A 57,237-nucleotide genomic window follows, 5' to 3' on the forward strand; every position below is an offset into this window, starting at 1 on the left:
AGGGACTGCGATGGCATAAATTGCTATTTTGTTAGCTGAAATATTGAATTTTTAAGGTGCGAAGCCCATTTGGGGTATGGGAAGTCTTAGTATATAAAAAAATAAATGAAAACAGACAAAAATGAGAAAAATCATATAATAGCTGCATCTGAAATATAAAAATAATATAGATAGCATATGTAAAAGAGATAATAGACATCGCGATGCTTAAGTGCTATAATGCTTTCGACTCTTAGGAGGGAATAAATTTTGCCATTTCAGGCAGATTACGGACGGTGAAGATATGACTGTAAAAGCAAGAATGCTGAAGCTTCTGGAGCAGCACGAGAATGAACTGATATCCGGAGAGGCGGCAGCAGCAGAACTAAACTGCACACGGGCAGCCATCTGGAAAGCTGTGAAATCCCTTCGTGAAGAGGGATATACCATAGAAGCTGGACCAAACAAAGGCTATGTGCTTCGAGGAGGCAGCCGTTTATCGGAAGAAGGAATACGGCTTTACCTCGATCATACGGATGTCCCTGTAAAAATATACAGAGAACTGGATTCTACAAACCGGGCAGCCAAGGAGGCTGCATTTTCAGGAGAAGCAGGTCATGGTGCACTGATACTGGCGCGCAGACAGAAAAGCGGAAGAGGCCGAAGAGGCCGAAGTTTTTATTCTCCTGAAAATGCAGGACTTTATATGAGTATCGTTCTAAGACCTGACCGAACTCTGAAGGAAGGACTCCTGATCACTACAGCGGCGGCAACTGCAGTGTGCCGTGCAGTGAAGAAAATCTGCGGGATCGACCTTGGGATCAAATGGGTCAATGATCTGTATTTTCATAATAAGAAAGTGTGTGGGATACTGACAGAGGCTGTTACAGACTTTGAAAGCGGGAACATTGAGTTTGCAGTTGTAGGAATTGGTTTGAATCTGTATATGCCGGAAGATGGGTTTCCTGAAGATATACAGGAAACGGCTGGAGCATTATTTGAAAACAGGAATGACGCAGAGCATATAAACTGCAGTATTCTTGTGGCGGAGATCGTCAATCAGCTTCTCATGGAAGTGGAGACTCCGGGACTTTCCAGAGAATATACAGAAAATAATATCATTCCTGGAAACATGATCGTGATCACAGACGGACAGTGTACAAGGGAAGCTTATGCAGAATCCATAGCACCAGATGGAAGGCTTCTTGTGAGAGAACAGGATGGTTCAGAAACCCTGTTTTCTTATGGAGAAGTATCTGTACGCAGGAAGTCGGATCAAGGTTAATTGAAATGAATTGTATATTTTGCATAAAAAACAGATTCTTTTTTGTGCAAAACAGGCAAAAATAATATTGACATTCTGGAAATGCGGAGTAAAATAAAGTCAACTACAAGGCGTGGTCATACCAATTATAAAAAGATACGATCAGCGCCAAGAGAAAAGGAGGGAGAAAAACGGGAGATTTATCAAGTACACTGGCAGAAGAACTAAACAGTAAGACAGCCTTTACCATTCCGGTGTTTGGTGGAATACCAATTGCAGAATGCGTGGTAGTCACATGGGTCATCATGGCGGTTCTTGTGATTCTGTCTCTGATCTTAGTTCGGAATCTCAGTGTGGAAAATCCGGGTAAGAAGCAGCTGCTTCTGGAGACCGGGGTAAGTTTTCTTCAGGATTTCTTCATGGGTATCCTTGGAGAAGAAGGCAAACAGTATGTGCCTTATTTGATGTCAACCGTAATTTACATCGGAATAGCCAATATCGCAGGCGTATTTGGTTTTACACCACCAACGAAGGACATGAATGTTACCATTGCGCTGGCGCTGATGAGCATTATTCTGATCGAGTATGCAGGCTTTCATAAAAGGGGACTGAAGGGTTTCCTGAAAAGCTTTGCGGAGCCGGTTCCGATCATGCTTCCGATCAACATTCTGGAAATAGCGATCAGACCTACATCTCTCTGCATGCGGTTGTTCGGTAATGTTCTGGGAAGCTTCGTAGTTATGAAGCTGCTGGAGTTTGTTTGTCCGGCCATTCTTCCCATACCATTCAGCCTGTATTTTGATTTCTTCGACGGATTCATACAGGCGTATGTATTTGTATTCTTAACATCCTTGTTCATTAAGGAAGCAATTGAGTAGTGAAGCGGAAGATCCGCTTGATCTAAAAATGAAAAAAATTGTATTTTACAGGAGGAAAAAACTATGTTAATCGCAATTGGTGCAGCTATCGCAGTTCTTACAGGTATTGGAGCAGGTATTGGTATCGGTCTTGCAACATCTAAAGCAGTAGAAGCTATCGCAAGACAGCCAGAGGCAGAGAGCAAGATCAGTAAAGCACTTCTTCTTGGATGTGCTCTTGCAGAGGCAACAGCTATTTACGGTTTCGTAATCGGTCTTCTGATCATCATCATGCTTGGCTAATAGGTAAAGACGAGATACTAATTCAGGATTAAGAGAGGCAGGTGGACCAGGTGATTAAAATTGATATCAACCTTGTCTTTACTATTATAAACCTGATCGTTCTTTATCTTTTAATGAAGAAGTTCCTTTTCGGCCCGATCATTGGTGTTATGGAGAAGAGAAAAGCCATGATCGATGAGCAGTTTGCTTCAGCAGAGAAGACAACCACTGAAGCAAACCAGCTGAAAGGACAGTATGAGGATGCACTGAAATCTGCGAAGGAGGAATCCTTCAGTATTGTAGAGCAGGCTAAGGACGAGGCAAAAGTACAGGCAGACAGCATCGTGAAGAGAGCTAATGATCAGGCTGGTCAGATTCTTGAGAAAGCAAGAAGAGATATCAGCACTGAGCAGGAAGCTGCTATGAAAGCGATGGAAGGCAAAGTGGCTGAGCTGGCAATGGATGCAGCATCCAGAATCATGGGAAAAAAGAACGACGAAGCACAGGATATGTCCCTATATGACCAGTTTTTAGAAGGAGCAGGTGATCCTCATGACAGAGACGTCCATTAATTATGCAAAAGCATTATACGGTCTTTCTGTCCCGGGGGAGGCAATCTGCGAAACAGGAAGGATTTTTAAGAATACACCTGAGATAGGTAAGATGCTTGAAAATCCACTTGTTTCCCTCAAAGAAAAAGAACAGGTAATAGAGCGGGTTTTTCCGCAGGAAATGAAGAGTTTTCTTAAAGTAACGTGTAAGTATCAGAAGATTGACAGAATCGGAGAGATCCTTGAAGCTTATGATGCTTACAGCCGGGAACAGAAAGGAATTCTCAAGGCAGAGCTTCTTTATGTAACACGTCCTGCCGAAGAGCAGGAAAATAAGATGAAGGAGTTTCTCCGTAGCCAGTTTTCTGCCAGAGAAGTGGAACTTACCCTTACAGAGGATAAAAGCCTTGTAGGTGGATTTGTTCTCAGGGCAGGAGATCGTGAGTACGACTGGAGCCTCATCGGACGTTATAAGAAACTGAAACAGAAATTAACCCGGAGGTGAAATTGAATTGGGTGCAATAAATCCAGATGAAATCATTTCGATTCTCAAGGAAGAAATAAAGAACTATGACGAAATCAGCAAGGACCAGGAAGTAGGCACTGTCATCTCCGTGGGAGATGGTATCGCAACTGTTTATGGCATCGATCATGCCATGTACGGTGAGGTCGTGACCTTCGAGAATGGTCTGAAAGGTATGGTACAGGATGTCCGTGCCAACAGCATGGGATGTATTCTTTTCGGAAAGGATACAGGAATCAAGGAAGGCACCAAGGTTGCCAGAACTGGCAAGCAGGCAGGTATTCCGGTAGGGGATAAATTTATCGGAAGAATCGTGAACGCACTTGGTGAGCCTATTGATGGAAAGGGAGAGATCCAGGCAGAGGAATACCGCCCGATCGAGAACCCGGCTCCTGGAATCATCGACCGTAAGTCTGTAACTGTACCTCTGGAAACAGGAATCCTTTCCATTGATTCCATGTTCCCGATCGGCCGTGGACAGCGAGAGCTGATCATCGGCGACAGACAGACAGGTAAAACATCCATCGCAACCGATACGATCATCAACCAGAAAGGTAAGGATGTGATCTGTATCTATGTTGCCATCGGACAGAAAGCTTCTACCGTTGCAAAGGTAGTTTCCAATCTTGAAAAATACGGTGCAATGGAGTATACAACCGTATTCTCCGCAACAGCCAGCGACTGTGCACCGCTTCAGTATATTGCTCCTTATGCTGGTACTGCTCTTGCAGAGTATTTCATGTATCAGGGTAAAGACGTACTGATCGTATATGATGATCTTTCCAAGCATGCAGTGGCATATCGTGCATTGTCACTTCTGCTTGAGCGTTCTCCGGGACGTGAGGCATATCCTGGTGACGTATTCTATCTTCATTCCAGACTTCTGGAGCGTTCCAGCCGTCTGAGTGAGGAGGCTGGCGGCGGATCCATTACGGCACTTCCGATCATCGAGACACAGGCCGGTGATGTATCTGCATACATTCCTACAAACGTAATTTCCATCACAGATGGTCAGATCTTCCTGGAAAGTGATCTGTTCTTCTCAGGTATGCGTCCGGCAGTCAATGTTGGTCTTTCCGTATCCCGTGTTGGTGGTGCTGCACAGACCAAGGCTATGAAGAAAGCTTCCGGTAGTGTACGTATCGACCTGGCACAGTACAGAGAGATGGAAGTGTTCACCCAGTTCAGTTCAGATCTGGATGAGGCTACAACTGCACAGCTGAAATACGGAAGCTGTCTGATGGAGCTTCTGAAACAGCCGCTCTGCAGCCCGTTAAGTCTTCATCAGCAGGTAATTACTCTCTGCGTTGCGACTCACAAGCTGATGGTAGATGTAGAAAAGAAAGAGATCAAGAAATATCAGAAGGATCTTCTGGAGTACTTTGATAATGTATATCCTGAGATCGGCAAAGAGATCGAGACTACAAAGCAGCTCTCTGATGAGCTTGTAGAGAAAATCGTAAAGGCGGCAGAAGAATTCAGAGATAAGAGCAGGTAGGTGTTGATATGGCAAATGCAAAAGAAATACAGACTCGTATGAAAAGCATTCAGGACACCATGAAGATCACCAATGCGATGTACATGATTTCTTCTTCCAAGATGCAGAAGGCCAAGAAGATCCTGCAGGACACGGAACCATATTTCTATAATATGCAGGCTGCCATTGCCAGGATCCTCCGTCATATGCCGGACATCCAGCATCCTTTCTTCAGTGAGCGTCATCTTGTTCCGAAGGATGAAAGAAAGGTAGGTACCATTGTCATTACAGGTGATAAAGGTATGGCTGGTGCATACAATCATAATGTACAGAAAATGACAGAAGATTTCATGGAAGAGGTACCGGGACATCACAAGCTGTATGTCCTTGGTATGGTAGGGCGTCAGTATTTCGGCAAGAGAGATGTGGATATGGACGGCAGTTTTCATTATACCGTGCAGAAGCCGACTATGCACAGAGCACGCCTTATCACGGAAGAGATCGTACGGGCATTTCTTGAAAGAGAGCTGGATGAAATTCACATTGTCTATACACAGATGCTGAATGCGATGGCAATGGAAAATGTGAATATGCAGCTTTTACCGCTGAAAAAGGCTGATTTTAAGGTGGGTCAGATCCCGGCAGATATTTATCAGGAGGAGATCGTGTTATCTCCGTCTGCAGATGTGCTTCTGGATACTATGATCCCCAACTACCTTACAGGTGTGATCTATGGATGTCTTGTAGAGGCATATGCCAGTGAGAACAGTGCGAGAATGACAGCAATGCAGTCCTCTACAGATAGTGCGAAGGCGATGCTGAAGGATCTTTCCATTCAGTATAATCGTGCACGTCAGGCTGCGATCACCCAGGAGATCACTGAGGTTATCAGCGGTGCTAAAGCACAAAAAAGGAAGTGATGACTATGAATAAAGGTAAGATCGTACAGGTTATGGGACCTGTTGTAGACGTTGTTTTTGAAGACGGACAGCTTCCGGATATCAAGGATGCCCTTGAAGTCGAGAACAACGGTAAGAGATGCGTTATGGAGGTGTCCCAGCACCTTGGAAATAATATCGTGCGCTGCATCATGCTGGGAGCCAGCGAGGGCCTGCAGCGAGACAGAGAAGTAACAGCTACCGGAAGCGGTATCAAGGTTCCGGTTGGAGATAAAACACTTGGTCGTCTGTTCAACGTTCTTGGAGATACCGTAGATGGCGGTGATTCCCTGGACGGTGAGGAGCATTGGGTCATCCATCGTGATCCGCCTTCATTTGAAGAGCAGAAACCGGCAGTTGAGATCCTGGAAACAGGTATCAAGGTTATCGATCTTCTTGCTCCATATGCAAAAGGTGGTAAGATCGGTCTGTTCGGTGGTGCCGGTGTTGGTAAGACAGTCCTTATCCAGGAGCTGATCCAGAATATCGCTACCGAGCATGGTGGATATTCTATTTTCACCGGTGTCGGTGAGCGTTCCCGTGAGGGTAATGACCTTTGGACAGAGATGAAGGAATCCGGCGTTCTTGAAAAGACAGCCTTAGTGTTCGGACAGATGAACGAGCCGCCTGGAGCACGTATGCGTGTTGCTGAGACAGGACTTACCATGGCAGAGTATTTCCGTGATCAGGAGCACAGAGATGTACTTCTTTTCATTGATAATATCTTCCGTTTTGTACAGGCAGGATCTGAGGTTTCCGCTCTGCTTGGACGTATGCCGTCCGCAGTAGGATATCAGCCTACACTGGCAACTGAGATGGGTGAGCTTCAGGAGAGGATCGCATCTACCAAGGAAGGTTCTGTTACATCTGTACAGGCAGTATATGTACCGGCCGATGACTTAACTGACCCGGCTCCGGCAACAACATTTGCCCATCTGGATGCAACAACCGTTCTTTCCCGTAAGATCGTTGAGCAGGGTATTTATCCGGCCGTAGATCCGCTCGAGTCTACTTCCCGTATCCTGGAGGCAGATATTGTTGGTGAGGAACATTACGAGGTTGCACGTAGAGTACAGGAGATCCTTCAGAAATATAAAGAACTTCAGGACATCATTGCTATTCTTGGTATGGAGGAGCTCTCAGAGGAAGATAAGCAGACAGTATTCCGTGCAAGAAAGATCCAGAAGTTCCTTTCCCAGCCGTTCCATGTAGCTGAGAACTTCACCGGTATCAAAGGTAAATATGTACCTCTGAAAGAGACGATCCGCGGATTTAAGGCGATCATTGACGGCGAGATGGATGATTATCCGGAGAACGCATTCTTTAATGTTGGAACCATTGATGATGTAATTGCAAAAGCAAAAGCCGAGGAGAACCGGCAGTAAGGAGCAGCTATGAGTGAGACATTTGGCCTGGAAATATATGCCAGCAATAAACTGGCTTATGCAGGACGTGCTCAGAAGCTTATTATCCCGGCAGTGGATGGTGAGCAGGGATTTCTTGCCCATCATGCGAATGTTGTAGCTGCCATCATTCCCGGTGAGATGCGTTTTGAGGATGCTGACGGTAATGAGTATGTGTTTGCTGTGAGCAGCGGATTTGTTGAGATGATCAATAACCGTGCCAAGCTGTTCTGCCTCAGCGTAGAGAGTCCGGACGAGATTGATATCCGCCGTGCTCAGGAAGCAAAGGAACGTGCAGAAGAGCAGCTTCGTCAGAAACAGAGCATCCAGGAGTATCATATGAACCAGATGGCACTTGCGAGAGCGATGACACGTCTTAAAGTAACACATAAGCAGTAAATTTAAATCATATAAAAAGATCCATTGTCAGGAAACTGGCAGTGGATCTTTTTTTCTCTGTTATTTTGTGGATGAAGCAGGATCAGATTCGGTATTTTCCGGATCAGTAATGGAAGAAGCTTCAGAAGCTGTATCTTTGTCTGAGTTATCAGAAGTATGAACAGGCTTTTCTGTCAGCTGCTGATATGGACGATAGGGTTCCCAGTAATGTTCATCTTTTGTTTCGGTTTCCTGTTTCAGTTTCTTTTTCTGCTGAGTAAGAAGATAAATACCTGCAGCAATGATACCTGCAGCAATGACGATCTGCGGAAGGCTGTTGCAGATATTGTATACATAGTCGGCCATATTATTCGGTACAATGAAGTACAGAAGACTTGTGAAACGACTCCACAGGATACAGATACCAAACAGGATCAGAACCCATGCAGCTGCACTCTGATGCTTTTGTAAGAATTTTCCCATATCACCGGAAAACTGATCCATGTGAAGAATGTAATTATCCTCTACAGAGTAGAATTCTTCTTCTGACAGGGATTTCAGATTATGGACATTAAAAAAACTATAGAACCATATTACCGGGAGAAACATGGCCAGCCATCCAAGACCGGTTATGGATGCCAGTGCGATTGATCCCCAGAACAGCAGCATAATGCTAAGTCCCTGTTTTTTAAATCCCATGTACATTTCCCCGGCACCGGGGATCAGGGAAAAGATAAATACCCAGAAACCATGTTTTTGTTTTTTCATAAATTTACTTGCCTCCGTTTATAATTTTATTCGTAAGATCGTTCAGATTATTACTGATCTTCTGAGAATGTTCACTGAGCTGGGAACCTACCTGCATGGAAAGCTGGTTTAGGCCGGAACCAATGTCAAGGGATGAAGAAATCTTAACTTTTGTTTCCGGTGAAGGATGAAGAGCCGTAAAATCTGTCTGAGATACAGAAAAAAGCATGATCAGCGCAACACCCATGCCTACGGCAGTCCGTAAGCCTGCACAGAGAAGCTTCATCCAATAAGCAGTTTCATGTATTTTTCTGGAAGCCTGAACTTCCGGAGAAGCTGCTTTTTTCAGAATTTCATCCTGCAGATAGGATGGAGCATACTCAGAAGCGGCATCCTCATTCTGAAGAAGTTCATCCAGACAGAAGTCACATTGCTCCATATGCTCCAGAAAATGGATCATTTCATCCGTATTCATGGTTCCGTCCTGGAATTTCTGTAATTCATCCTGTGGTATGTGCATCTAATCACTCCTTTCCAGCAGTGCTTTCAGCATAGATCTGGACCGGTAGATCTGCGTCTGGACTGTTTTGATATTTTTATTCTGCGCTTTTGCAATTTCTGCGGCGGTTTTTTCTTCGCAGAAATGCTCAAGGGCAACCTCCCTGTAGGGGCTTTTCAGCGCTGAACATAAATGCCGGATCCGATCCTTGAAATCTTTGTCCAGAAATGCCTCCTCCGGGGAAAACTCTTTATCATGGAGCTGTTCAAAATAGGTGTCCTCTGTGGGAATGGTACGTCTGCCGGCTGCTTTCAGATGATCCAGACATTTTCTGACTGCGATCTTGCTGATCCAGGCTTTTTCGTAGGTGCCATCAAAACGGGAGAGATTTTTGTAGGCGGAAAGAAAAACATCCTGTGTCAGATCCTCGGCGTCAAAGGGATTGCCCACCGATTTCAGACAAATGGAAAATATTAAGTTTTGGTATGTATGTATCAGATATTCCAGATATTCTTCCCGTGTAATGCAATCAGCTCCCTTCTCTTCCCGCTTCATTTATTATAACGCGGAACCTGAAGGAAAGCCTTCAGCTTTTATAGAAAAATATGTAAATCATTGGATAAATGCCGTTTTTATATAGCGGGGAGAGAAAATTTGGTCTATACTATAAGTCGTCAAAGCAGAGATGCAGAAAGGATGAGACAAATGACAGAGACGAAACGTTTATATTATGAAGATGTATATAAAAAAGAATTTACAGCCAAAGTCCTGGAGTGCAGAGAAGCAAAAAAAGGTTTTCATATCATTCTGGATGAGAGCGCTTTTTACCCGGAGGGCGGCGGACAGCCAAGCGATACCGGATATCTCAACGATGTGAAAGTAAAGGAAGTGCATGAAAAGGAGGGAGAACTTCTTCATTATACAGATCAGCCGATGGAAGCCGGAACAGAAGTACAGGGACGCATCGATTGGGCAAGAAGATTTGATCTGATGCAGCAGCATTCCGGTGAGCATATGGTGAGCGGACTGATTCACGAGGCTTACGGATACGATAATGTAGGCTTTCATATGGGAAGCGATACCATTACCATAGATCTGAATGGCCCGTTGGATGAGGCGCAGCTTGCTGAGATCGAGCGGAAAACAAACCAAAAGATATGGGAAGATACGCAGATAAAGATCATATATCCTACAGCGGAGGAACTGGAAAAGATCGACTACCGAAGCAAAAAAGAGCTCACCGGTCAGGTGCGGATCGTAGAATTTCCAGGGGTGGATATCTGTGCATGCTGCGGAACTCATGTGACACACACCGGAGAGATCGGAATGGTGAAACTTCTTTCCGTGGAAAAATTTCGTGAAGGTGTCCGTATTGAGATGATCTGCGGAAAACGTGTGCTGGATTATCTGAACATGGTCAATGACCAGAACCACCAGATTTCTGTAAAGCTTTCCGCAAAAATGGATAAGACTGCGCAGGCAGTGGAACGCCTTCAGGAAGAGAATTTCCGACTGAAAGGACAGGTTGGGCAGCTGGTAGACGACATGTGCCGGAAAGAGGCAGAGCGTTATGCAGGAAGCGGAAGCGTTCTCATCTTTATGGATGGAATGGATGCAGACAGTGTGCGGAAGCTTGCAGACGCCGTGACACAGACCTGCCAGGGCTGCTGTGCGGTTTTTTCCGGAAATGCAGACGGAAGCTACAAGTATGCAATAGGTGAAAAAGATGGCGATCTCCGTCAGTTTACAAAAGAGATGAATGCGAAATTAAACGGACGCGGAGGCGGAAAGCCGTTCTTTGTACAGGGGTCGGTGCAGGCATCTGAGAAAGAGATCCGAAACTTTTTTGAACAGTGATGAAAATGTTTGGGGAATGTCATGCACATATATTTCTCAATGGCTATGATTACCGGAAAGCCGTTGAGACACAGAAAAACGGGCCCCGGGATGCACTGATCCGTGCTCATTTTGAGGAATACCGGAAAAGAGGAATCCGTTTTGTGAGAGACGGAGGAGATCATTACGGTGTGTCAAAACGGGCTGCCAGACTGGCCCCGGAATATGAAATTGACTATCGCACACCGGTTTTTGCCATTTATAAAGAGGGTCATTACGGGAAGATCGTTGGAAAAAGCTTTTCAGACATGAAGGAATATCACAGAAGAGTTCTGGAAGCTGCCGCTGAAGGTGCGGATTTTATCAAGATCATGACTACAGGGCTTCTGGATTTTGCAGATCACGGGAAAATTACGGGAACGCCGCTTTCAGCAACGGATGTGAAAGAAATGGTACATATTGCTCATGAAGAGGGATTTGCCGTGATGAGCCATACAAATGGATGCTATGGCGTACAGGCAGCAGTGGAGGCTGGTGTTGACAGTATTGAGCATGGGAACTATATGGATGATGAGACGATTTCCATGCTGGCAGACAGCGAAAGCGTGTGGGTTCCGACACTTGTAACTGTGCGGAATCTTAAAGGCTGCGGCAGATTTGAAGATACGATCCTTGCATCTATTATAAAGACAGGCGAGCAGAATCTGAAGAAAGCTTTTGAAAAGAAGGTTCATGTGGCAGTAGGAAGCGATGCCGGTGCATATCAGGTTCTTCACGGCCAGGGTGTACAGGATGAAAGCAGAGCTTTTTTTGATATACTGGGTGATACGCAGGCAGTACGAAGCTGGATGGAAGATGGAGAAAAAAGGATCCGTACCATCTTCCGTCACGGGTCTTCGAATTTAATACAGGTATAAATATTGGAGGTGCGTGATTTCGCTGGGTTGAAAGTAACCCGGAGATCGGCACCTTCTTCCATTCCGCTTGAGGAAAGGTCCGGAACGTTTTCACGGCTGCAGAGGATCTTTACGCCATCGTATGTCTGGAGCAGCACGGTATTGGCGGTTGTGCCCAGGATCGTGCCGGTTACAGTAGAAGTAATGTTGCGTACTGAAAGTATGTCTGGATCCTCCCCGGTGATTCCACGGATCTTCATGCCGCTGGTGGATTCACCATTAAATTTACCGGTATAGATAATGTTTACATAAGATCCCGGAGCCATTCCTCCTTTGAAATATACAGGAACCGAGGAAAGCGAAACAGTCAGTTCCGATCCTGTGGTCTGCGGAATGACAGTCATTGTGCCGGTGCTGACATTTACGATCTTTGCACGGAGATGCTGTTCTTTTTTCTTCGGTTCAGGGGAAGGCGTAGGAGTTGCTGCAGGTACTTTCAGTGGATCCGTATCGGAGACACTGATCACTTTTGTGAAACTGCCGTCATACTGTTTGTCATCCACGAGTGTTTCGTTGATGAATTTACCGCGAAAATGGACATAGACCCACTTGCCGGCCTTGATGCCTTTTTTGTAGTATTGTCTGACACCGGTGACAGGGAAGGTTACGGTATTTCCCTTTTCTGTAACTATCACAAGGGCATTGGAGGTGAGTGATTTCACTTTGCCCTTTAAAGTGCGGTCCTCCAGAGGAGTTTCATTATGATATTTGTCGGTTATTTTGATGGGAGAAATGGTGCTGATATCCGTTCCGGAAAGCTGTCCCTGGTAGATCACACTGACCTGATCACTGGATACAACGCCGTATTTGCATTCAAGCCTTGTCTGGGAAACATCAAATACATAGGTTTCTCCATTGCTGGAAATCGTCAGGTGTGTACCGTCAAAATCCAGCAGTGTGCCGGTAAGCTCATCTATATAAACACGTTCTTCCGTGGAAGGCTCCTGATCTTCCTGTTCTGTGGAATCTGAAGCAGTAACGTCTGAAATTTTATCCTGAAGAGAAATAATATGATCATCGATCTGATCATTGCTGCAGCCTCCCGCAAAAAGGGAAAGGCCGAGAATCATACATGCAGCAGACAGTTTTTTCATTTGTGTCCTCCGACCCGGGATAACGGTCAGTCCTGTTTATCTGTAAGATCATGGGTTTCCGACGCCGGTATAAAGTCAAAGATCTGGCGGAAAGAATCCCATTGCTCACGGCTGTCGATTCCATGGTTGATCAGACCCGTGCATTCAGTACAGGCATTGGTATCCAGATAATTATCGTAATAAATATGATAGGGATTTTGGGTGTTTTTTTCCTGCGGATCGTTCATCGGATCAGTCTCCTTATTGATTGATAAGGATCAGTATATGAAGGCAGGAAAGATTTTATACATATTAAGGGTATTATAGCAAAAAGATTTTTTGATTTCTACAGGGATTTACGGAAAATCCATGCATTTACTGAAAACGTGTTCCTACAGGCTGAACACGGAACCAGTAGGTATAGGAATACTGAAATCCAAGAGAGCTGTAAAGCTTTTCTGCGGAAGTATTGTTTTTTACCACCTGAAGATAAGCGTGGCTGGCGCCTCTTTTTTTGCCCTCATTGAGAAGACCGGTACAGATCTGACGGGCATATCCTCTGCGGCGATAATCTTCACGCACATGAATGGCATAGATACCGATGTAGTCGCGATCCAGGATTCCAAGACCTGTGGCAATGATCTCGCCGTTTTTTGTTATGGAAGCGCAGACAGTTTCCTTAAGAATGGCACGGTACATGGAAGGAACGACACTTCGATGGATCGGATTTGTAGTTCTTTTCAAGTCAAAAAGGCTGTGGATCCAGAAATCCGGAATTTCATTGGAAAAAAGCACATCGGTGACAGGCGCATCCAGAACGGCATTGTCCAGGTCTACAGTCATAACATTTGTTATGTGCTGAACGGAATAGCCCCTGTTTTCCAGCATATAGTCAAAATCCGGGGATACAAGGGGGCTGATCTTAAAGATCGCAGGAGTTCCCAGACGCTTATAGACCTGTTCGCAGTAGGGGATTTTTTCGCGCCATGGAAGTGTGGAGGTTCCGAACTGTTCCACACTGTTGGTCCTGTGCGTATAGAAATAAGAAAAACGTAAGATCCATCCGTCATAAAGTTCCATTTTATGGGAAGGCCATGCGTTCAGTGACATATCTTCGATTTTTTTGATCGTTGTTTCCATAGTATTACCTTTCTGATATGATCAATTTATAAAGTTTATCTGCCAGGATCTGATGCCCCTGTGGTGTGAGATGGATACCGTCAGAAGTTATTGATGCAGGCCCGGACCGTGCAGCTTCCTGATCCAGATCGTTCTGCAGCGGGAGAAAAACGGCGCCATGATCCTGACTGATCTTTTTAATATGCACGGACATCTGTGAAAGAAGGGGAGCCCAGGAAGCGTAGCAGCGTGGCCATGGAAAAACAAAGGGTTCCAGGAAATAGAGCTTTCGTTTCCGGGAGTTTGTGCAGGATAGCTTTTTTGCAAGGAGCTCATAACGGGTGACAAATTTGTTCATCAGATCCTGCTGTTGTGCAGATGAACGGCGGGTGTTCATCATGATCCCCACATCATTGATCCCGATCAGGACGGTAACAATATCCGGATCAGAGCTTTCCAGCCAGAAATCTGTGTTCTGAAGAAGCCGTTCCAGGGTGAAACCATCAATACCTCTGTTTTCAATGGAAAATCGGTGATCTGTGTTATGAAGCAGACAGGAGAGCTGCTTCACATATCCTTTTCCAAGAGGATCTGCGGAGAAAAGCCGTCCGCAATCTGTGATACTGTCTCCGAGACACAAAATGCGAGTCATCCAATTCCTTCTTTCTGTTATACCGGGCGGCTCATTATCCGCAGTCGATTATTTTCGTATTGGTGCTTTGATAGTAGCACTTACACCAGCAGTGGTCAAGCGTACGAAATACCGGAAAATGGGTAAAAAACGAATAAACGTGAAAAACATGAAAATTTTTTAAAAAAATTAAAAAAAGTACTTGCATTTTGAAAGAAAGTGTTATATACTAACGAAGTCGGTTGAGGGAAACAACAAAAAACGAAATCAAACGACAGAAACAAAAGAATATGGCCAGTTGGTCAAGGGGCTAAGACGCCGCCCTCTCACGGCGGAAACACGGGTTCGATTCCCGTACTGGCTATTAACTGAAAGCAATCAGAACATGTTTCTGGTTGCTTTTTTGTTTATGATCACAAATGGGGATTTTGGGAGGTTTTACTATGATCATTGATAATGTGTATGTTTTTACACCGGACAAAGCATTTGTAAAAGGCGGGATTATCCTGGATGGGGATAAAATCCGACAGGTTTATGAAGAAAAGGATGCGCCACAGCTTAACGGGGATGTTCTGGACGGAAAAGGCTGCTACGCCATTCCGGGACTGATCGATCTGCATTTTCATGGGTGCAAGGGAGATGATTTCTGCGACGGAGACAAGGCTGCGATCGGAAGGATCGCGGAATATGAGGCATCGGTAGGAGTTACAGCGATTGCACCGGCTACTATGACTTTACCGGTAGAGGAACTGGAGCAGATCCTCCATACAGCAGCAGAATATAAAAAAGAAACAAAGGACTGCCGTAAGGCGGATTTTCTGGGGATCAATATGGAAGGGCCTTTTATCAGCCCGGCGAAAAAAGGTGCACAGGACGAGAGAAATATCCTGCCATGTAATGTGGAAATCTGTGACCGTTTTTTAAAGGCCTCGGAAGGTCTGGTAAAATTTATAGGGATTGCACCTGAAGAAAGTGAGCATGCAGGAGAATTTATCCGGGAAGTTCATGAAAGGGTCAATGTTTCTCTGGCACATACCAATGCAGATTACGATACAGCAATGGAAGCATGCAGAGCAGGGGCAAACCATGCAGTCCATCTGTATAACGCAATGCCTGCGTTTACGCATCGTGCACCAGGCGTCGTAGGTGCTGTTTTTGATAATAAGGATGTTATGGCAGAGATCATCTGTGACGGGATCCATATCCATCCGTCTGTTGTTCGAGCTACCTTTCAGATGATGGGAGCTGACAGGATGATCCTGATCAGCGACAGTATGAGAGCTACCGGTATGCCGGACGGCCAGTATACACTGGGCGGACTGGATGTTAAGGTTGTGGGAAGACTTGCCACGCTGGTATCTGACGGTGCGATCGCAGGATCTGCCACAAATCTGATGGACTGTATGCGTACAGTTGTTAAAAAGATGGAGCTTCCGCTGGAAACAGCCGTGGCCTGCGCGACTATAAATCCGGCCAGAAGCCTTGGTGTGGAAGAACAGTACGGATCTCTGGAAGCAGGTAAAAAAGCTCATGTGGTACTGCTGGATCAGGATCTGGAACTGAAAGCAGTGATTAAGGACGGAGTAAAGATCCGATAAGCTCATAGAAGATAAAGCGATAAAAAATAAAAAGATAAAAAGAATTTCAGGAGCAGATGACAGCAAAATTCGTGTCAGAATTTGTCGAACGAAAATGCTGGACAAAATGCTCCTGAAATTCTATAATTAATTTCACCAGAGATCTTCTGGTATCGATCACCGCCAGGTCAGGCGGGAAATCCCATTTTTATCATAACTGAATAAACATATATTTTAAGAAGGAAAGGGGGCGTGTATGTTTCTTTATGGAGAATTATCCGTGGTGATATCTGCGATGGCGGTCTGGATGGATCTTAAAGATGCATCTGTAGACAATGGATGGATCCTTTTTTCTTTTATGATCGGTTTCCTGATCCAGATCACAGAAAACGGGCCGAAAGGTGGAGTGATCTTTCTGGCAGGAGTGGCCGTGCCGGTGCTTCTTTTGGGAATCCTTTTTATATTCCATATGATCGGCGCCGGAGATATCAAGCTTCTGTGCGCACTTGGCGGGATCATGGGGCCGCGGACAGTTATGGAATGTATTGTTTATTCTTTGCTTGCAGGTGCAGGCATTTCTCTGGCAATTCTTATTTCTACAGGCGGTATCCGCCGACGATTCCTTTATTTATATCAGTATATGAATGAGTTTTACTGTACCGGTGAGATACGTCCTTATTACAGAAAGGGGATGAGCTTTCCGGAGAACTTTCATTTTACGGTACCCATATTTTTGAGTACGGTGCTTTATGCAGGAGGTGTGTATTGAAGAAAAACATATTTGCGGTCTGTGATCTGGAGGTGGATTATGCTTTCAATTTTATGGATTATCTGAACCAGAAAAAGAATCTTCCGTTTGAGATCCAGGCATTTACCACGGCGGAAAGTCTCATTGCCTACGGAAAAGAAAATCATATTGAGTTGCTGCTGATTTCCGATAAAGCAATGCGAAAAGAAGTCCGTGACCTTGGTATCGGAAAGATCATCATTCTTTCAGAGGGTGTGCATCCTCCGGAACTGGATCAGTATTCAAGTGTGTATAAATATCAATCTTCCTCAGATGTGATAAGGGAGGTGATGGCCTGCTATGGAGAAGAGAAGTCTCTTGATCCGGTAACTTTTCCTGTGTTGAAAAAGACAATGGAGATCATCGGTGTTTTTTCTCCTCTTGGCAGGTGTCTGAAGACATCCTTTGCACTTGCGCTGGGACAGATACTGGCGAAAGAACGTGCCGTTCTTTATCTGAATCTGGAATCCTATTCTGGTTTTGAGGAACTTCTTGGGAAAAAATTTCCGGCTAATCTGAGTGATCTGTTTTATTATGTTCGCCAGGGAAATGAAAACCTGATCCATAGAATGAACGGAATGATCCAGACAGTAAACAATCTGGATTTTATACCGCCTGTAAGAACACCTTCAGATATCCGGACCGTGGACTGGGAAGACTGGGAGCGGCTGTTGCAGGAGATCGTACTTCACAGTTCCTATGAAGTGCTGATCCTGGATATGGGAGAAAATGGAGATGAGGATTTCCGGCTTCTGGAAATGTGCAGAAAAATCTATATGCCGGTTTTGAATGACACACTTTCTGTCTGTAAGGTGACACAATTCGAAAATCTTCTGCGTATCTGGAATAAAGAAAAGATCCTGGAAAAAACAGAAAAGGTGCATCTGCCCTTTCATATGGATAGGATCTCTTCTGACGCTTACGTAGAACAGCTGGTCTGGAGTGAACTGGGAGATTATATCCGTGAACTTTTGAGAAAGGAGCGGTCATGAACAGAGAAAAATTCCGGGAAATGTATGATCTGCTCATGGAACAGCTGGATGTTTCCAGAGAGCTGTCCGATGATGAGATCCTGGGGGTGATCGATGAACTGATATTAACTCAGGCAAGGGAACTGTTTCTTTCACTGAAGGAGAAAGTAGAGCTCAGACAGGAACTGTTCTGTTCTGTGCGCAAGCTGGATGTTCTGCAGGAACTGATCGATGATGAAAGTGTTACGGAGATCATGGTAAATGGTCCGGATCATATTTTTGTGGAACGTGGAGGAAAACTGACCAGATGGAATAAGGTCTTCACGTCAGAAGAGAAGCTGGAGGATGTGATCCAGCAGATCGTAGGGCGCTGTAACCGGGTTGTCAACGAGTCCATGCCCATTGTAGATGCAAGGCTGGAAAACGGAGCACGTGTGAATGCAGTGGTTTATCCGGTTGCTCTGAATGGTCCGATCCTGACGATCCGTCGTTTTCCGGATGATCCTATCACAATGGAAAAACTGATCGCTTTTGGAAGCATCACCGAAGAATGTGCACAGTTTTTAAAAAAACTTGTTCAGGCAAGATATTCTATTGTGATCGGTGGAGGTACAGGCAGTGGAAAAACAACATTCCTTGGAGCTGTTACAGAATATATTCCAAAAGATGAGCGCCTGATCACCATTGAAGATAATGCGGAGCTTAAGATCCGGGGAATTGATAACCTGGTATGTCTGGAGGCAAAAATGGCCAATATGGCGGGCGCGGTGTCAGTAACGATCCGAGATCTGATCCGGTCAGCCCTTCGAATGAGGCCGGACAGGATAATTGTAGGGGAAGTACGTGGAGGAGAGGCAGTGGATATGCTGCAGAGCCTTATATGTACTATATAATAATTATATATATAACGTGTATAGGGATGGAAAATATAGATTAGAGGGAGGGCATAGGAACGTTATGAACATTAAGTATAGGCTATTGTATAAAAGGTTAATAGAGGAAGGGAAGAGGGTAGGTGTCATTCAATATTATAATGTACTGTTCATAATGGAGTTATTGTCAGATAAAGATATATGGTCTTTAGAACAGTGGGTGAATGGTATGAATAACTTGTGTATGAAGGATATACATAATTGGTGTAGATTACATTTTATTAAATATCACACTGTATTTGTTTACATGAAAGAGTATCCGGTAAAAGCAAATATTTGGAATGGGTATTCATATATAAGGTGGAGGATGGAGCGGAGGATGAATTTGGGCTAAGATAAAAGGTGCTTGCATGAAAGGGAGCCTTAAAGTAGGGCATCCTTTTTGAAAGTATGGATAGAACGAAGGATGAAGGCTCTGCGCTATTCGTTTGGCAGAGCCGGAGTATTGTCTTGATCCGTAGAAAATAAATCTAATTGACCTTCTGGAGTGGAACTTTGATCGGATTCATTTTCAGTTGATTGTTCCCTTTTTTTTGGTGTTTTATGAGTGTATAATTTCTCAAAAGGAAGTGGATACTTGGATTTCTTATTGTATTCTAGTAAAAGAGCTTCTGCGAATCCTAATGAACCGGCACGACGTTCTCTGGCAGTACGACTGATTTCCCTGACAGAGACACGTCCTACTTTTTCTTTAAAGGTGTCATCTTTCATTGTTTCTCCATAAGCATTATCCAGACGAGCAATAGCATTAAGCATATTGGAACTAAAGGACATAGGCGCACCTTCCCATGTGGCAACGCAAAGGCGTAAAACACGATCAAGAGTGTGAAAGCCATATTTTTCGTAGATATTAATTAAAGTGGATACAGCACATATACCTCCGGGGCGAGAGGAAGAGGTAATAGTGAGATCATACGATTCAACAAGGTCACGAATAATAAGTTCTCTATCATTACCAGCTTCAATATTAGCCATGAATATTTCATAAGGTAATAACGATTTGACATATTTCATCTGATTTGCAAAAATATCTGCTTCTTGGGTGTAAACAAGATCATCATAAACCATACACCAGACAGGAGTTTCTCTTGATCCAGAGACGAGAGCGACAATCTCTATAGTGTGTTGTCCGTTGAATACATAATTTATTCCATCACGTCTACTTACTTTTACAGGGTTTATCTGATAAAGGTCAAAATTAGCTGCAGCACGCTGAACGTGTTTGATGGACAGATTACGTTGGTAATCTTGATTTGAACATAAATTTTTAATTGGTATTTGCTCAAAATGCACTTGGGGAACAAACTTTTGTAAATCTTCGGTATTTCCATCCATGATTATATTTCCTCCAATTTTTTTAAAATATTATTTGTGGTTGATATTAGGCACATAAGCTGATATTTAAGCTTATTTTTTGCTGTATCAGATGCAATTTTAAAATCTGAAACTTTTAATACTCTTTCGATAGAACTGTACCACGAGGGAATCGTCAGCGTAAGACTTGCAATTTCCGCATCTGGATCGAATTGTGGCAGGTTGCGTATAGAAGGAATAGAAACGGAAGATTTTTTCTCTAACATTGGTTTGGCGTAATTATTCCACAGTAATTCCCTTTTCATATCATGATAACTTAGATGTTCTATCTTTTCGGCAAGAAGGTAGTTGTTTAGACTTAAAAGCTGTTCTTTTGATAATCCTGAAAGCTCAATAATATTAGCTTGGGAAATCCAGAGCTGACCAGAACGGACTCGTTTGACAAGATCCGGAACTTTTTCATCAATTATATCTAGTGCACGACTGTAAGCAGAATATTTGTGAACGGTAGCCATTGCTACATTACATTCTTCGGATACTTTTTTTGCTGCGATGCTTGCACCGGAAATATGAGATTTATTCGTAGATGAAAGTTGTCTTGAAGTTAATATTTTTTCAGCATCATATTTTTTTCCAATCAGGTATTTTTTATTGGTATTGGTTAAATCCTCTCGTTTAAGTTGGTCAGTACATATCCATGAAATTACATCTTCTTTACTGGAAAAATGGAGTCTTTTTATGCGGAAAGGAATACTGTGTTTACGAAATAATTCATATGCTTCTATGCCATTAATGACAATACCATTCCATGTACAGATGGGGGTGTGATAGGAATGACATAATATCTGTTGTTCAAGCTGTTTATAATCTTTTCCACTGAGATATTGATACAAATTGGTGAATTCTGGTTTTGTTTTTAATGTATATATACTATAATTGCGCATACTCATCTCCCATTATTTCTGATTTAAATTCTGCTTGTGGCAGTTTAGTGATGATGTTATCCATGGAAAATAGAGCTATTTTCTTCTCTGGGTAAATATTGCCTTCTAAACGAAAAATATTAAATTTCTCCCAAGAAAGGTTAAGCTGGGAAAGTGAATATAGTAATTCTCGGCTGTACAATTCATAGCTGTTACCATTGATAACAAAATAATCTTTAACTTTATGTGCCAATTTATCCTCTGCACAACTAGCCTTTATACCTATCATTTTTTGATCAGGATTAACAAGAAGTTGAATATATTCTGGGTTACCAATTTGTCGGAGTGTATTGCGGTGGATTCGTATACGATTCTTTTTAAAGTCAATACATATTAGTGGATGGGAAGAGTGTTTGTTGTTCATAGGATTTTTCCTCACTTTCTGCTGTTGATGGTGCTTTTGTTTTTTCTGTGGATTTATCAGTTGCTTTTTTCTTTTCTTGTATGTCAAATACTGCGTAGCCTTCAAATATATTGACTTGCATTGATTTTTGATGTTCTTCCACTGGGATACCGAACTGATTCTTCCATTCTTCAGGATAAGAAGGTGTCCTGGCAGTGGTTACAGTTCCATTGTCTTTTAGTGTACGAGGAAATATTTCAGGTGAAGTTAAATCGAAAATGAACAGTATTTCATTGCCAGAACGAATTAGCTTGCCGAGAATCTTGTAACGATAATTAGGATTCCAGTCCATGAGAGATATCACTTTAGCAAAGAAAATCCGACAAGTGATTTGTTTTGGCGAACGTTTTTTTCCAGAGGAACACCAACGAAAAGAGTCTTTTTCTTCTTCTCGACAGGGACGGACAGCCAGCTTTTTCTCAATGGGATTGACTAATATCTGCACATATTCGACATCGGGTAGTTTTTTTATGCAGGCTGTATTTACAGATACCTTGTAGTTGTTAAACGTAAACGAAGGTTCGTAAATATGAGCGAAGAATTCGCCACGAACAACTTGATAGCCATCATAACTGAAAGAATCATCGTCAATGACTTCCATTTGATTTGTGGGACTGGATGCGACTGTTATTGGCATAGGTGGGTTGATTTTCATCATATCAGAAGGTTCTGTAGTCATATTCCATTGATTTATAGGTTGATCGCTCATTGGGTGTCTCCTTTAATTTCTGTAATGATATTTTTTATATTTTGTATAATGGTTTCTTTGGGAGTGGTTTGTAGCTCAGGCTCTTTATAAGGTTTACTTTCCGAAGTAGTCTGCCAGTTTTTGTCCGCTGTAAATTCTATTAGTTCTGGTGCTTGAGACTGAGTATAATAATTATTACCGAAGCCATTCATCCAGTCGGCAGGATAAGCTAACACACTTTTAGAATCAGATATTGTATCAGGTGTGCTGTTATCGGAACAGGATACGTCGTTGGTACTTGTCGGTATTCGTATTTCTGTATCGTTCATATTGAAAATAAGGACATTTTCATTGTCTTTCTGGTGGGCAACTCCTATTATTCTATATTTGCATTTTTTGTCCCATTTAAATATCTCGTATAATGTTGGCAAAAATGCAGCACCGGAAATTGGTTTTGGAATAGGTTGACCATCTTTGAGACGTGACCACTGCACTTTATTTTTGGTTTCAGAGGAACATGGTCGGATAGCAAGTAGTTTTGAACTTGGGTGTATCAGCAGTTCAACAAATTTGGTGTTTGGAAATTTCCGTATAGCATCTTTGTTAAAAGAGATCTGTTTATATGAAAAAGAAACAGAAATCCGACCAACAGAGGAGAAAAATTGTCCTCTGGCAACCTCATAGTCTCTTAAATCGAAGGAACCGGCGGAAGCAGTAATTATATCAGGTGTATTCATATTTGCTGGTTTATGGACGCTTTGAGATGCATCAAAGTAGTCTCTGGCTTTAAAGCCAGACCATCTTGGATTGATACTTATAAATCCACTTAGAGAGCCTTCTTGTATCACATGTAATTCTGGTAAAATCTCCTTATTCCCATATTTCGCATTTGTAATTAATTTTTGAACAGCTATGAAATCATCTCTGGAGATAATAGCTTCGTGATGTCCGATTTTTCTGTATTGATTACGGTCTTGATTGTTTTTCCTTGATTTATGGTCAAGATAACTCGGAGTCCATGTTTTTCTCGCCAGAACATCACCACAATGGCGTTCATTTTGAAGGATTTGTAGTATGGTACTGGATGACCAGACATCATTATTCTTTTTTGTTTTACAACCGAGTTCTGTCAGGGAATCAGCAATTTGTTGCGCACTGCTTCCACTCAGATACATATAAAAAATAAGCTGCACAATTTTAGCTTCATGTGGATTGATTACAAGATCTCCATTTTCGTCTTGGTCATATCCGAGCAGAGGAGGTGTAAGGAATATTCCCCGACGAAAACGCATTTCAATGGAAGAATTCATAATTTCACTTTTGGTATGACTTTCTTCCTGCGCAAGTGTTGACATGAATGACAGGATCATTTCGCTTTTGGGATCAAGCGTATTTAGATGCTCTGTTTCAAAAAACACACCGACGGGTGGACGGAGTGAAGAAAGCTCTCGTACATATCGGATACAGTCAACAACATTTCTTGCAAATCGAGATACACTTTTTGTTATGATTAAATCAATTTTTCCGGCTTCACAATCTTTGATCATTTTTTTGAATGCATCCCTGTGTTGAAGAGAAGTGCCGGAAATGCCTTCATCGGCATATATTTCTACAAGAATCCAATTTGGATTTTTATTTACTACATCCTGATAATGATTTTTCTGTAATTCATATGAGGATGTTTGGCGTGGATCATCCGTAGATACCCTTGCATATACAGCCACTCGTAGTTTTTTCTCTGTTTTAAAAATATCCTCTGGTGGAAGTGCTGGAATTACTTCCAGTTCTTCTGGATCAATACCTTTATATCTTTGCCGGATTCGGGCTTTTTGTTCATCAATATTACTGCTTCGTTCTTCACTTTCTTTCATCAGTAGCGACATCCTTTATAGTTGATATAACTATCATAGAATTTTTGGATTGAAAAAGACATAAACCATCGGTTAAGTGATTAACGGATGGTTTATGTAGAAATAGATATTTGATTGTTATTGAATGATTTAATAATCATTCGGGTTGTCAGCATCGTAATTATGTTTTGAGGATAGATGCCAATCATTGATTCGTAAAATGTTCTTTATGGCTGAAAGAACCTCGAATATGTAACGTTTTTCGGTGCTGGTGCAATCTGCCATTAATAAATCAATATCAGTTTGATATTCCGTAGGATTGTATAACAAGTTCCCGTAGAGTAATTCATCAATAGTAATTTCAAGAGCATTGCTAATTTTGATTAAAGATTCTAAACTTGGTTTACGCTTGGCATTTTCTATATAGCTTATATAAACAGTAGAAAGATCAGCAATTTCAGCCAGCTCCTCGGCAGATAAACCTCGTTGTTTGCGGGTTTCTCTTATACGTTTGCCTATAAGTGCATAATTTATTTCCATGTCCTCACCTCCTTTCCATCACAACTTGACTTTTTTGTGTTGTAGATAGAAAAATGGTGAGTTATACAATAGCAATTAGTTGTATAAAAAGAAGTATATCATATGTATATAGCAAAAAGAAGATTGTCGATTGATGGGAGAAAAAGGCGATAAGTTGTAATTGAACAACAGCGAAAAAAGGGTTATCATTTGTGTATTAAAAATTAAGTCTGGGAGGAAAACACATGACAGATAATGAGGAAATCAAAGCACTGGAGGAATTAGAGGAAAAAGGAAGAATACTACGGGAGTACAAAAGCAAGTTCCGGCAGATGTGCCAAGAAAATAAAATGATAAAAGGTTCGACAGTGATGGAACTATATGATAAAATTGAAGAGGTACAAAGAGAATATGAGCGCTTAGACAGTAGATTGACAGCAATGGAGTACGATATCATATAGTGCTATTTTTTTTGGACAAATACTTCTGTTTCCCTTAGTAAATGCTTGCAAGATACATCTCTAATATTTTTGCCGATTTGTAGGTACAATGAAGGTAACTACTATCGGAAGAGAGGTGTATTTACTTGCGTACAGAGGATTACATTGCAGACAATATTGTAGCTTTGTGCAAAAAACGTGATATGAGTAAATATCGGCTGTCACAGCTGACAGGTATATCTCAATCTTCGATTGGAAAAATCATTGCTAAAGAAAGTCTACCAACAATGCCTACTGTGGAAAAAATATGTGACGCACTGGGAGTAACAATGGCTCAGTTCTTTGCAGGAATGGACGTTCCGGTAAATTTATCTGAGTCACAACAAGAGGTCTTAAAGATTTGGGATGGTCTTGATGAAAAAGAACAAGCGGTAGTAATGGCTATGCTCCGAGGACTTCAGAAATAAGGGAAACAGTTGTAACGAAAATGTTGACTGTTTCTTTTTTTATGGGTAGGTGGAGAATATGTTGATTGAAAAGAGATTTTTTGATATTGCAAAACGTGAAGATGAAGAAATAAAAATGGAATTGGAAGCTGAAAAAGCAAAAATGACAGAAGAAGAAAAATTAGAAGAAATAAAACAGCATGAAGCAGAGGTAAAAGAAATCATCCGTAAAGCGGAAGAAAAGATGAAAAAACATAAGAAGATTCCTGATTCTAAGAAAATTGTTGAATTTACATTTTTACAAAAGGCAGCATTCGAGATCGCAGAATATATGAGTATGAATATAAAAACAGAGCGAAAAGAAGATGATTTATGGGGAACTATTGAACTTTCATTTGATAAAATGTGGTTTTTGGATTCAACTCCTCCTGAATGGGTAGAAACATGGAATACTCTGCTAAAAGAAGCACATAGTGTATACATCGATATAAAGGATAATATGATCGTGTATCAGTATTCCTATGATTTATCCAGAGAAGTAATTAATGAGTGCTAATTAGAGGATAAAGTCAGTACGTTAATAATATTATAGTGGATGCGGTTTTATATGTATTTTCTCTAACACACAGACATGATTATGAATGACGGGATTATTGCTTCGTGGTATACTGTAAATATAATTTTTTTGGAAAATATTCGGATATAAAAGATATATATGATTATTTAGGAGGATGTTAGCATGACAGATGCAGAACAAAGAGAGGCTGCCCGTCAGTTTGTAAATCGGTGGATTGGAAAAGGTAAAGAGGATGAAGATGGTCGCTCTTATTGGATTGATTTGTTGACGAGTGTTTTGGGAATGGACAATATCACTGAACGCCTTAATTTTGAAAAAAAGGTAGTGGTTGATGGTAACACAAAACGTATTGATGTGTATATTCCGGAAACTAGAGTTATAATCGAACAGAAAAGCCTCGGTAAGGCACTCGATCAGAAAATCCGTAATTCGGGAGAAATCGACCTTACTCCATTTGAGCAGGCTGACAGATATAACAGCAAGCTGACTTTTGATGAAAGAGCTAGATGGATTGTTACATCCAATTTTGCTGAAATCTGGATTTATGATATGAACCAGAAACAGCCGGAACCGACCAAGATTGCTTTGGATGAATTGCAGAGTAAATATCCACTTTTGGATTTTCTTGTAAAAAAAGAGGTTAAGACAATCTCCCACGAAATGGAAGTTTCTATCAAAGCCGGAGACATTGTAGGTCTGATCTATGATGCTTTTTTGAAGCAGTACCGGATTCCAGATATCAAAGAGAAGGATGAAACAGCAGAACAGAGAGAAAAAAGAAATCATAAGCTGAGAAGTTTGAATGCACTCTGTGTACGGATTGTTTTCTGCCTTTATGCTGAGGATGCGGGCATTTTTGGAAAGAGAAATATGTTCCATGATTATTTGGAAGCATATGAAGTAAAAGATTGCCGACGAGCATTGATAGAGTTATTTAAGACGCTGGATACTCCGGTAACGAAACGGGATGAGTATTTGGAGGAAGATCTTGCCCAGTTCCCATATGTAAACGGAGGGCTGTTTGCAGATGAGACGATTGAGATACCACCTTTCACAGAAGAGATTAAGCAGCTTCTCCTTACAAAAGCTTCCGAAGATTTTAATTGGAGAGACATTTCCCCGACCATTTTTGGCGCAGTATTTGAATCTACATTGAATCCGGAAACCCGACGTTCTGGAGGAATGCACTATACATCTATTGAAAATATTCATAAAGTGATTGATCCACTCTTTTTAGACGATTTACAGAATGAATTTAATGACATTCAACAGATTCAGGTAAAGCGAACCAAAGATAAGAAGCTGGACGAGTTTCAGAATAAATTGGCTTCGCTCACATTCCTTGATCCAGCTTGTGGTTCAGGAAATTTCCTTACGGAGACCTATTTGTCGCTTCGACGTTTGGAGAATGAAGTGATAAGAGAAAAAGTTGGCGGACAGATGACATTGGGAGAAGTAAATAATCCGATTAAAGTTTCAATCCAACAGTTCTATGGAATAGAAATCAATGATTTTGCGGTTACTGTTGCAAAAACTGCTTTATGGATTGCAGAATCCCAGATGTTGGAGGAGACAAAGAGTATTGTTTATGGCTTTAATGATGATTTTCTTCCGTTGAAAACCTATGTAAATATTGTAGAGGGAAATGCGTTGCGGATAGATTGGGATAGCGTGATTCCTAAATATAAACTGAATTATATAATGGGAAATCCTCCATTTTCAGCAGGACGACGTATGGGTAATAGTCAGCGGAAAGATATGAATGAGGTCGCATTTGATTTTCCAAAAAATGGAGATTTGGACTATGTAAGTTTGTGGTATATTCAGTCTGCAAGATATATGGATGGCACCACTATAAAGGCTGGATTTGTTTCAACGAGTTCTATTACACAGGGCGAACAGGTAATGCTTTTATGGAAGATTCTGTTTGAAAAATATAAATTGAATATCATTTACGCTATTAGATCTTTTAATTGGCAAAGTGAAGCGAAAATCAAAGCCGGAGTTCATTGCGTTATTATAGAATTTGTGATAGGTCCGTATCAGAAAGATAAATATATTTGCGATGGGGGTATTGTAAAGAAAGTTAATTATATCAATGGATATTTGATGGATACAAAGGATACATGGATTTCTGGACAAAAAAAGCCTATTTGCAAAGTACCAATAATTAGTAATGGAAGTAAGCCTTTAGATAATGCTATTTGTGCATTTACTCCGGAAGAAAAAGCCGAGTTTATCAAGAAAGAACCAAAATCTGAGCCATATTTTTATAGATATATGGGAAGTAGAGAATTTATAAATAATGTGGAAAGATATTTCTTGTTGATCAACAGAATCCCACCTCATTTATTAGCAAAGATGCCATTGGTGCTTCAAAAATTACAAGAAATCAAGGAATATAGATTGAGTTCTTCGAGTGCTCCAACAAGGAAACTTGCGGATACGCCTTCTAAATTTCATTTTGAAAATATGCCCGAAAAAGAGTATTTAGTAATTCCCCAAACATCATCGGGGCGTCGCCGATATGTTCCGATTGGCTTTTTAACTCCTGATGTATTAGTAAATAATAAGTTGCAGGTAATGCGTGATGGCGGATTGTATGAATTAGGAGTTTTATCATCCAATGTTCATAATTCATGGTTGCGTACAGTTGCAGGAAGATTAAGAGAAGATTTCACATATTCTGTTAGTGTTGTATATAATACATTCCCATGGCCAGACATTAAGACAGAACAAAAGGAACGTATTGAAATGACAGCACAAGCTATTTTGAATGCACGAGCATTATATCCTGAAAGTAGCCTTGCGGCTTTATATGATGATTTAACTATGCCTGTAGAACTTAGAAAAGCCCATCAGGAAAATAATAAAGCGGTTATGGCTGCATATGGTTTTAGCACAAAAATGACAGAATCCGATTGTGTGGCAGAATTAATGAAATTGTATCAGAAATTGTCATAAATAGAACAGGTAGAGAGAATAATGGATCGAAATAATTTGAATAACATATTGGAGCAGTACATCTCTCGTTTTGAGGAATTAAATGATGTAAAAGGAAATGATGAGGGATATAAATGGAGAGCGGAGTCAAGATTTAAAAAATTCTGGGATATCAATGCTCCTGATTTTCCGGAAATGTTTATTAATTCAATGCAGGAGACGAGCAATCTGATTGATAATGCGACTGTCCAACCTATCGGTGGTATACGATTGTTACTGAAGCAGGAAAAAGAGATAGAGTTTGTCCGACAGTGTTTTCACAAGCTGTTTAGTGAAGATGATGGCGATTTAGATATGAGACAGCAACGGATTGATGAGTTTATTGATACCATAAATTCAAGAATAGAACAATATGTTAGTGGCTCATGGAAATATCCGCAAAGTCGAAACAGTGTAATTTATTACTTGAACTTGTGGAAACCAGAGGAGAATTATATTTTTAAATCTACAGAAGCAACTGCATGGGCAAATTGTATAGAGTATGGAGATGATTTTGGTAGTGGGAAGAACTTTTCGCTTAAAAAATATTATGCGATGTGTGATGAATTACTGGAAGCAATAAAGGATAATGCTGAACTAATGAAATTACATTCCGAAAGAATGAAGCAAGAAGCGAAAGGGTATGATGATAAATTACATATTCTTGTATATGATATTATCTATTGTGCGCACGCTTACGATTTTTATCGAAACATGGTAATATCCAGAACATCTACGAAAGAACGTATAAAAAAAGCTGCGAATCGCCAGAAGATAAATGAACTGGAAAATACGATTAAGGTTGCGGAAGAAAAAATACAACAACTTAAAACAGAAAAAAATGATTTGCCGAATATTACCGGTAAACAGGTTTATCACAAAAAATTTGGCATAGGTAATGTATTACAATGTGAAAATGGGCGGATTAAGATTTTGTTTCCGGTTAAAGAAATGACTTTTCAGTATCCACAAGCTTTCGTAAATGGTTTTCTGACATGCAATGACATTGATGAGACTATATATCAGGAAAACGGAGAAATTGAAAAGACTATCGATTTTCAACAGAAGGTCATTAAAAATGCACAGATAGAATTAGAACAATTACTTAGCAATAAAGGATAAGGACGGAGAATAATATGCTGAAAGAAATTGCTTAGTAAGTAAGATTAAGGAGCATAGAGGATAAATGGATGCACATAAAGCATTAATAACAAATATTTTTAATAATTCTACATTGGTAGAGGTTCCTTTCTTTCAGAGGTCTTATGTTTGGAAAGAAGATCTCTGGGGTAGACTTCTTGAAGATATGGAATTTGTGGTAAAAACAAAAAAACCACATTTTCTGGGTTCTATCATTTTAAAAGAAGGGCGAAAACCTAAACAGGGGGAAAATTTTGCTGACTGCAGAACTATAGTGGATGGACAGCAGCGCTTGACCACTTTCTTGATTTTTATGAAAGTACTCTGCTTAAAATTAAAACAGACAGCATTATTTGATTGCCAGTTTAGAATAATGGGGCAAATGATTGCGCTTAGACATGGAAGAAATGATATTCAGGCTTTTGAAAAAATAATGTCATTGGATAAAGCTGAAAAGATTAATAATCCAGAACCAGCCTCCAGAATAATAGGAGCTTTTAATTATTTTGTGGAACATATTGATGAAAGCAAACTGGATATCATGACTATATTTGTCAATACACAATTTGTTCGTATCGACTTGGATGCTGATGAAGATGAGCAACAGATTTTTGATACGATTAATTCCTTGGGTGTAAATCTCACCACTTCTGAACTGTTAAAAAATTATTTCTTTAATCGAGAGACAGTTGGAGAATATGATAAAAAATGGGCAGATGTATTTGAGAAAGATGCTGATACAAAAATATATTGGGATAAAGAAATCGAAACCGGACGTATAAAAAGAGCAGTTATTGATATCTTCTTTGATTCGTATTTTCAATTATTTATTCAGGATAGGAAATATAATATTTCAAATGAAGATAAACTTATGTATTCCAGAGTAGATCGGCTTGCACAGTCTTATCAACATTTTATCAATACATATTGTGATGGCAATAAAAATATTGTGCTGGATCAGATGAAAGATTATGCGGAATGTTTCAGAAATAATTTGAAACCAGATCAGTGTGAAATGAGTATTCCTAAAGAGGGAAGCATTGAACGGATAAATGTTGTGATTTTTGGATTGAAAAATACGACAATGATTCCTTACATCTTGTATATTGCAAAAAATGTTCAAGATAAAACGGAACTTGATAAGATGTATGGGATTTTGGAAAGTTATATAATGCGTAGAGTAGTGGTTCATGCATCGACTAAAAATTATAATAATCTTTTCACATCTTTAATTTTAAATAAGGTGTTGGATTCCCAGACTTTGAGTTCACGTTTAAAGGGAAATGGAGATGCAACCACATATTGCCCAGATGATAGTGAATTAAAAATCGGCTTTGAATCATCAAAACTTGTGAATCTTCAATCTAAAGGAATTATTTATTTGATAGAAAGCAAAATTCGTCCGGATAACAGTTCTACTGCATTACTTGGATTCAATAATTATAGTTTGGAACATTTGATGCCAAAGAAATGGAGAAATAATTGGGGAACTTGTGCTTCGGAAGATGAAGAGAAGAAAAGAGATTTAAAATTATTGACTTTGGGGAATCTGGCTATTATTCCACAGGCTTTGAATGCGTCCATACGTGATGCTGCATGGGATGTAAAAAAGTTAGGAAAGGGACAAAATAAACCGGGGTTACTTTTATGTGCAAGTGGACTCTGTACATTGTACGATGTCCTTAAAAAGAACGTTTGGGATGAAAGTGAAATTGAAAAACGAGCAGATTGGCTTTTAACGCAAGCAAAGAATATTTGGAAAATATAAGCTTTTCTATTAAAACGAAAATACATTTTTGAACCAATATGTAGATTTGCAAATGATATAAAATTTGTAAAATCCGCATATTGGTTTTTTTCAGTGAACAAGAAAAATGAAAAATTGAATGTTTGTACGAAGAAAAGAGATACTCAATTTTACGTTTTTTTAATTTTGGGTAGGGAACCAAAATTGGCAATTTTGCGGAAGTGTATACACACTTCCTGTCCTTGCTGTTCTTATAATCACATAGTGATTTCACAGGGATATAGGGCTTTTTAGCCTCTTTTATCAACCTGTGTTGTGACCGGAGAAATTCAGGGAACCATATATTAATTTATGCTGAATGTGAGGAACTGGGGAGCACAATCCTCAGCAAGATTGCAACTTCAGGAAAATACCATATTGTTAAAATAGCAATATGGTATTACCGAGGTGGATCTTGCTCTAGTGTGTATAGGGGTCTCGGCATAAATACAAAAAATGGGTTTGGGGGAATCCCCAGCAAGAGGAAAACCTGATGAGGGAACATTTGTCTGAAAGACAATATTGTTAAACACAGGTGGATCTTGCTCTGGGTTAAATAAGAAATTTACGAGAAGTATCATTTAGGGTTATTGTTATGTTTTCAAAAAATTGAAATAGTGATAATATGAATTGTAAAAATTTGTATTTGTAGGAAGGAAGCCATGAGAGCATTATTGGTTATTGATATTCAAAAGTCGTATATCACAAAATATGAAACTGATATTGTACAGAGAGTTAACGAGAGGATAATGGAAGCTCAAAAGGCTCAGTATGATATTGTATATATTAAGAACACGAAGAAACTTCGCAGTGGAATGGTAACAGATGAGTTTGCAGACGACCTCATTCTTGCATCAGATAATGTGTTTTGCAAAAGACAGGCGGATGCCTTTTTATCTGAAGAACTGATTTTATATCTTAAATCAAAGGGCGTTTCAGAGATAGAGATGATAGGTGTTGATGGGAATTCGTGCATCAAGGCAAGTGCAAAAGGTGCAGTGAAATGCGGATTCATTGTTTCTATTCTTTTGAGATGCGTAGGTGTATCCAATTTGTCGAGATTTGAAAAGACCAAAGAGGATCTTGAAAAAATAGGGATAATATTAAAGTAAGAATAAACAAATTCCGGTCAGGTGGTACAATATTTTTTGTGAAGTCCACTTTTATTCATTTTTGAATAAAAGAATTTTGAATCAGCAGCCGGTAGAAGCAGATAGTTATAAAAAGATTTTGACAACTATGAGTGCAAAAACAGAAAGCTGCGAAAATGTGTTTTGAGCTAATAGCAAAATTTGATGTTTTGTGATATCGAGGGTATGGGGAATCGTAATCTCCATCAAGTTCGTCAGAGAATCAAAATCCAGAAACTGGGTTTTGAGTTACTCTAGGCGATACTTGCTTTAGAAAATGATTTGCCATAATGAGTTAGAACATTGGAGGAGAAACTGTAAAAAAAGAGAGAGCCATAAGCAACTCTCTCTGTGATAAAAACAAAAAGTTATAGTATCAGTGGTTCAGTAAGATTACAAAAATCTTTAACAGGAATATTTTCTTTAAATGGTAAAACTGTTTCTAAAAAGGTTTCGTCTGCAAATCTTTCCAGTTCAGAATCAAAATGTATAATTGAAGCTATTGTATTTAATTGGTATGGAGGAATTGTAACAAAATAATCATAATCTTCGTAAGAAGGAGTAGCGCAAGAAACTTTGATTTTTCCGTCCAATTTCAATTTTGCAAATTCTCCATAAATGGCAGTTAAGGCTTTTTTCCTTTCATCATCAGAAGTAATTCTATCTACATATCGAATATACCAATAATCTATATTCCCATCTTTTAACTCAATTAAATAATCGTACGAGTTGGGTGTTCCGGATTTTATTGTCCATTCGACTTTATACAGACTTGTCATCATGGAAAGACCACGCATTAAAGTGGAAAAAAACTTTTCATGTATCTGAACAGCAGAGAGATCCGGAGAAAATCCATTGTCAGCAATTATCTTCTTTCGTTCCTGTATTTTCCGAGGTGAATATCCAGTAGCATCATATAATTCATTGATAAGTTCTGGATCATCAATGGCTTTTGCAATTTTATCAATAGTGCTTTTATATGGTCGCCCTGATCGGGTGCCATTGAGCATTCGAGAAATAGTCGCATTGTTTATGCCGGTTTGTTCAGATAATTCTTTTTGTGTTTTTGTGTGTAAAATTGTTTGAAGTATACTGATGAATCTTTCCTGATCGTAAACGCTGTCGGGATCTATTAATGTACTTGGATTTGATATAAATTCGTTCATTCCAATCTCCTTTTGATTTCTTTGACTTTTATGAGTTGACTTCTTAACCTTTATCTTATCAATTATGTTCCGAAAAATCAATTTTAAATATAAAGAAATCAAAGAAATCATTATTTCTGATTTGAAGAAGTCAAAGATGTCAAATACGCAATTGACATTTTGACTTCTTTGTGTATAATGTAAGATGAAAGAAGTCAAAGATGTCAAAGAAGTCAAAAAAGAAAGGAGGGCTGTGGATTGAAATATAGGGTTGTTTCAGTTTTGAAAGATAATAGACCACGATTTTTGATTATTTCGGATATAGAAGAAATGGCAATCCTTCCATCAAAGTATTTGAAGCATCTGGATCAGATTAATGCTTCTCCGAATACTGTAAAATCCACAGCCTTCGCACTTTCATATTATTACAATTTTCTGCAGGAACAAACGATAGGATTGGATGAGGTTACATTGCTGCCCTATTCAGAGCAGAATAAACACTTTATTGATTTCTTGTATTGGGTTAAGGATGGAAAACATACGGAACACAATACACAGACGAGCAATAAGACCTGCAATATGTATCTTGGTGCAGTCTTCAGATACTACCAGTTCTTGGCACTGGAAGAGGTTTTGCCAATGCTTAAAGTCTTACGGGTAAAAAAAGTATCGTATTTTGACAGCATGGGAGTAAATCATCAAAATGCAGTGAATTCGTTTAAAGGTTTCCTTAGAGAAGAAGAACCTAATCTGGAAGAAATAACATCCGAAGAAATACAGGCGTTGATAAATGCCTGTACGAATGACAGAGACCGCTTACTGATAGCAATGATGGCAGAAACCGGTCTTAGATTGGGAGAAATTCTGGGAATTCATTATACCGAAGATATTGATTTTGAAAGAAGGACGGTTCGGGTAAGGTATCGTGAAAACAATACCAATTTGGCAAGGGCAAAAAATGCAGAATATAGAATGGCATTGTTAAGTAATACAACTTTTGAGTTTTTGGTTAAGTACATTTCTGAAAACCGGAAAAGTCTGATGGATTCGGAGTATCTATTCACAAAATTGACTGGAAAAAACAAAGGGGAGCCATTAGATGCGGATTCTGTGTATAGCATGTTGAAAAGGCTATCCAAAAAAACGGATATCAATTCCCATCCGCATCAGCTTCGACATTATTTTGCAGAGGAAAGAAGAAAAGAAGGATGGGATTTGAATGACATTCGTTTTGCCCTGGGTCATAAGAAAGTTGAAACTACCATTAAATATTTGGGTGAGAATAATGAACGATTGATAGAAGCGACAGATCAATACTACTCAAATAATGAAGATTTATATCAAATTGCAGATTTTCTGTAAAAGGAAGGAGGGATTACCTTGGCAGTATTAAAAATTGTTCCGAAGTTATATCAGGAAAAAATATCTGAGAAATTAACGGAAGAGATATCTTTAGTTACGAATGGAGAAGCAAAATACTATAACCGGTTATACAAATTTTTTCAGCATACAGATATACAGTGTACGGCTGATATTAACTATGACACGAGAAAAATGTATATGGATTCTCTTGAGAACGAGGATATTTCAGAAAAGTATAGAGCGGAATTGCTGAGCTTATTTGATCGCTTAAAAATTGAAAATATGCCGGATGTCTATTCACAAGGCAATCCCTTCTCTGTTGAACAGGAGTTTTTTAAGCAAGATAAATTGTTTTTGCTGTATGTACCCAATAAGAAGAAAGCGCAATCCTTCCGTCAGGTGGTTGATAAAAATGATTTGTTATGGGACTTAACGGGAATACTTTCATCACAGTTGGTGCGACAGACAAAAATATTGCTGTGTGAAATTCTGAATATGGATATGGTACAAAGACACCGAAGATATTTTTTAGAACCATTAAAAGCACTTATAGGGTTTTGCGATAAGTACGGAATAGATGATATTGAAAAAATGGAACAGGCAGATGAAAACAGATTTTATCTGTACTTGAACAGGGAGTCGGAAATTATAAAAAAACAGGCTTCTAAGATTGTTGAGTTTGCGAGAAGAATGTTATTTCTAACAGATACAGAGACAAATTGGCAGGCGTGTATCTGGTATATGGATAGGTTTCAGTTTGATAAATCAAGAATCAATGCCAGTTCACCTGTTAAAAGCCTTTCATTTATTAATATTCATGAAAAAGAAAATCGTTGGTATTTACAATTATACGCAAAATATTTGGTCGGAATATCTGATCTGTCCTTATCAAATATCCGAAATAAAATAAGTTTTATTTCACAATTTCTACAATATCTGGACGGACGGAGTAAGAAAGTAACAGAACTGGATATGCAAGATATAGTGGAGTATTTGTCTGTTTTGGATGAGTCCGATATTAAGTATTCCACTTTCAATCGATATGTTACGCATGTGCATACATTTCTACAGTTTTTGAAGATGAAAAATATTGAAGTGTTGAAGTTTTATCCGGAACGATTTTTGAAAAAAGGTTTTCCGGAACACAATGAAAGAAGTGTCCCAGAAAAAACAATTGCTCATCTGATTAAGGAGCTGCCGACATTCCCAGAGCATTTACAGTTGATGTATTTGATTTTGTTTTGTACAGGAATTAGGAAAAGCGAGGTTTGCACAATAAAATCGGGAGTCTTTTATTCACAAGGCAATGAGAGTTGGATGCGTATATATCAAAGCAAAATGCGGAGAGAAAAAGTCATTCCGATTCCTAGTATATTAGTAGAACTGGTGAATGATTATGAAAAAAAGCACGGAATAAAAAATGGTGAGTATTTATTCAAAAATAAAAAGGGTGGTGCATTTAGTGGACAGACTTTTTCAAATCAGATGATTCGGGAGTGTAAGGTTCGTGGGATTGACTGCGGAGATTATATTTTTAGAGCACACGATTACAGACATAACCTTGCGACTTCAATGTACGGAAATGGAGTTTCTATACAAGGGGTACGAGATTATCTGGGGCATTCAAGTGAGAATATGACTAAACAATACATTGATTTCATGCCGGAACGTATTGTATCGGCTGAAGATAAATATTTTTCAAAAAATCAGTCATTTAAATTGAAAGGAGTAGAAGATGATGAAAGGTAATATTAATGTGATTTCTTATGACTGTTATCAACAAGCTACAGAAAAACAGTTGGCAGGGCTGAAATGGAAGGAAAACAGGGTGTACTACATATCAGAGATTCATAATGAAAAGATACAGGATGAGATTTATGGGTATATCGATGATAGATGCAGATGTTTATCCTTATCAACAGTAGTAAATGATATTTACAGATTTGATTTGTTGAAAGAATTTCTGAATGAGAAGTGTACAAGTTGTAGCAGCATCACTGATAAAAAATGGGAAGAACTGGAGAGAAGCTATAAAGCATTTTTATATAAAAAAGGATTGGCGCTGTATGTTAGAAGAAATAGACCGGATAGGCAAAGCGTTGGGCAACAAAGTAGCGCTCAGGTTTCTTTTCTGAAAATGTATTATGAGTATGTTGTGAAGTGTAAAACAGCAGATATTCCAGAAAATGAAAAGGATGTATGGGATATGAGAAAGCTGGATATTGTGCCAAGGAGTAATCCGATTCGTGGCAGATATAGATTAGATTTTCGTGAGATCAGGCAGAAAGAATTTAAGGAGATAATAAAGAAAATATTGTATAGTCACTGCCAGACAAAAGCAATGGGGAGTATAAAAGGTGAATTGCGTGGATTTCGTCGGTTCGCTGGCTTCATGTATGATCGGTTCCCAGAAGTAAGGCATTTCACAGAAATTAGCAGGGATATGATAGAAGATTATCTAGTTTATATAAAAACGGATACCGGTCTTACATCGGTCAGTTATACGACAGAACTGTCGGTTTTGGATAATCTGCTGGATGAAATTGGGCGGGAACTGGAAATAGAAAATTTATGCAACCTTTTTCTGTCGAGTGATTGCAGAGCATATGACAATGCTTTACCTGAAGCGTATTCGGATGCAGAAATCAGGAGATTTAATAGTGCATTAACAAAATTAAAGCCCCAGTTAGGAAGATGTTTAATAATACATCAGATGCTCGGTACAAGAATTGAGGATACGTTGACATTGCGTAGGGATTGCTTATCTGAAAAATCTGGACATTATTTTATAACTATTATCCAGCAGAAAACAAGGAAATACAAAAGACCGGTCAGCGACCAGCTGGCAGAATTGATTAGAAAAGCAATAGAGGTTTCCGAAAAGGAGCATCCAGATTCGGAATATATTTTTCTGCAAGATAATGGAAAATTATATACAGATTCGATGTTGAAATACCATGTAAATATTATGATTTATGAAAATGATATCAGGGATGATAATGGAAATTATTTTGAGTTTCGCACACATCGTTTTAGACATACATTTGGAGTGAAACTTACAGAAATGAAATTAGATGATGATAGCATTGCAAGGCTGCTGGGGCATAAGGATACACGAACCATACCACATTATAGGCGGTTAAGAAACGAAGCATTAGCGGAGGACACAAAGGCTGTACGAGAAGAAATGAATGAATTATTAGCACAATACAGGAGGGAAAAGGAAAATGCAGAAACACGATAAAATGGTAGCACTGGCAAAAGAAAAAAGTGCGGAAATGACAGAAACAGCGATAACAGCTATTGAAACAATGTACAGAAAAAATATAAAAATTTCTGTTGCTGAGCTTACAAAACTAACAGGACTTTCCAGGGGGTTTTTCTATAATAATCCGAATGTGAAACAGGTCATGATGGAATTAAAGGAAAAACAACAGGGAAAGACATTGCGGAATCCTAAAAGCGATGCTATTGCAAAAGCACAGGAAGCACGGATTAAGAGTTTAGAACAAAAATTATCCGATAGTGTCCCGAAAATAGAATATGAAAATCTTCAGAAAAAATATGAAGAATTACAAGTGAAATATAGTCAAATGAAAAAGGGAACACTGTTGAAGATGTATGACCAATTATAGGAAGAAAAGGAGAATATTTTATGCAGAACGAAATTTATGATAAGAAAAATGGACTTACTTATATGTTATGTGGTGATTATTATTTGCCGGAATTGGCACTTGCAGATACCGAACCAACTTATGGGAAATATGGGATGCTCCGTAAAAGCTATTTACAGGAACACAGAAAGGCAAAATATCAAATTTTGTTGTTACAAGGAGAACTTGTAGAGCATTTGAATCAGGTTGACGCAGAAGCAAGGGATATGGAAGAACGATTAGTAAAGCAAATGATGGAGAAACAAGGAATTACAGAGGAATTAAAAAGAACGGATCAGATGGAATGGCTGCGTAGAGTAAACAACATCCGTAACCGAGCGGATGAAATTATTTTAAATGAACTGATTTACGTGTAGGGGGGAGGAGCGACAATGAGATACCGGATTGAATATGCAGATGGACGGTGCTGTAATTTCGCCAATAGCCGGAAAGATCTTCTGGAATGGCTGAAATTATTAAAGGATGAAGAGATCGCAGATATTCGGAAAATCTACAAAAACGGTGTGACAGATTCTGTATTCGATAAGTACCAGAATTATGTGAATAGTAATGCTAATTAGGGAAGGGTAACAATCATTATTTGGAACGCAAGAATTCTGCAGTCCGGATAGCAAAAAAGTGGAAGACCGGAACGCAAGAATTTTGCAGTCCGGAAGGCAAAAAAGTGGAAATCCGGATAGCAAGATTTTGGCTGTCCGGAAAACTGAAAGAGAAATTGAAAAACTATCAAGAAGAAAGGGATTAAAAATGTTCATTAAATACATAACAAAAATGTTCCTGTATTTGACTATTGCAGTAATGACATTAATTTGTTGGTTTATAAAAATCCCGATGATGTTGGGAAATATTTTACTTTACTTTTTATCAATTGTTTTTATTATGACAGGTGTTTTAAGTTATGGGTTTGCACTGGAGTCTGCAAGCGAATGTTGTCGAATGATAATAATTGGCATGACGTTTGGGGCAATACCAGACTTTGTCCCATTTTTGGGAAAAAGTTTAGAGACATTAGTTGAAAAGCTGTTGATTATGACAAATGAATGATAAAGTCGATATGAAAGAGGGCTAGGAAAGGCTCTCTTTTCTTTTTTGTGGCTGAAAAATAGCCAAGGTAATAACTTTATATACAGTGTGTATTATGTACAGGTATTGTATTTATGCATGATGGGAGAATGAGGAGTCCATATAACCAGTTTGAATACGGGACATGATGGAAGCCTTTCAACACTTCATGCAAACAGCAGTCAGGATATGCTTTCCCGAATTGAAACGATGACATTGATGGGGATCGATCTTCCCCTGGAAGCAATCCGAAGGCAGATCGCTTCCGGGGTAGACATTCTGGTACATCTCGGGCGTATGAGGGATAAAAGCAGAAAGCTGTTGGAAATCACAGAAGTATGTGGATTTGAAAACGGAGAGATCCAGACCAGGCCGCTGTATCGCTGGGAAGAAGGAAAGGGACTTGTAAAAACCGGAGAACTTTTGCATTGTGAAAAAATGAAACGGGCAGGAATCAGCCTATGAAAGAGCGGAAAGGAAAGAATCAGAAATGGAGATCTACGAGGAAAGATTACAGGATGTATCATTTTACGGGGAAGGAGACCGCAAAGTATCTTCTGGAGGGAGCTGCCGTATGCGCTGCAGCCGACTATCTGTTTTATCAGAGCCTTCCTGTGTTGCTGTTTATGCTTCCAATACCAGTGCTTTTTCTGAAAATGCAGAGGAAAAAATGCATTGCACGGCAGCAGAGGAAGCTGAATTACCAGTTCCGGGATGCTCTGACGGCCATGAATGTGGCGGTACAGGCCGGCTATTCCGCGGAGAATGCGGTGCGTGCCAGTGTAAAGGATCTGGGGAGACTTTATGAAAAGGGAAGTGATATCCTGGATGAATTTCGGTATATCGAAAGCCAGCTGCGTCTGAATGTTCCGGTGGAAGATCTGTTCCTGGATCTGGGAAAACGCAGCGGAGTGGAAGATATTGAAAATTTCGCAGCAGTATTTTATACAGCAAAAAGAACAGGCGGGGATATGACGCAGGTGATCCAGAAAGTAGCCAGAATGCTTAGTGATAAGATCGAGGTAAAAAAAGAGATCGAGGCAACGCTGGCCGCAAAGAAATCGGAACAGATGGTTATGAGTATCATGCCGGCCGGTATCATCTGCTATCTGAAACTGACTTCGCCGGGATTTTTGGATGTACTTTATGGGAATCCTTTCGGAATCTGTGCCATGACAGTTTGCATGGTGATCTATGGCTTGTCTTACTGGCTGGGTGTGAAGATTGTAGACATAGAAGTGTAGGTGAGGATAATGTGGATACATATTTTGATATTTATGGTGATCCTTGGGGTGTTTCTGGCAGGAAAAATGGGGCGGCTGCCTCCGGAAGCCGGAAATCCGGAAGAAAAGAAACTGTTTATATGGATAGCGCTTACCGGAAATATCATCGGTATGCTCCTGACATTTCAAAGTGGCGGAGATAAGGTTTATTCATCCGGATACCGTATGGAAAAAGAGGAGACAGGTGCTTATGAAGAGAAATTCAAAGTATCTGTAGACGGAGAAGAAGCCGGTTCCCTGTATGTGCAGGTGCCGGAAAAAGAAACAGAAGGATCCGAAGAAGAACCGGAAACAGAACTTAGCGAAGAACAGCAGCGAGAGAAAGAGCTGCAGGACATGATCGTACAATATAATCAGAAAAAAAACGATCCGCAGTACTATTATCTTCCAGATGAATGGAATGGAAAACATCTTGAATGGGAGCAGCCAAAAGACAAAACAGGAAACCTGCTTTCAGCTCTTGGTCTGGCAGCAGCGGCAGCAGCTGTCATTGCAAAAAAACGGGAAGAACAGAATGCTCAGATAAAAAGAAGAGAACAGATGCTGATGGATTACCCAGGACTGATCATGAAATTTACCCTTCTGGTGCAGGCAGGCTTAACTGCCAGAAAAGCGTTCCAGAAAATAGCACTGGATTACGGAAAGAGAGAAGATGGTAAAAAACGTGAGGCTTACGAAGAAATCCGAGTAGCCTGTTATGAGATGGACAGTGGGATTTCCGAAGCAGAGGCTTACCGGAGATTTGGAGAACGGTGCGGACAGGTAAAGTATAAAACTCTGTCAACACTACTGATCCAGAACCTCCAGAAAGGAAGCAGGTATCTGGCCGATCTGCTGGAAAAGGAATCCGTGGAAGCCTGGGAGGAGCGAAAAAGAAAAGCAAGAGTGCTGGGAGATACAGCAGCAACAAAACTGCTTCTTCCGATGGTCTTGATGCTCCTGGTGGTGATGGCGGTGATCATGCTTCCGGCATGCCTTTCCTTTTACGGAGGGTAGGACTGGAGAACAGAGAAAGGAAATGTGAGGTGACAAATGAAAATATGTGGAAGTATGTAAAAGAATTTGCGATGGAAGAGGATGCGGTGGGTGTTGTGGAGATCATCCTGATTCTGGTGGTTCTGATCAGTCTGGTCATCATCTTTAAGGAACAGCTTACAGCACTTGTTAAAAAAATCCTTACAAAAATCACAAAACAGAGCAATACGATCTGAAAATAAGAAAAAACGGTGATATCTGCTGATATTTTCGTTTTGGAAAGGAGAGGTACCCCTTGGCAGGAAATGTGAAAAAAGGCAGCATTACGATCTTTCTGGCTCTGATCTTGAGCCTGGTTCTTTCTCTTGTGTGTGCCAGCATTGAATCTGTACGCATGGCAGCTGCCAGGACACAGATACTTAACAGTATGGATATTGGCTTATATTCCTTATTTGGACAGTATGACCGAACGCTTTTGGAAGATTATGAGCTGTTTGCACTGTATGCAGGTGGAAAAGAAGAACTGGATATGGCTTCTGTATATGATGATTTTCAGACTTATATGAAACCTGTATTGAAACAGAACAGTCAGAAACTGGAGCTTCTCCAGGGCGGGTTCAATGGTTATCAGCTTCTGAGCGACGGAAAAGGCGAGATTTTTTACCAGCAGGCTGTTCAGTATATGCGTGAAACTCTGGGAAGCCAGGGGGTACAGACTCTTCTCGGAAAACTGAAGGATCAGGAAAAGAAGACAGAGGATGCAGAGAAAAAAGGAGAACAGGCAGAAAATAAAGGAACGTTGGATTCCTATGATTCTGCTATTACGGACGCCGCGCAGAAGAGCGAAGAAGCCAAAAAAGAACAGGAACAACAAAAAAACCAGGGAGATTTTTCGGATGCAGGAAATGGGGATGATTTTACCGGCGGTGTTGATGAAAGCGTGGAAAATCCTATTCCGATCATCAGAAGAGTCCGTAAAATGGGACTTCTTGATCTGGTAGTACCATCCGAACGGGGAATATCGGATGCGGTTACAGACAGAAAAAGCCTTACATCCGGAAGAAAGCTCCAGACAGGACTAATGTTGGATACGGATATACGATCCGATAATTCGTATACGTCCGGAATATTGTTTGGACAGTATCTGCTAAAGAAACTGGGAAATTATCGAAGACCGGCAGCGGCGGGGTTGAATTATCAGGTGGAATATATTCTTGGAGGGAAGAACAGTGATCGGGAAAATCTGAAGTCCGTGGCAGGAAAACTTCTGGTGATCCGTCAGGGGGTTAACATGGCGTATCTGCTTTCAGATGGTGGAAAACGGATACAGGTCGAAACACTGGCGCTGGCGATTGCATCAGGTTTTCTGATCCCACCGGCGGCAGCAGTGATCGAAGCGGCACTGATCTTTTGCTGGGCATTTGCGGAGAGTATTCTGGATGTCCGGGAACTTTTTGCAGGAGGACATGTACCTCTTATAAAAAACTCCTCAGACTGGCAGCTGTCTTTGAGTAATCTGCCCAATATCCTGGACAAACTGGATTCTTCAAGAAAGGATGCAGGGAATGGAATGTCTTATGAGGATTATCTTCAGGTTCTGCTTATGGCGAAAGGAAAACAGGATAAAGTTCTGAGAGGAATGGACATGATCGAGTGCTCTGTACGTGAAAAGGGAAAAAGACCGGGTTTTCAGATGGATCACTGCATCACTGCCCTGGAAGCGTCTGCAGATGTAAAAGCAAACAGACGGAAAATATTTACAGTTACACGTCAGTATGCGTATGAATAGAAAGAGAGGTGTACAGGGATGCTTTTTCAGAAAGGAAAAGAAGATAAAAATCAGATAAACAGACTGGATCAAAAAAGAGAAAGGCGCTCTCGAAGAGCTTTTTTCCTGCTTTCCCCGATAAGCCGGAAAACGCTTTCTGGAAAAGTATCCCTGTGCACCTTTCTGAAAAAAGCAAGTCTCACTCTGGAGACTGCGATGGTTTTGCCGCTGTTTTTTTTCGGAGTGCTCACACTGCTTTCTTTTATGGATATTTACAAGGTACAGACGGAGCATCTGACCGGCTTGTGCCAGAAAGCAAAGGAAGCAGGTATGTATGCGTATGGTGCCGGCGGTTCAGGTACAGAAACAATCACATTGCCGGACGTATATTCCTATCAGCCCATAGGTGGTCTGATCCCGCTTCCTAAAATATGGTTTCACAATACGATAAAGGTTCATACGTGGAATGGTGTAGTATACGAAAATGGAAAGGATACAGTGGAGAGCCAGCCTATGGTGTATGTGACAGAATCAGGAAGTGTGTATCACAGAAAACTGGGGTGCAGTTATCTGAATCTGTCTGTTCAGCAGATATCAGGCTCTTCGGTTAAAGCTTTAAAAAATGCATATGGAGAAAAGTATCAGGCCTGTGAGCTGTGCAGTCGTGGGCAGGAACCGGCCGGAGTGGTATATATCACAAAAAAGAGTAACCGTTTTCATAACAGGGAAAGCTGCAGCGCATTGAAACGATCTGTACGGATGGTGAAAGAAACTGAGGTTTCCGGTGAAATGAGTGCCTGCGGACGATGTGGCTGAAGGGAGAGATCATGAGCAGTGTAAAAATTTGCATGACTGTACTTCTTGTAATTAATACCTGGACAGATATCCGAAAAAAAGAAATCTGTTTACCGGTGCTTTTTATATTTCTGGCAGGCGGGATCCTGTGGCGGATCAGGCAGGGGCTTCTCTGGCCGGCAGGGATTATTTCCATGGGAATCGGAGTATTTATAATTTTGATCGCTTTGATCAGTGGAGGAATGGTCGGATTTGGAGACGGATTGCTGATACTGACAATGGGCTCTGTGCTGGGAGCCGGAGAACTGGCAGGGATCCTTTGTGGTGCATTATTGTTGTGCGGAATCTACTCAGGCATTGAGTATCTTATGCTAAAAAAGAGTCGAAATGAGGAAATTCCTTTTGTACCGTTTCTGCTGATCGGATATTTTGGAGGGATATTTTTGTGAGAAAAATAAAAAAGGGGAGCTTTACAATAGAAGCTGCATTGCTCATGCCTCTGGTGCTTATGATACTGATCGGAGTGCTGTATCTGGATTTTTTTGTACATGACAGAGCATATCTCACTGCGGCAGCTTATGAGGCAGCAGTCAGCGGCAGTATGGAAGGATATAAAAAGAAAGGGAACATATATGAAAAGGCGGATATACAGGGAAGAATGCTGGGAGATATCGGGCTGCCGGGAGGAGAGAATCTGAGCATGCAGACAAATGCAGGAAAAACTGTGAAAGTAACTTACAGACTGGAAGTACCTGCCGGGTTCCTGGGGCAGAAATGGAAGCTGGAAGTCAGTGGTAAGGCAAAGCCTCTGCGGCCTGTGGGATGGATCCGCAAGGTAAAAGGAACTGTGGATTTGCTGGGAGAGGTGACGCCATAAAATGAGAACGGAATATAAAAGAGATATGAATCATAATTATCTGATCCTGACAGGAGATGAGAGAATCGATACAGATTCTTACCAGGTAAGGATGATCGTGGCCAATGCTGTGCCGGATCTTCTTCAGTGTCGGATACAGGGAATCGACGGAAAATTCATGGTGTATTATGATATAACTTCCAGGCATTCCATGACTGCGCTTTTTGAGGAAAAAAAGATGGATCTGGAGTCGCTTCAGGTGATACTGGGAGGTTTTATACAGATCATGGAAGAAATGTCCGAGTATCTTTTGAATCCCTGTCAGCTGATCCTGGAACCGGAATATATCTATCTGGATGCGGAAAGAAAAAGTGTCCGATTTTGTTATCTTCCGGGATTTCATGGGGAAATACAGAAACAGTTTCAGAGTCTTGCGGAGTATATCCTTCCAAAGCTGGATCATGAAGACGGAAAAGCGGTCATGTTGGGATATAATGTATACAGACGTGCACTGGAGGACAGCTTTCATCTGGAATACATCAAGGAAGAGTTATATAAAATATGTAACAGCGACGAGGAAGATTTTTCTCTATATGAAAAAAAGAAAACAGTGCTCCAGGAAGAAAACAGGATGACAGAGGAGGAAAAAGCAGAGGATCTGTGGCAGGTGGAAGGCTGGGAAAGAGCCAGTGTGTCCGGAAATGAAAAACAGAAAAAATCTTCAGCGGACTCACAGAAGCGGAAAACAAACAAAATATGGAAGCCAGTGGCTGGATTTGGCGCAGCATTGGTGCTTCTTCTGGGAATTACGGCAGGAATGGCCGGCGGATATATTCCAAGAATAAGCAAAGAAATTTTTCTTCTGGGAATTCTTGCAGCAATGATACTGGGGATGCTGAGCTATATTCTGATCAAAAAAGTCGGTGGAAAAAAGAAAAAACTGGATACGCCGGTGCCTGAGCAGAAATATGGTGCGGCGGAAAAAGAGGCAGCTGTATATTCTGAAGATCAGAAAGAATCTGGTACGCTGTCAGGGAGCAATGCCGGTGACAGCAGAAAAGAACTGGAAAAGATCAAAAAAAATATCCCGACAAAAGCGGAAGATTTTTTAGATGGATTTGGTGAAACAGTAGTTCTTTCGGCAGGTGCATCCAAAGGTCCTGCTACATTAGTAAGCCGGGAACCGGGGGAATTGGCTACCATTTATTTGGAAAAAGATATCACAGTGATCGGAAAACTGGAAACTGCGGCGGATGCAGTGATCAATATACCAACTGTCAGCAGGATCCATGCCAAGATCCGAAAAAGGGAGGGGGCATATTATCTGGCAGATCTGAACTCCAGAAATGGGACTTCTGTAAATGGACAGCTTCTGAAAACAGGAGAAGATTATTTGCTGGAGGATGAGGATGAAGTCGATTTTGCACAGGCCCGTTATATTTTTTTGAAATAACAGAGCGAAAAATCCGGTTTTGTATCGTATTAATATGGGACCGTAGGTTGTCCGCCTGATGAAAATCTGTTAAAATAATGAAATAAATTCGAATTTTCAGATTATAACAGCGAGTTATGGGAAATATTTCCGGAACCGCTGTGGAAAGAGGCCGGAATTGGAAGAAATAAAAAAAGAACCTGTGACAGTTTTACTGATCCTCATAAATACGCTGATCTTTCTTGTGGTGGAATTTACCGGCGGCTCGGAGAACGGGCAGCATATGCTGGAATGCGGTGCTGCTTATGCACCGCTGATCCTGGAACAGGGACAGTGGTATCGGATGTTTAGCAGTATGTTTCTGCATTTTGGTGCGCCGCATCTGATCAATAATATGCTGGTTCTGTTTGTGCTTGGCCAGAGACTGGAACCGGTAACAGGAAAGATAAAATTTTTTCTGATCTATATATTTGGTGGTCTGGGCGGAAATATGCTCTCTTTGTTTTTTGATATGTATGCAGGAAACGCTTCTTTATCTGCAGGAGCTTCCGGAGCTGTTTTTGCAGTCATGGGCGGTATGATCTATGTGATCATACGGCACAGAGGAAGAGTGGCGGATCTGACTGTCAGACAGATGCTGATCATGGCCGCATTTTCACTGTATTTCGGATTTGCAAGTGAAGGCGTGGATAACGTAGCGCATATAGGCGGTTTGTTGAGTGGTTTCCTGATCGCTGTAATTCTTTATCATCCCAGAAAAATATGGAAAACAGTTCCCTGACCGGGAGCGCTCTCAAGCGTGATGTCTCCACTGTGTGCCTGAGCGATCTGTTTTGAAACAGCAAGGCCAAGGCCGGTCCCGGATTCCTTGGTTGTGAAAAATGGCTGAAATATCGTAGCCTGCTGTTCCTTTGAGATTCCACATCCGTTATCCCGGATATCAATGCGGATGCCGGAATTTTCCGGAATGACAGAAAAAGAAATCTTTCCTCCGGGAATAGGAACGGCTTCCCATGCATTTTTCAGAAGATTCAGAAGCATCTGCCGGACACGGATCCGGTCAAGAGCCATCGATGGCAATGAATCTGGAATATCTGTTTCAAGTGTGATCTCCAGATAATCCAGGGTAGGTTTTATGGAGGAAAGGATCGTTCGGAGGTAGCTGCAGGTGTCAATGTTTTCTCTTTTGACATGGCCTGCATTATTAAATGCAGAAAGTTCATCAAGAAGTTCTTTTACATAATCAAGATTATCCATAACATCATCCCAGTGCTCATATTCTTTGACCTCAGGATGTGCAGATGCGATCATCTGGAGTCCGCTGTTAATAAGAGTCAGAGGATTCCGGAGTTCATGTGAAAATTTTGAAAGTGTATAATGAAAATCGTTTTTCAATTTACTGACTGTAGTATCGTTGCACATATTATCACCTCGAAAAAATATTAACATCAGAAATTTCAAATATCAACAAGAACAGTATTGAAAAATTCGAGAAAATACGACAAAATAAGAATATAGATAAAATAATTTTGCAAACAAGGAGGACAAAATAATGGGAGATTGCATATTTTGTAAAATCGCAAATGGAGAGATTCCATCAGCAACACTTTATGAGGATGAGGAATTTCGCGTGATTCTGGATCTGGGACCGGCAAGCAAAGGACACTCATTGATCCTGCCGAAAAAGCATGCAGCGAATATTTATGAACTTCCGGATGAGACTGCCGGAAAAGCAATGATCCTGGCTAAAAAAATGGCAGGAAAGCTGAGAGATGCACTGAACTGTGATGGATTTAATGTTGTGCAGAACAATGGAGAGATCGCAGGACAGACTGTGTTTCATTTTCACATGCATCTGATTCCGAGATATGAGGGAGATGGTGTTGGTTTAACCTGGAAACCCGGAGAACTCAGCGATGAGGTGAGAGATGAAATCTTAAAGAAAATTAAAGAATGACAAATAGCCACTAAAGAGGAAAAATGAATAATCAGACATTTGAAGAGTTTTATCTTAAATACCGAAAAATATCCAGAGGGTATGCGTATGGGGTTCTCCATGACTGGAGTACTGCTGATGATGTCAGTCAGGATGTACTTTATAAAATGTATACTATAAAGGATGGCCTGAATATTGATAATGAAAAGATGATGTTTTCTCTGATCAAGAGGGCATCTATGAATAAGGCTTTGGATTATATAAAGAAATCAAGCTCCAAGCATGAGTTTGTCTGTCAGGAAGAAGTTGCGGCATTTCTGGAAGAACAGAATTCGGTCGATGCGGAAGAGGTATTTCTGCGTAAAGAGAAGAAAGAATTTATGTATATGGTGCTGAGAAGATTTCGAAAGGAACAGCCGATAAATTATGAGATCTTAATTCAGGTCAAATATCTGGAGATTTCCGTTGAAACAGTTGCAGAAGAATATGGTCTGACGAAAAGTGGTGTCAATAACAGGATATATAAAGCGAAGCGCTGGCTGCAGGAAGAATTTCGCAAAGTATACGAATAAAAGAAAACCCTGCCAGCCCGGAAGGGAGTGGCAGAGTTTTCATATGGCTGTTGTGGAAATATAGTCAGGCTCTGGCGCATTCTTCAATAAGATCAGTGATCTTACTGATGGAATCTACCTGGCCGTTTCCTGCCATAGCATCTGTATATTTCTGACGATCGGTATAGAGCTGGCGGATGGTTTCCAGAAGCTTTTCTTCTGTAATCTCCTCTTCTTCCAGCACTTTACTGAAGCCCTGGCGTTCGAAGGATCGAGCGTTAAGGATCTGGTCACCACGACTGGCTTTGGCAGAAAGCGGGATCAGAAGATTTGGCTTATGAAGTTCGCGGATCTCACAGATTGCGTTAGCGCCTGCGCGGGAGATCACGATATCAGCCATGGCAAACAGATCCGGAAGTTCGTCCTGGATATATTCATACTGGACGTATCCGGCAGTACCGTTGAGAGATTCATCGGTTTTTCCCTTTCCGCAGAGATGAACAACCTGGAATTCCTTCAGAAGTTCAGGGAGGATCTTGCGGACATTATCATTGACAGAAGCAGCTCCCAGACTACCACCGATAACCATAAGTACCGGTTTGTCAGCAGTGAAACCACAGAATTTACGACCGTTTTCCGCATTTCCGGAAAGAAGTTCCTGGCGGATCGGAGTTCCTGTAAGAACTGCTTTGTCAGCAGGAAGATTGGCGACTGTCTCAGGAAAATTACAGCAGATTCTGGATGCAGAAGAGAGACAGAGTTTATTGGCAAGACCTGGAGTCATGTCGGACTCGTGGATCAATGCGGGGATTTTTAAACGTTTGGCCGCGATCACAACGGGAACCGTAACGAAACCGCCTTTAGAAAAAACAACGTCCGGTTTCAGCTCTTTCAGAATCTTTCTGGCCTGGCTGAATCCCTTCAGTACACGAAACGGGTCAGAGAAGTTTTTGAGATCGAAGTAACGTCTCAGCTTTCCGGATGAGATTCCATAATATGGGATTCCAAGTTCTTCGATCAGTTTTTTTTCGATTCCTTCGTAGGAACCGATGTAGGAAATCTTATAACCAAGCTCCCTGAGCTTTGGAATCAGGGCAATATTTGGAGTTACATGTCCGGCAGTACCACCGCCGGTAAGTACGATGTGTTTCATTTGGATTCCTCCTGAATAGTCATATACTATCATTAAATATGAACTCTAACGGAGGAATTGTCAAGGAAAGATAGGATTACAGGAGAAAAATAATGGAAAATTTCAGGGATGCTGAACTGAAAAAATGGTTGGCAGAAGAATATGAAAAAGAAACCGAAGAGATGGAAAAAATCCTGTTTCCAGATGGAGTGATTCCTGATGATGGAGAAACAGAAGAGGAGGCAAAGGCTGCTTATCAGAGGCTTGTAGAAAAACTGAAAGCAGATGGTGTTTACAAAGAAGACGAAACTGACAGTATTAAAACTGATGATCATAAAGAGAATGTAAAAATCGTTTATCTGCCCGAAAAGAAAAGTCATAAAGCAGCTCGCGTAGCGGCAGCAGTACTTGTATGCTCAGCCGGTATCTTCGCCGCAAGCATGACCAGCCAGGCGAACAGGAGTTATTTTATTGATTCTGTGAGGTATTGGGTTGGACATGATACGAAGATTGTGGTAGATAATGATAGAACGAATGAGAAAGAATATGAAGATGAGCAGACGGCAATTGATGAAATAGAAGAAGAACTGGGTGTTGATATTCCACGTTTTTTATATCGGCCTGAGGGACTTGAATTTAAAGACTATAGAGTCAATTCAGATTCAGGATATGCATTTTTGGAATATAGTTATAATGGCGAAATTCTAACGATATATATTAATAAATATGATAAAGAAACTAAAAGCAGTGGTGCAAGTTTAGATGGAAAGGAAATAGAAACTATTAAATTGCCTGAGGAAGAAATTAGTATTCAGATAAAGAAAATAATGGCTAAGGGAGATAAAAAGGCTAGTTATGTTGCGTACTGGAATAGTTCTACAGAGTTTTATCAAATAGAAGTCCGAATGGAAGAACAGGAGTTTATAAAATTAATCAAAAATATAAAATTTTAATGAGATAATGCCCTTTTTTCATCGTATATATAATGTAATGAAAGTTTAAAGGTGAAAGGTATAATGAAAGAGAAAATGAAAAGGATAATAAGTTTATTGCTTTTAGTATGCTGTTGCAGTATGTTGTTTGCAGTTCCTGCGATGGCAGAAAGTTTATCGGATGATTTTTCAGTGGAAACAGATACGAATGAGGATTATGCAGAGGATACGACTTATAGTGTTCTTAGAGGTAATAATTTAAGTTTTGGAACAACAACAATAAAAAAATTAGCAAGTAATAAGGTGATTATTACAGGAATAACACAGTGTCATCATATATGTAGTAAGGTATATTTAAGTGTATATTTGGAACGTAAAGTAAATGGGACATATTCTACATATAAAAGCTGGGATTTTACAGCTTCTAACGCAACTAATCTGACTAGAGATCTCACGGTAATCGTGCCAAGCGGTTATTACTACCGAGTACGAGGCTATCACGCAGCTAAAGATGGCAGTAAAGAATCAACAACAACTCTGACCAATGGTGTTTTAGTAAAATAACAAACCAACAAAATAAATCACACCCCCAGCGATGCCACTCCCCCAAAAAAATAAAAAATCCAGTAAACTTTACATTACCTTCGCTGGGGAATGTCTAAAAATTCTGTATAATATCAAAAAATCTAAAAAAATCCCCTTAAAAAAAGAAGCATATTTCACAAAAAGACTGTCAAAAAACATATATTTCGTGTATAATAAATACAATAACAAACCGTTAATAAACAAAAAGTCGATTATTTCTTCTTGGAATTGTATATCACAGCGTTTCTGGACGATCGGATATCACAGAGAGATCCTTCAGGCTTTTTTTGATATGGAAATTTCAGAACGTGGGACGGAAAAGGGGGCTTGTGCATGAAGATAACATTTATCGGTGCTACGCATGAGGTGACTGGAAGCTGTTATTATCTGGAAGCGGCAGGACGGAAGTTTCTGGTGGATTATGGAATGGAGCAGGGACCGGATTATTATGAAAATAAGGAGCTTCCGGTGGCTCCGGGTGATCTGGATTTTGTGCTTCTGACACATGCACACATGGATCATTCCGGAAATCTTCCGGCCTTGTATGCAAAAGGCTATCAGGGGCCGATCTATGCGACAGAGGCAACTTGTAATCTCTGCGATATCATGCTTCGTGACAGCGCACATATCCAGATGTTCGAGGCTGAGTGGAGAAACCGAAAGGGGCGGAGAGAAGGAAAACCGGAATTTATTCCTGCATACACTATGGAAGATGCCATGGGTGTGCTCCGGAACTTCGTCAGATGCCCATATGATAAGATCATCAAACCGGCAGAGGGAATCGAAGTAAGATTTGTGGATGCAGGACATCTTCTTGGCTCCAGCAGTATTGAAGTCTGGATGACGGAAGAGGACAAAACAGAAAAGATCGTTTTTTCCGGCGATATCGGAAATATCAATCAGCCGCTGATCAGGGATCCGGTATATATCCGAGAGGCAGATTATGTTGTGATGGAATCTACCTACGGAGACCGCAGTCATGGAGAACGTCCGGATTATCCGGCAATACTGGCAGAGATCGTCCAGAGGACCTTTGACAGAGGCGGCAGTTTGGTAATCCCGTCCTTTGCAGTAGGCCGTACTCAGGAAATGCTGTATTTTATCCGACAGATCAAAGAACAGGGACTGGTTCACGGCCATGATGGTTTTACGGTATATGTAGACAGTCCCCTTGCCAATGAGGCAACTACGATCTTCAGTGAGAATGCATATACCTGCTATGATGAGGAAGCAATGGATCTTTTGAATAAAGGTATCAATCCGTTATCCTTCCAGGGATTGAAGACCTCCGTTACTACCGATGATTCCAGAGCTATCAATTTTGATGAGGACTGCAAGGTGATCATTTCCGCCAGCGGCATGTGTGATGCTGGTCGTATCAAACATCATCTGAAACACAATCTGTGGAATCCCAGAAATACCATTCTTTTTGTTGGATACCAGGCTATCGGAACTCCGGGACGGGCATTATTGGAAGGTGCAGTGGAGATGAAGTTGTTTGGTGAGACTGTGCAGGTAGCTGCTGAAATATGCAAAATGCCGGGAATCAGCGGTCATGCTGATGTAAACGGACTTATAGAATGGGCGAAAGCCTTTGAGACGAGACCAAAACACGTATTTGTTACGCATGGTGATGATACGGTGACGGAGATTTTTGCCCAGAGGCTTAAAGAAGAGCTTGGGTATGATGCAACAGCACCCTTTAGTGGAACTGAATATGATCTTCTGGAGAACAGGTGTATCCATGAGGCTGTCGGTGTTCGGATCGTAAAGGCAACTGCTTCGCCGAAAACAACCAAGGCTGCCCGTGCATATGAGAAGCTGCTGGCTATGGGACGTCGCCTGATGTCCGTGATCCGGAAGAATGAAGGCTGCCCCAATAAAGATCTGGATCGTTTTGCAAGAGATATCCAGTCACTGTGTGACAAGTGGGACAGAACAGATATTTAACCGGATAACAAAGATAACATTGAAACAATTATTTTGTCAAATCATCATAAAATCACCCTGCGGAAATTTTTCGCAGGGTGATGATAAATCCGATATACAAAGTAAGCTTATGTGAGATCAGCCTTCGTTCAATGCCTGGCGGATGGCTTTTGCAAGCTGATCCGGACATGAAGTTGGTTTGAATCCGCAGCGGATGCCTTCCAGACGGGAGATCACTTCATCTGCATCCATTCCCTCTGCAAGCTGTGCAACACCCTGTGTGTTTCCGGAACATCCGCCTGTAAATTTGATATTGTGAACTTTTTTATTATCGTCGATCTCGAACTCAATTCCCTGAGCACAGACGCCTTTTGTCTTATAAACCATTCTGGTTACCTCCTGTTCTGTTTATTTATCGATTATAGCATCTCTCAAAAAAAGTTTCCATAAAAAATAAAATTTGTTATAATGAACAATGTAGAAAAAGAAAAAGATACTGCTGAACGGAAAAAACTGTGAAATTCAGCGGGATATCATATTGAAAGAGAGGATTTACAGATCATGAAATGTGTTGGAATCATAGGAGCAATGGAACAGGAAGTAGCAAGACTGAAAGAGGTTATGGAGAATGTATCCATTACTACCAGAGCCGGAATGGATTTTTATGAGGGTGTTCTGGAAGGAAAGAAGGTAGTTGTGGTACAGTCCGGGATCGGTAAGGTAAATGCCGGCATGTGCACCCAGATCCTGGCAGATCTCTTTCAGGTGGAAGCGGTGATCAATACCGGTATCGCAGGAAGCCTTAACAATGATATCAATATTGGAGATATCGTACTTTCCACAGATGTTCTTCATCATGATATGGATGCAACCGGATTCGGATATGCGAAGGGACAGATCCCGCAGATGAAAGAGTTTTCCTTCCAGGCAGATGCGTGCCTTCGTAAGATCGCACATGATGTATGCGAGGAAGTAAATCCGGAGATCAGGGTTTTTGAAGGAAGAATTGCTTCCGGAGATCAGTTTGTATGTGATCAGGGTGTAAAAGATAATATTGTAAAGGAATTCAGCGCCTATGCTGTTGAGATGGAGGGCGCAGCGATCGGACAGGCAGCAGCTCTTAACGGGATTCCATTCCTGATCATTCGTGCTATCTCAGATAAAGCAGATAATAGTGCAAACATGGATTATCCGGCTTTTGAAAAGCTTGCAATTGAGCACAGCGTACGTCTGACCCAGGGAATGCTGAAACGGATGGCCTGATCGGAACTTTGAAGGGAACCGTCATTTTTCTTCTGCATATACTGTAAGAGATAGCAGAGAGAGGACAGCAGAAGAGTTATGATCTATCCAGATTTTTATCCGTTTTATGCTACACAGGGAAGTCCTGGTTTTTATAATGAAGAGAGAGAACAGGAAAAGGAATTTGATCTGATGAGATCATACTATCCGGATACAGCCCGAAGGATCCAGGAAAAAGCGGAAGCACAGTGTCAGCTTTTGGATTATGAGGGAAGCCGGCTGTATGATGAATATCCGGATCGTTTCATGCTCTATCACATCTGTCACCAGGTGAAAGGACAGATGGAAGGAGATACCAGTGTACAGGAGATTCCAGGAGGGTTCCTGGATGATCTGATCGAAGTGCTGGTGTATCAGGAGATTTCCAGACGAAGATGCAGGAGGAGAAGGTGCAGAAAATGTTTCCGCACTGAGTATTAAAATGGCGGTTTACCCATGAACGATACAGTGATACTGGCAGAAGCAACCAAAACTGGTTCGCACAACATCTGTCCATATACAATAAAACAAAAAGTGAATATAATAGAAGTATGATGAAAACAATAAGGGAATTTTTAGAAGAACAGATTAATGAACAGCTGATACAGGCTGTTGTCAGTGGCCGCAGGACTGGCGAGGGACCTTCCAAGGTGAAGCTTCGTCCTGTGGAGCTGAAGGGTCAGATTTTTTACCAGGCGTCCATGACAGAAGGGACGAAGGTTTATCATAAGAATTTTACCAGGGAAGAGATGATCGCTTATCTGGAGCATGCCATGGAGGAATTTCGTCAGCTTCAGGCAACCGGACGCAGTCAGGATGGAAGTATCCTTATCAGCAAGAAAGGGAAAGCAACCATCAAAACAAAACAACACGGGCCTGCACAGAATGAGAAGATAAAGATCGCTCCTCATAACCGGGTGAAACAGTACATTCTCAGAGAGGGAACGGCAGCTCCGTTTCTGGTGGATCTGGGAGTTATGACAAAGGATGGAAAGATCGTTGCTTCCAGATATGACAAGTTCAGACAGATCAATCGCTTTCTGGAGTTTATCAGGGATATCCTTCCAAAGCTTCCTAAAGACAGAGAGATCACGATCCTGGATTTTGGCTGCGGAAAATCCTATCTTACTTTTGCTATGTATTATTATCTCAGAGAACTGGAGGGTTTTGATGTAAACATCATAGGGCTGGATCTTAAGGAAGATGTGATACGGCATTGCAGTGAATTGGCCAGATCTTATGGTTATGACAAGCTGCATTTTTACCAGGGAGATATTGCAGGGTACGAAGGCGTTTCTTCTGTGGACATGGTGGTGACACTTCATGCTTGCGATACAGCAACAGATTTCGCTCTGGCCAAGGCAGTGGAATGGGGGGCTCAGGTGATCCTGTCTGTTCCATGCTGTCAGCATGAACTGAATCGTCAGATCCGAAACGAAATGCTCCAGCCTGTTATGCGTTATGGGATCCTGAAGGAAAGAATGGCAGCTCTGATCACAGA

At 40.8% G+C, this 57,237-nt stretch carries 62 protein-coding genes, 1 tRNA gene and 2 pseudogenes (1 of these 65 only partly in view); 48 read left to right on the plus strand and 17 right to left on the minus strand.

Annotated elements, in window-relative coordinates:
• The first annotated feature begins 283 nt into the window (after positions 1-283).
• The 9 genes from ACTNDQ_RS04935 (at position 284) to atpC (ending at position 7,673) form a co-directional block, all read left to right on the plus strand.
• The gene (locus tag ACTNDQ_RS04935; RefSeq protein ID WP_441063973.1) at positions 284-1,264 is read left to right on the plus strand and encodes a biotin--[acetyl-CoA-carboxylase] ligase; all 981 of its coding nucleotides are present in this window, start codon (positions 284-286) and stop codon (positions 1,262-1,264) included.
• 191 nt (positions 1,265-1,455) lie between these two features.
• Positions 1,456-2,121, plus strand: coding sequence for a F0F1 ATP synthase subunit A (locus tag ACTNDQ_RS04940; protein ID WP_118368483.1), 666 nt, complete (start codon positions 1,456-1,458; stop codon positions 2,119-2,121).
• 63 nt (positions 2,122-2,184) lie between these two features.
• A complete protein-coding gene (atpE, locus tag ACTNDQ_RS04945; RefSeq protein ID WP_021652814.1) occupies positions 2,185-2,403 on the plus strand; it encodes an ATP synthase F0 subunit C in 219 nt (72 codons plus the stop codon).
• A gap of 50 nt (positions 2,404-2,453) precedes the next feature.
• Positions 2,454-2,954 (plus strand): F0F1 ATP synthase subunit B, encoded by a 501-nt coding sequence (gene atpF, locus ACTNDQ_RS04950; protein ID WP_022427145.1) that lies wholly within the window; start codon positions 2,454-2,456, stop codon positions 2,952-2,954.
• A complete protein-coding gene (gene atpH / locus ACTNDQ_RS04955; RefSeq protein ID WP_015525579.1) occupies positions 2,935-3,438 on the plus strand; it encodes an ATP synthase F1 subunit delta in 504 nt (167 codons plus the stop codon). Before atpF ends, atpH begins: the two co-directional genes overlap by 20 nt.
• Positions 3,439-3,445: 7 nt before the next feature.
• Complete coding sequence (gene atpA, locus ACTNDQ_RS04960; protein ID WP_021652816.1) at positions 3,446-4,954, plus strand: F0F1 ATP synthase subunit alpha; 1,509 nt, start codon at positions 3,446-3,448, stop codon at positions 4,952-4,954.
• Positions 4,955-4,962: 8 nt separating this feature from the next.
• Positions 4,963-5,853 (plus strand): ATP synthase F1 subunit gamma, encoded by an 891-nt coding sequence (gene atpG / locus ACTNDQ_RS04965; RefSeq protein ID WP_015525580.1) that lies wholly within the window; start codon positions 4,963-4,965, stop codon positions 5,851-5,853.
• Between the two features lie 5 nt (positions 5,854-5,858).
• A complete protein-coding gene (gene atpD, locus ACTNDQ_RS04970; RefSeq protein WP_015525581.1) occupies positions 5,859-7,256 on the plus strand; it encodes a F0F1 ATP synthase subunit beta in 1,398 nt (465 codons plus the stop codon).
• Positions 7,257-7,265: 9 nt separating this feature from the next.
• Positions 7,266-7,673, plus strand: a complete 408-nt coding sequence (gene atpC / locus ACTNDQ_RS04975) for an ATP synthase F1 subunit epsilon (RefSeq protein ID WP_015525582.1) — start codon at positions 7,266-7,268, stop codon at positions 7,671-7,673.
• 60 nt (positions 7,674-7,733) lie between these two features.
• On the opposite strand, the gene ACTNDQ_RS04980 is transcribed toward atpC, so the two are convergent.
• From ACTNDQ_RS04980 to ACTNDQ_RS04990, 3 genes are read right to left on the minus strand one after another with little or no spacing between them, the layout of a single operon-like run.
• Positions 7,734-8,420 (minus strand): hypothetical protein, encoded by a 687-nt coding sequence (locus tag ACTNDQ_RS04980; protein ID WP_110102747.1) that lies wholly within the window; start codon positions 8,418-8,420, stop codon positions 7,734-7,736.
• A 4-nt stretch (positions 8,421-8,424) separates the two neighbouring features.
• Complete coding sequence (locus ACTNDQ_RS04985) at positions 8,425-8,919, minus strand: hypothetical protein (protein ID WP_022427141.1); 495 nt, start codon at positions 8,917-8,919, stop codon at positions 8,425-8,427.
• On the minus strand, positions 8,920-9,453 hold the full coding sequence (locus ACTNDQ_RS04990; protein WP_441063978.1) for an RNA polymerase sigma factor: 534 nt from the start codon (positions 9,451-9,453) through the stop codon (positions 8,920-8,922).
• Positions 9,454-9,594: 141 nt separating this feature from the next.
• Between ACTNDQ_RS04990 and ACTNDQ_RS04995 the strand changes: the two genes are divergently transcribed.
• Both ACTNDQ_RS04995 and ACTNDQ_RS05000 read left to right on the plus strand, forming a co-directional pair.
• Positions 9,595-10,755: an alanyl-tRNA editing protein gene (locus ACTNDQ_RS04995; RefSeq protein WP_129975095.1), complete on the plus strand. Its 1,161-nt coding sequence runs from the start codon at positions 9,595-9,597 to the stop codon at positions 10,753-10,755.
• A 5-nt stretch (positions 10,756-10,760) separates the two neighbouring features.
• Positions 10,761-11,651, plus strand: a complete 891-nt coding sequence (locus ACTNDQ_RS05000) for an amidohydrolase family protein (protein ID WP_015525587.1) — start codon at positions 10,761-10,763, stop codon at positions 11,649-11,651.
• Here the strand turns inward: ACTNDQ_RS05000 and ACTNDQ_RS05005 are convergent.
• From ACTNDQ_RS05005 to ACTNDQ_RS05020, 4 genes are all read right to left on the minus strand, one after another.
• Positions 11,621-12,784 (minus strand): hypothetical protein, encoded by a 1,164-nt coding sequence (locus ACTNDQ_RS05005; RefSeq protein ID WP_015525588.1) that lies wholly within the window; start codon positions 12,782-12,784, stop codon positions 11,621-11,623. The two genes, ACTNDQ_RS05000 and ACTNDQ_RS05005, sit on opposite strands and share 31 nt — an antisense overlap.
• 26 nt (positions 12,785-12,810) lie before the next feature.
• The gene (locus tag ACTNDQ_RS05010; RefSeq protein WP_021652824.1) at positions 12,811-13,011 is read right to left on the minus strand and encodes a hypothetical protein; all 201 of its coding nucleotides are present in this window, start codon (positions 13,009-13,011) and stop codon (positions 12,811-12,813) included.
• 127 nt (positions 13,012-13,138) lie between these two features.
• Positions 13,139-13,903 (minus strand): GNAT family N-acetyltransferase, encoded by a 765-nt coding sequence (locus ACTNDQ_RS05015; protein WP_022427138.1) that lies wholly within the window; start codon positions 13,901-13,903, stop codon positions 13,139-13,141.
• 4 nt (positions 13,904-13,907) lie between these two features.
• Positions 13,908-14,534 (minus strand): SGNH/GDSL hydrolase family protein, encoded by a 627-nt coding sequence (locus tag ACTNDQ_RS05020; RefSeq protein ID WP_021652827.1) that lies wholly within the window; start codon positions 14,532-14,534, stop codon positions 13,908-13,910.
• Between the two features lie 271 nt (positions 14,535-14,805).
• Here ACTNDQ_RS05020 and ACTNDQ_RS05025 point away from each other — a divergent pair.
• From ACTNDQ_RS05025 to ACTNDQ_RS05045, 5 genes and pseudogenes are all read left to right on the plus strand, one after another.
• A tRNA-Glu gene (locus ACTNDQ_RS05025) sits at positions 14,806-14,877 on the plus strand.
• A 79-nt stretch (positions 14,878-14,956) separates the two neighbouring features.
• Entirely contained in the window at positions 14,957-16,111 is a 1,155-nt protein-coding gene (gene nagA, locus ACTNDQ_RS05030; protein ID WP_441063982.1) for an N-acetylglucosamine-6-phosphate deacetylase, read from the plus strand.
• A 235-nt stretch (positions 16,112-16,346) separates the two neighbouring features.
• Positions 16,347-16,859, plus strand: coding sequence for a prepilin peptidase (locus ACTNDQ_RS05035; protein ID WP_288786948.1), 513 nt, complete (start codon positions 16,347-16,349; stop codon positions 16,857-16,859).
• The gene (locus tag ACTNDQ_RS05040; RefSeq protein ID WP_021652830.1) at positions 16,856-17,869 is read left to right on the plus strand and encodes a hypothetical protein; all 1,014 of its coding nucleotides are present in this window, start codon (positions 16,856-16,858) and stop codon (positions 17,867-17,869) included. The genes ACTNDQ_RS05035 and ACTNDQ_RS05040 overlap by 4 nt, the downstream gene beginning before the upstream one ends.
• Positions 17,866-18,726: pseudogene (locus tag ACTNDQ_RS05045) on the plus strand (CpaF family protein); the annotation flags it as partial. The gene ACTNDQ_RS05040 and the pseudogene ACTNDQ_RS05045, both read left to right, overlap by 4 nt.
• 474 nt (positions 18,727-19,200) lie before the next feature.
• On the opposite strand, the gene ACTNDQ_RS05050 reads toward ACTNDQ_RS05045, so the two are convergent.
• The 6 genes from ACTNDQ_RS05050 to ACTNDQ_RS05075 form a co-directional block, all read right to left on the minus strand.
• Entirely contained in the window at positions 19,201-20,115 is a 915-nt protein-coding gene (locus tag ACTNDQ_RS05050; protein WP_441063985.1) for a DUF6551 family protein, read from the minus strand.
• A 2-nt stretch (positions 20,116-20,117) separates the two neighbouring features.
• The gene (locus ACTNDQ_RS05055) at positions 20,118-21,038 is read right to left on the minus strand and encodes a hypothetical protein (protein ID WP_441063987.1); all 921 of its coding nucleotides are present in this window, start codon (positions 21,036-21,038) and stop codon (positions 20,118-20,120) included.
• Entirely contained in the window at positions 21,025-21,441 is a 417-nt protein-coding gene (locus ACTNDQ_RS05060; protein ID WP_441063989.1) for a hypothetical protein, read from the minus strand. Before ACTNDQ_RS05060 ends, ACTNDQ_RS05055 begins: the two co-directional genes overlap by 14 nt.
• On the minus strand, positions 21,401-22,189 hold the full coding sequence (locus ACTNDQ_RS05065; RefSeq protein WP_441063991.1) for an integrase: 789 nt from the start codon (positions 22,187-22,189) through the stop codon (positions 21,401-21,403). Before ACTNDQ_RS05065 ends, ACTNDQ_RS05060 begins: the two co-directional genes overlap by 41 nt.
• The gene (locus ACTNDQ_RS05070; protein ID WP_441063993.1) at positions 22,186-24,039 is read right to left on the minus strand and encodes a recombinase family protein; all 1,854 of its coding nucleotides are present in this window, start codon (positions 24,037-24,039) and stop codon (positions 22,186-22,188) included. The genes ACTNDQ_RS05065 and ACTNDQ_RS05070 overlap by 4 nt, the downstream gene beginning before the upstream one ends.
• A 129-nt stretch (positions 24,040-24,168) precedes the next feature.
• Positions 24,169-24,558, minus strand: coding sequence for a helix-turn-helix domain-containing protein (locus ACTNDQ_RS05075; protein ID WP_008374249.1), 390 nt, complete (start codon positions 24,556-24,558; stop codon positions 24,169-24,171).
• Between the two features lie 224 nt (positions 24,559-24,782).
• On the opposite strand from ACTNDQ_RS05075, the gene ACTNDQ_RS05080 reads away from it, so the two are divergent.
• From ACTNDQ_RS05080 to ACTNDQ_RS05110, 7 genes are all read left to right on the plus strand, one after another.
• Positions 24,783-24,998, plus strand: a complete 216-nt coding sequence (locus ACTNDQ_RS05080) for a hypothetical protein (RefSeq protein ID WP_441063996.1) — start codon at positions 24,783-24,785, stop codon at positions 24,996-24,998.
• A 125-nt stretch (positions 24,999-25,123) separates the two neighbouring features.
• Positions 25,124-25,444 carry a helix-turn-helix domain-containing protein gene (locus ACTNDQ_RS05085; RefSeq protein ID WP_082432673.1) on the plus strand — a complete coding sequence of 107 codons (321 nt, stop codon included), beginning with the start codon at positions 25,124-25,126 and terminating at the stop codon, positions 25,442-25,444.
• 58 nt (positions 25,445-25,502) lie between these two features.
• Complete coding sequence (locus ACTNDQ_RS05090; RefSeq protein ID WP_441063999.1) at positions 25,503-25,979, plus strand: hypothetical protein; 477 nt, start codon at positions 25,503-25,505, stop codon at positions 25,977-25,979.
• A 183-nt stretch (positions 25,980-26,162) separates the two neighbouring features.
• A complete protein-coding gene (locus tag ACTNDQ_RS05095; protein ID WP_441064001.1) occupies positions 26,163-28,964 on the plus strand; it encodes a DNA methyltransferase in 2,802 nt (933 codons plus the stop codon).
• A gap of 21 nt (positions 28,965-28,985) precedes the next feature.
• Positions 28,986-30,104: a hypothetical protein gene (locus tag ACTNDQ_RS05100; protein WP_441064002.1), complete on the plus strand. Its 1,119-nt coding sequence runs from the start codon at positions 28,986-28,988 to the stop codon at positions 30,102-30,104.
• Positions 30,105-30,168: 64 nt separating this feature from the next.
• Positions 30,169-31,890, plus strand: a complete 1,722-nt coding sequence (locus tag ACTNDQ_RS05105) for a DUF262 domain-containing protein (RefSeq protein ID WP_441064004.1) — start codon at positions 30,169-30,171, stop codon at positions 31,888-31,890.
• 680 nt (positions 31,891-32,570) lie between these two features.
• A complete protein-coding gene (locus ACTNDQ_RS05110; protein ID WP_441064006.1) occupies positions 32,571-33,020 on the plus strand; it encodes a cysteine hydrolase family protein in 450 nt (149 codons plus the stop codon).
• A 386-nt stretch (positions 33,021-33,406) separates the two neighbouring features.
• Here ACTNDQ_RS05110 and ACTNDQ_RS05115 read toward each other — a convergent pair whose 3' ends face one another.
• On the minus strand, positions 33,407-34,204 hold the full coding sequence (locus ACTNDQ_RS05115; protein ID WP_441064008.1) for a helix-turn-helix domain-containing protein: 798 nt from the start codon (positions 34,202-34,204) through the stop codon (positions 33,407-33,409).
• A gap of 237 nt (positions 34,205-34,441) precedes the next feature.
• Here ACTNDQ_RS05115 and ACTNDQ_RS05120 point away from each other — a divergent pair, with 237 nt between their 5' ends.
• From ACTNDQ_RS05120 to ACTNDQ_RS05200, 17 genes and pseudogenes are all read left to right on the plus strand, one after another.
• Positions 34,442-35,545, plus strand: a complete 1,104-nt coding sequence (locus ACTNDQ_RS05120) for a tyrosine-type recombinase/integrase (RefSeq protein WP_441064010.1) — start codon at positions 34,442-34,444, stop codon at positions 35,543-35,545.
• Between the two features lie 18 nt (positions 35,546-35,563).
• On the plus strand, positions 35,564-37,294 hold the full coding sequence (locus ACTNDQ_RS05125; protein ID WP_441064012.1) for a tyrosine-type recombinase/integrase: 1,731 nt from the start codon (positions 35,564-35,566) through the stop codon (positions 37,292-37,294).
• The gene (locus ACTNDQ_RS05130) at positions 37,281-38,789 is read left to right on the plus strand and encodes a tyrosine-type recombinase/integrase (protein WP_441064014.1); all 1,509 of its coding nucleotides are present in this window, start codon (positions 37,281-37,283) and stop codon (positions 38,787-38,789) included. The genes ACTNDQ_RS05125 and ACTNDQ_RS05130 overlap by 14 nt, the downstream gene beginning before the upstream one ends.
• Complete coding sequence (locus tag ACTNDQ_RS05135) at positions 38,773-39,180, plus strand: DUF6262 family protein (protein WP_441064016.1); 408 nt, start codon at positions 38,773-38,775, stop codon at positions 39,178-39,180. The genes ACTNDQ_RS05130 and ACTNDQ_RS05135 overlap by 17 nt, the downstream gene beginning before the upstream one ends.
• A gap of 20 nt (positions 39,181-39,200) precedes the next feature.
• Positions 39,201-39,575: a TnpV protein gene (locus ACTNDQ_RS05140; protein WP_441064018.1), complete on the plus strand. Its 375-nt coding sequence runs from the start codon at positions 39,201-39,203 to the stop codon at positions 39,573-39,575.
• A gap of 15 nt (positions 39,576-39,590) precedes the next feature.
• A complete protein-coding gene (locus ACTNDQ_RS05145) occupies positions 39,591-39,779 on the plus strand; it encodes a hypothetical protein (protein ID WP_441064020.1) in 189 nt (62 codons plus the stop codon).
• Positions 39,780-39,837: 58 nt separating this feature from the next.
• Positions 39,838-40,263 carry a hypothetical protein gene (locus ACTNDQ_RS05150; RefSeq protein WP_441064022.1) on the plus strand — a complete coding sequence of 142 codons (426 nt, stop codon included), beginning with the start codon at positions 39,838-39,840 and terminating at the stop codon, positions 40,261-40,263.
• A 141-nt stretch (positions 40,264-40,404) separates the two neighbouring features.
• A pseudogene (locus ACTNDQ_RS05155) lies at positions 40,405-40,746 on the plus strand (ATPase, T2SS/T4P/T4SS family); the annotation flags it as partial.
• Positions 40,743-41,525: a type II secretion system F family protein gene (locus ACTNDQ_RS05160; protein ID WP_441064024.1), complete on the plus strand. Its 783-nt coding sequence runs from the start codon at positions 40,743-40,745 to the stop codon at positions 41,523-41,525. The pseudogene ACTNDQ_RS05155 and the gene ACTNDQ_RS05160, both read left to right, overlap by 4 nt.
• Positions 41,526-41,534: 9 nt before the next feature.
• Complete coding sequence (locus tag ACTNDQ_RS05165; protein ID WP_278796092.1) at positions 41,535-42,560, plus strand: type II secretion system F family protein; 1,026 nt, start codon at positions 41,535-41,537, stop codon at positions 42,558-42,560.
• Between the two features lie 44 nt (positions 42,561-42,604).
• Complete coding sequence (locus tag ACTNDQ_RS05170) at positions 42,605-42,775, plus strand: Flp1 family type IVb pilin (protein ID WP_044962312.1); 171 nt, start codon at positions 42,605-42,607, stop codon at positions 42,773-42,775.
• 59 nt (positions 42,776-42,834) lie between these two features.
• Positions 42,835-44,328 (plus strand): DUF5702 domain-containing protein, encoded by a 1,494-nt coding sequence (locus ACTNDQ_RS05175; RefSeq protein ID WP_278796093.1) that lies wholly within the window; start codon positions 42,835-42,837, stop codon positions 44,326-44,328.
• Positions 44,329-44,529: 201 nt separating this feature from the next.
• The gene (locus ACTNDQ_RS05180; RefSeq protein ID WP_288823440.1) at positions 44,530-45,123 is read left to right on the plus strand and encodes a hypothetical protein; all 594 of its coding nucleotides are present in this window, start codon (positions 44,530-44,532) and stop codon (positions 45,121-45,123) included.
• An 11-nt stretch (positions 45,124-45,134) separates the two neighbouring features.
• Positions 45,135-45,551 carry a prepilin peptidase gene (locus ACTNDQ_RS05185; RefSeq protein WP_278796095.1) on the plus strand — a complete coding sequence of 139 codons (417 nt, stop codon included), beginning with the start codon at positions 45,135-45,137 and terminating at the stop codon, positions 45,549-45,551.
• Entirely contained in the window at positions 45,548-45,979 is a 432-nt protein-coding gene (locus ACTNDQ_RS05190; protein WP_288786941.1) for a TadE family protein, read from the plus strand. The genes ACTNDQ_RS05185 and ACTNDQ_RS05190 overlap by 4 nt, the downstream gene beginning before the upstream one ends.
• Before the next feature lies 1 nt (position 45,980).
• Positions 45,981-47,411, plus strand: coding sequence for a DUF6382 domain-containing protein (locus ACTNDQ_RS05195; RefSeq protein ID WP_288823439.1), 1,431 nt, complete (start codon positions 45,981-45,983; stop codon positions 47,409-47,411).
• A 157-nt stretch (positions 47,412-47,568) separates the two neighbouring features.
• Positions 47,569-48,171 carry a rhomboid family intramembrane serine protease gene (locus ACTNDQ_RS05200; RefSeq protein WP_021652840.1) on the plus strand — a complete coding sequence of 201 codons (603 nt, stop codon included), beginning with the start codon at positions 47,569-47,571 and terminating at the stop codon, positions 48,169-48,171.
• Here the strand turns inward: ACTNDQ_RS05200 and ACTNDQ_RS05205 are convergent.
• Positions 48,138-48,812, minus strand: coding sequence for a two-component system sensor histidine kinase NtrB (locus tag ACTNDQ_RS05205; RefSeq protein ID WP_144093378.1), 675 nt, complete (start codon positions 48,810-48,812; stop codon positions 48,138-48,140). The two genes, ACTNDQ_RS05200 and ACTNDQ_RS05205, sit on opposite strands and share 34 nt — an antisense overlap.
• Positions 48,813-48,942: 130 nt before the next feature.
• Between ACTNDQ_RS05205 and ACTNDQ_RS05210 the strand changes: the two genes are divergently transcribed.
• Both ACTNDQ_RS05210 and ACTNDQ_RS05215 read left to right on the plus strand, forming a co-directional pair.
• Entirely contained in the window at positions 48,943-49,347 is a 405-nt protein-coding gene (locus ACTNDQ_RS05210) for an HIT family protein (RefSeq protein ID WP_015525628.1), read from the plus strand.
• A gap of 23 nt (positions 49,348-49,370) precedes the next feature.
• Entirely contained in the window at positions 49,371-49,898 is a 528-nt protein-coding gene (locus ACTNDQ_RS05215; RefSeq protein WP_144093376.1) for an RNA polymerase sigma factor, read from the plus strand.
• Between the two features lie 64 nt (positions 49,899-49,962).
• Here ACTNDQ_RS05215 and ACTNDQ_RS05220 read toward each other — a convergent pair whose 3' ends face one another.
• Complete coding sequence (locus tag ACTNDQ_RS05220; RefSeq protein ID WP_092072263.1) at positions 49,963-51,030, minus strand: undecaprenyldiphospho-muramoylpentapeptide beta-N-acetylglucosaminyltransferase; 1,068 nt, start codon at positions 51,028-51,030, stop codon at positions 49,963-49,965.
• 92 nt (positions 51,031-51,122) lie between these two features.
• Between ACTNDQ_RS05220 and ACTNDQ_RS05225 the strand changes: the two genes are divergently transcribed.
• The 3 genes from ACTNDQ_RS05225 to ACTNDQ_RS05235 all read left to right on the plus strand — a co-directional run bounded on the left by ACTNDQ_RS05225 (position 51,123) and on the right by ACTNDQ_RS05235 (position 54,476).
• Positions 51,123-51,962, plus strand: a complete 840-nt coding sequence (locus ACTNDQ_RS05225; protein ID WP_441064030.1) for a DUF4367 domain-containing protein — start codon at positions 51,123-51,125, stop codon at positions 51,960-51,962.
• 63 nt (positions 51,963-52,025) lie between these two features.
• The gene (locus ACTNDQ_RS05230; RefSeq protein WP_441064032.1) at positions 52,026-52,505 is read left to right on the plus strand and encodes a DUF6147 family protein; all 480 of its coding nucleotides are present in this window, start codon (positions 52,026-52,028) and stop codon (positions 52,503-52,505) included.
• A gap of 354 nt (positions 52,506-52,859) precedes the next feature.
• Entirely contained in the window at positions 52,860-54,476 is a 1,617-nt protein-coding gene (locus ACTNDQ_RS05235; protein WP_441064034.1) for an MBL fold metallo-hydrolase RNA specificity domain-containing protein, read from the plus strand.
• A 117-nt stretch (positions 54,477-54,593) separates the two neighbouring features.
• Here the strand turns inward: ACTNDQ_RS05235 and ACTNDQ_RS05240 are convergent, their stop codons facing one another.
• Positions 54,594-54,842: a TIGR03905 family TSCPD domain-containing protein gene (locus tag ACTNDQ_RS05240; RefSeq protein ID WP_015525634.1), complete on the minus strand. Its 249-nt coding sequence runs from the start codon at positions 54,840-54,842 to the stop codon at positions 54,594-54,596.
• Between the two features lie 174 nt (positions 54,843-55,016).
• Here ACTNDQ_RS05240 and ACTNDQ_RS05245 point away from each other — a divergent pair, with 174 nt between their 5' ends.
• The 3 genes from ACTNDQ_RS05245 to ACTNDQ_RS05255 all read left to right on the plus strand — a co-directional run.
• Positions 55,017-55,718 carry a 5'-methylthioadenosine/adenosylhomocysteine nucleosidase gene (locus ACTNDQ_RS05245; RefSeq protein ID WP_441064037.1) on the plus strand — a complete coding sequence of 234 codons (702 nt, stop codon included), beginning with the start codon at positions 55,017-55,019 and terminating at the stop codon, positions 55,716-55,718.
• A 78-nt stretch (positions 55,719-55,796) separates the two neighbouring features.
• A complete protein-coding gene (locus ACTNDQ_RS05250) occupies positions 55,797-56,177 on the plus strand; it encodes a hypothetical protein (RefSeq protein ID WP_021652849.1) in 381 nt (126 codons plus the stop codon).
• Positions 56,178-56,290: 113 nt separating this feature from the next.
• Positions 56,291-57,237, plus strand: partial view of a class I SAM-dependent methyltransferase gene (locus tag ACTNDQ_RS05255; protein WP_015525637.1) — the 5' portion only. The gene runs 223 nt beyond the window's last position; 947 of the gene's 1,170 nt are visible here — the first part of the coding sequence; its start codon is at positions 56,291-56,293; its stop codon lies beyond the right edge, outside the window.

Source organism: Blautia massiliensis (ex Liu et al. 2021) (assembly GCF_052064225.1).
Taxonomy (GTDB): domain Bacteria; phylum Bacillota; class Clostridia; order Lachnospirales; family Lachnospiraceae; genus Blautia_A; species Blautia_A fusiformis.

Coding starts and splice junctions, on each gene's coding strand:
- ACTNDQ_RS04935 (WP_441063973.1), top strand. CDS start 284: ATGACTGTAAAAGCAAGAATGCTGAAGCTTCTGGAGCAGCACGAGAAT.
- atpE (WP_021652814.1), top strand. CDS start 2,185: ATGTTAATCGCAATTGGTGCAGCTATCGCAGTTCTTACAGGTATTGGA.
- atpH (WP_015525579.1), top strand. CDS start 2,935: ATGACAGAGACGTCCATTAATTATGCAAAAGCATTATACGGTCTTTCT.
- atpG (WP_015525580.1), top strand. CDS start 4,963: ATGGCAAATGCAAAAGAAATACAGACTCGTATGAAAAGCATTCAGGAC.
- atpD (WP_015525581.1), top strand. CDS start 5,859: ATGAATAAAGGTAAGATCGTACAGGTTATGGGACCTGTTGTAGACGTT.
- atpC (WP_015525582.1), top strand. CDS start 7,266: ATGAGTGAGACATTTGGCCTGGAAATATATGCCAGCAATAAACTGGCT.
- ACTNDQ_RS04980 (WP_110102747.1), bottom strand. CDS start 8,420: ATGAAAAAACAAAAACATGGTTTCTGGGTATTTATCTTTTCCCTGATC.
- ACTNDQ_RS04985 (WP_022427141.1), bottom strand. CDS start 8,919: ATGCACATACCACAGGATGAATTACAGAAATTCCAGGACGGAACCATG.
- ACTNDQ_RS04990 (WP_441063978.1), bottom strand. CDS start 9,453: ATGAAGCGGGAAGAGAAGGGAGCTGATTGCATTACACGGGAAGAATAT.
- ACTNDQ_RS04995 (WP_129975095.1), top strand. CDS start 9,595: ATGAGACAAATGACAGAGACGAAACGTTTATATTATGAAGATGTATAT.
- ACTNDQ_RS05000 (WP_015525587.1), top strand. CDS start 10,761: ATGTTTGGGGAATGTCATGCACATATATTTCTCAATGGCTATGATTAC.
- ACTNDQ_RS05005 (WP_015525588.1), bottom strand. CDS start 12,784: ATGAAAAAACTGTCTGCTGCATGTATGATTCTCGGCCTTTCCCTTTTT.
- ACTNDQ_RS05010 (WP_021652824.1), bottom strand. CDS start 13,011: ATGAACGATCCGCAGGAAAAAAACACCCAAAATCCCTATCATATTTAT.
- ACTNDQ_RS05015 (WP_022427138.1), bottom strand. CDS start 13,903: ATGGAAACAACGATCAAAAAAATCGAAGATATGTCACTGAACGCATGG.
- ACTNDQ_RS05020 (WP_021652827.1), bottom strand. CDS start 14,534: ATGACTCGCATTTTGTGTCTCGGAGACAGTATCACAGATTGCGGACGG.
- nagA (WP_441063982.1), top strand. CDS start 14,957: ATGATCATTGATAATGTGTATGTTTTTACACCGGACAAAGCATTTGTA.
- ACTNDQ_RS05035 (WP_288786948.1), top strand. CDS start 16,347: ATGTTTCTTTATGGAGAATTATCCGTGGTGATATCTGCGATGGCGGTC.
- ACTNDQ_RS05050 (WP_441063985.1), bottom strand. CDS start 20,115: ATGGATGGAAATACCGAAGATTTACAAAAGTTTGTTCCCCAAGTGCAT.
- ACTNDQ_RS05055 (WP_441063987.1), bottom strand. CDS start 21,038: ATGCGCAATTATAGTATATATACATTAAAAACAAAACCAGAATTCACC.
- ACTNDQ_RS05060 (WP_441063989.1), bottom strand. CDS start 21,441: ATGAACAACAAACACTCTTCCCATCCACTAATATGTATTGACTTTAAA.
- ACTNDQ_RS05065 (WP_441063991.1), bottom strand. CDS start 22,189: ATGAGCGATCAACCTATAAATCAATGGAATATGACTACAGAACCTTCT.
- ACTNDQ_RS05070 (WP_441063993.1), bottom strand. CDS start 24,039: ATGAAAGAAAGTGAAGAACGAAGCAGTAATATTGATGAACAAAAAGCC.
- ACTNDQ_RS05075 (WP_008374249.1), bottom strand. CDS start 24,558: ATGGAAATAAATTATGCACTTATAGGCAAACGTATAAGAGAAACCCGC.
- ACTNDQ_RS05080 (WP_441063996.1), top strand. CDS start 24,783: ATGACAGATAATGAGGAAATCAAAGCACTGGAGGAATTAGAGGAAAAA.
- ACTNDQ_RS05090 (WP_441063999.1), top strand. CDS start 25,503: ATGTTGATTGAAAAGAGATTTTTTGATATTGCAAAACGTGAAGATGAA.
- ACTNDQ_RS05095 (WP_441064001.1), top strand. CDS start 26,163: ATGACAGATGCAGAACAAAGAGAGGCTGCCCGTCAGTTTGTAAATCGG.
- ACTNDQ_RS05100 (WP_441064002.1), top strand. CDS start 28,986: ATGGATCGAAATAATTTGAATAACATATTGGAGCAGTACATCTCTCGT.
- ACTNDQ_RS05105 (WP_441064004.1), top strand. CDS start 30,169: ATGGATGCACATAAAGCATTAATAACAAATATTTTTAATAATTCTACA.
- ACTNDQ_RS05110 (WP_441064006.1), top strand. CDS start 32,571: ATGAGAGCATTATTGGTTATTGATATTCAAAAGTCGTATATCACAAAA.
- ACTNDQ_RS05115 (WP_441064008.1), bottom strand. CDS start 34,204: ATGAACGAATTTATATCAAATCCAAGTACATTAATAGATCCCGACAGC.
- ACTNDQ_RS05130 (WP_441064014.1), top strand. CDS start 37,281: ATGATGAAAGGTAATATTAATGTGATTTCTTATGACTGTTATCAACAA.
- ACTNDQ_RS05135 (WP_441064016.1), top strand. CDS start 38,773: ATGCAGAAACACGATAAAATGGTAGCACTGGCAAAAGAAAAAAGTGCG.
- ACTNDQ_RS05140 (WP_441064018.1), top strand. CDS start 39,201: ATGCAGAACGAAATTTATGATAAGAAAAATGGACTTACTTATATGTTA.
- ACTNDQ_RS05145 (WP_441064020.1), top strand. CDS start 39,591: ATGAGATACCGGATTGAATATGCAGATGGACGGTGCTGTAATTTCGCC.
- ACTNDQ_RS05160 (WP_441064024.1), top strand. CDS start 40,743: ATGAAAGAGCGGAAAGGAAAGAATCAGAAATGGAGATCTACGAGGAAA.
- ACTNDQ_RS05165 (WP_278796092.1), top strand. CDS start 41,535: ATGTGGATACATATTTTGATATTTATGGTGATCCTTGGGGTGTTTCTG.
- ACTNDQ_RS05170 (WP_044962312.1), top strand. CDS start 42,605: ATGTGGAAGTATGTAAAAGAATTTGCGATGGAAGAGGATGCGGTGGGT.
- ACTNDQ_RS05185 (WP_278796095.1), top strand. CDS start 45,135: ATGAGCAGTGTAAAAATTTGCATGACTGTACTTCTTGTAATTAATACC.
- ACTNDQ_RS05195 (WP_288823439.1), top strand. CDS start 45,981: ATGAGAACGGAATATAAAAGAGATATGAATCATAATTATCTGATCCTG.
- ACTNDQ_RS05205 (WP_144093378.1), bottom strand. CDS start 48,812: ATGTGCAACGATACTACAGTCAGTAAATTGAAAAACGATTTTCATTAT.
- ACTNDQ_RS05210 (WP_015525628.1), top strand. CDS start 48,943: ATGGGAGATTGCATATTTTGTAAAATCGCAAATGGAGAGATTCCATCA.
- ACTNDQ_RS05215 (WP_144093376.1), top strand. CDS start 49,371: ATGAATAATCAGACATTTGAAGAGTTTTATCTTAAATACCGAAAAATA.
- ACTNDQ_RS05220 (WP_092072263.1), bottom strand. CDS start 51,030: ATGAAACACATCGTACTTACCGGCGGTGGTACTGCCGGACATGTAACT.
- ACTNDQ_RS05225 (WP_441064030.1), top strand. CDS start 51,123: ATGGAAAATTTCAGGGATGCTGAACTGAAAAAATGGTTGGCAGAAGAA.
- ACTNDQ_RS05230 (WP_441064032.1), top strand. CDS start 52,026: ATGAAAGAGAAAATGAAAAGGATAATAAGTTTATTGCTTTTAGTATGC.
- ACTNDQ_RS05235 (WP_441064034.1), top strand. CDS start 52,860: ATGAAGATAACATTTATCGGTGCTACGCATGAGGTGACTGGAAGCTGT.
- ACTNDQ_RS05240 (WP_015525634.1), bottom strand. CDS start 54,842: ATGGTTTATAAGACAAAAGGCGTCTGTGCTCAGGGAATTGAGTTCGAG.
- ACTNDQ_RS05245 (WP_441064037.1), top strand. CDS start 55,017: ATGAAATGTGTTGGAATCATAGGAGCAATGGAACAGGAAGTAGCAAGA.
- ACTNDQ_RS05250 (WP_021652849.1), top strand. CDS start 55,797: ATGATCTATCCAGATTTTTATCCGTTTTATGCTACACAGGGAAGTCCT.